Below are 57,671 nucleotides of genomic sequence, written 5' to 3'. Positions count from 1 at the left end.
ATGAATAATGAAAAGATTACGAATTGGATTCGAGAGATATCCAATGATGTGGAGGTCATTTTGTCTGTCTGTACTGGAGCCTTGATTTTAGCAAAAGCCCAATTATTAGATGGATTAAAAGTAACAACAAATCGCTCAGCTATGGATGAGTTAAGGCATATTGTACCCGCTTCTACTGAAATAATTGAAGAGGCTCGCTATGTCGACAATGGTAAAATTGTATTATCCGCTGGCATATCTGCTGGTATGGATGCTGCGCTGTATGTTGTAGAAAAATTATTAGGCGAAGATAGAGCTAGAAGAACTGCAGATCTTATGGAATATGATTGGACAAAAGTTTGAAACGGGGGATTCATGTGCATATTCGTCTGCTGGAACATAAAGACCAAAATAACATAGAAAAAATAATGAGTGAATATCCTCTACAATTTCCTACGTTTATCATTGATCAATATCCTGCTCGTTGGTCAACGTTTTTAGTTCCGAGGGAAGAAAACGAGGCAGAAGGATACTACGTTGCGATCGGTGATAATGATGAAATCATTGGGCATGCAGGCTATTTATATARTGACGAGTTGGGTCTATACGAGATCGTGGGAGTAGTGGTAAAGAAGGGGGCCCAGCGGCAGGGTATTGGTGTGGCTTTGATCAATACAATTTTGGATAAAATGGAAATAATGAACGAGAAAAAAATAATTCTTTATACACTAGGCCATGTAGGAAATGAAGATACAATCAAATTTTATCAAAATATCGGGTTTGATTTGACCGCTTACGAAATGGATTTTTTCAGAATGGACTATCATAGAGTTACGTTTGTTAAAACACTGAGCTAAACGGAAAACGATATTTATAGGCGTTTAAAGTATGCTCTCATCCTTATTTCTAAGTTTAGATAAAGAATAAACGCTCATAAATTTATACATATGGAGGTAATACAGTTTGAGTACTCACTATTATTTCAGTTGGTTTAATAATTTTTTTCCAGAGAAACTGGTCGAACGGTTACATGAGGACATCACAGATAGAAAATCACTTGTGATGATTAGCGCTAAGCCGTCTGATTATGAAGGAGAGCAAGTGAACTTTGAGGATATTACGGAATGGACCTGGTTAACTCAGGCTAACCTGATTTTTGATGAACATAACTTCATTGATTACCGTATGCAGAAAGAAGAGGCTCATCAGTTGATTCGGAACGCGTCTGTCATTTTTATGTGTGGAGGATATCCTGTTCAGCAGCATGAGTTTTTGGCGGAATTTGAACTATCCGATATGATTAAGAACAGTAATGCTATTATCATCGGTGCAAGTGCCGGTGCATTAAATATGGCTGCAAAATGGATATCTTCGGCTGACACTAACCCTAAGGATGAAACAACTACGTTTTATGAGGGTCTGAGCTGTAATCATTTTGCCTATGAATCTCATGCTAGACGCGACTACAGCACGTTTGTTAAAGGTTACCTGTTTCCACTATCTGAACAGATGAATGTTTATGCGGCAGAGCAGGAGAGTGCTATTCGTGTAAAGGATGGTAAGTTTGATATCTTAGGCCCTGTATATTTAATTTCTGAATCTAAGATTCAGAAATTGATTGAAACACTCTGATTGGAATGGTTTGTAAACAGGTGCAGAGAATGAACACTTTTAGACCGCCTTCAATGGCGGTTTTTTTAACTTCTACAGATTTTAGATTCTCTTATTTAGAACAGCGATAGGAAGGTCATTCTGTTATCGGAGTGGTGGTGTAAATCCTTCATTCAGTTTAGATACGAGTAAATCCCCAGAAACCGCTAATGAAGGATACCCTGTTCACCCCGGTGTTTTTCTGGTCATTTTTACTTTAAAATAGATAAGTATATAGATAAGGAGTGTTACCATGAACATGAACATCTTTATTATTGAGGATGATGCTCTTCTTCTTGAAGCACTTCGAGAAGGGCTAAGTCAGTGGTCATATGAAGTAAGTAGTCCAACGGATTTCGCACGTGTGATGGATGCTTTTGTAGAACATCGTCCACACTTGGTCATGATTGATATACAGCTTCCCAAGTTTGACGGCTTTCATTGGTGCAGGGAAATACGTGCCCTGTCCAAAGTGCCGATTATCTTTCTTTCCTCCAGAGATCATCCGATGGATATGGTGATGGCGATGAATTTGGGAGCGGACGATTATGTTCCGAAACCGTTTCACATGGATGTACTGATCGCCAAGGTGCAGGCTATTCTTCGTCGGACCTATACATATGAAGAGGCTTCCTCTGATGTGATTGAATGGAACCAAGCGATGCTTGATTTGAAAAGTGGTGAAATTCATAAAGATGGTGAGACGATTGACTTGACCAAAAATGAATTTTTTATCCTGTCGGCCTTAGTGAAATCCAATAACAAAATTATCTCACGTCATGAACTGATGCAGATGCTCTGGGATGATGATCAATTCATTAACGACAATACGCTGACAGCCAACATCACCAGATTACGACAAAAGCTGTCTTACCTTAACTTGGCGGATGGCATTGTAACGAAAAAAGGTCTGGGGTACATGGCCATTACTCTGTAGGAGGTTCCTATTGTTTATCGCTTATCTGAATTATAAAAAAAGCTGGATTGCCTTGATTGGTGTATTGCTTCTGCTTACCAATGCCTTAATCCAATTGGATGCTGGCATCCGTGTGGAGGCTCAGTCTCTTATCTATTTGAATGGATTGATTCTTATTATCTTTTCGGGTTTCTTGGTTTGGAGATATAAAAAGGAAACGGCTTATTATAGATCATTGCTCACTCTTTCTGATCACATCGAGGAAGACTGGTTTGAAGACATCCCCAAACCTAACAGCTCTTTTCCTGACGCTATGGTTTATACTTTATTGGAACAAATTCATCAACATGATCAGAATAAGCGACGTGAGGATCAATTCGCCCAACGCATGGAACATGCGGATCTTGCCTCATGGGTTCATGAGATGAAAACACCCCTTACGGCGATGAAAATCACGATGGATGCTCATCGCTCGAATGAGCTGAGCAGGCGGTTAAATGCGTCTTGGCTCAGGATGCACTTATTATTGGATCAACAACTCTACATTTCACGATTAGCTAACCTGGATGCCGACTTACTACCCGAGAAGCTGGAAGTGAAAGAGCTGTTGCGAGAAGAAATTCGTGAGTTATCGACATGGTGTTTGGAAAAAAATATATCAATCGAGATGACGGGGGACACCGCGTCTACCGTGTATACGGATAAAAAATGGTGCAGATTTGTGGTCAGACAGCTCTTAACCAATGCAATCAAGTACAGCCCAACCAACGGAAATCTAGTTATTCACACACATCTCTATACCAATGAATCCGTGATCGTCACCATTCAGGATGAAGGACCTGGCATACAGGCACATGATCTACCTCGCATATTTGATAGAGGGTTTACGGGCGAAAATGGCAGGGTACAGAACTCGGCTACCGGAATGGGCCTTTATCTGGCGAAAGAAATAAGTGAAAAGTTACATATTAGACTTGAAGTTGCTTCAGCCGTGGGTAACGGAACATCGATCTCGATGATATTCACGAGTGACAATCCGTTTGAACAGCTAAGACGAGCCTTACTATAAACCGAGCAAACATTGAGCAGTCAGGTTATTTTCTAAAGCCTGGCTGCTTTTTAGTTGGGGACTTATACTGTTATTTCATCGGCAAGGTGACGAAAATATCACATTCGAGCCTGATTTATCATCTAAAGCTTACGACCCGGAAGTCGAAAAGAACTACACTGTATATAGAACAACTGGATTGGAGTGCATGGGATGACACATCAAAAGATACCGAAAACCGTTTTAAATGCAGAAGGCGTGCGTAAATCATATGGTTCAAAGGGAAATGTACAACAGGTGTTACAGGGCATTGACCTTCGCGTAACGGAAGGAGAGTTTGTTGGCATTATGGGGCCTTCCGGTTCAGGCAAGACCACACTGCTCAATACGTTAGCAACGATTGACCGGGCTACGGATGGAAATATTTTCATACAAGAGCATGAAGTTTCTAAAATGAAGGATAACCAGCTTTCCGATATCCGTCGTCAGCATCTAGGTTTTATCTTTCAGGATTACAATCTGCTCGATACGTTAACGGTAAAAGAAAATATATTGCTACCTGTGTCTTTGACAAAAATGAGTAAATCCCAAGCTGAACATGAGTTTAAAGAGATTGCAGCCATCTTAGGCATTGAGGAAATAGCGGATAAGTATCCCACTGAAATTTCAGGCGGTCAAAAGCAACGTACCTCTGCGGCACGAGCATTAATTCATTCGCCGTCGCTTGTTTTTGCAGATGAGCCTACGGGTGCTCTGGATTCGAAAGCCGCATCTGATTTACTTGAAAATTTACATGAGATCAACCAGTCACGATGCGTTACCATTATCATGGTTACTCATGACCCGCTGGCTTCCAGCTATTGTAACCGAGTGATTTTTCTAAAGGATGGGAAGGTTTTTGCTGAATTGTACCGGGGAGAAAAAACGCGAGAATCCTTCTTCAAAGACATTCTGGATATGCAGGCTGTGCTTGGAGGAGGCGGTCCGAAATGAATATAAGTAAACTAGTAATGCGAAGTATGCGGAAAAATATCAAAATGTATTATCTTTATTTTTTCGCGATGATTTTCAGTATTGGCTTGTATTTTATCTTTTCTACGCTGCAAAGTGATCAGACCGTGATCGAGACGGTTCAAACCAGCGTGAACTTCTCAACAGCTTTTCAAATTGCAGGCATTTTGCTCATTCTTATTACGATTGTGTTTACGATGTATGCGACGGATATTTTTATCAGAAGGCGTAGTCAAGAGATTGGATTGTATCAACTGATTGGCTTGTCCAAGGCTTGGGTCGCTCGGTTACTGATCTTGGAACATACGATTCTGGGTGTGGGTGCTTTATTCATCGGAACGCTGGTTGGAACATTGCTCTCGCGGTTGTTTCTCTTACTGTTAATGAGCATCTTAGGGCTTGATGCCAAGTTTGGCTTAACCTTTTCTAGCCAGGCATTACTGCAAACGATTGCTGTATTCACTTCCTTGCTTGTAATCACTTCCTTACAGATTATATGGACGGTGCATCGGAGTACATTACTGCAATTGTTTCAGGCTAATCACCAAAAGGATACGTTTGTTAAACGCCCTAGCATCGTATCAGGTATTTTAGGAGCGGCAGGAGTGGGTCTCATCTCGTTTGGTTATTATGTATCTACCTTTATTGGATACGATGCAGATGCATTGATTCTGCTCATGTTAATCGTTCTCATCAGTACCATACTCGGAACCTATTTGGTCTTCCGTACGACTGTAAGCTGGATATTATATATGTATCGAAAAAGGCAAAATGGAAATCTCGGCTTGGTTAACAGCCTTTCGGTAGCTCCTTTAATGCACAGAATGAAAGGTCACGCCAATTCGTTAACCTTGATTACAATATTATCTGCGATGACCATTACGATGATTTCACTGTCCTATTCCTTATATTATTCCATTGAAAAGGACGTAAGATTGGCGATGCCATTTGACTTTGCAGTGGATGTGCCAGAAGATGCCGCTGTGATATCCAGTAAGTTAAAAAAGGCACAGATTACATTCGATCAATACCAGGTCGATGCCATTCAATTTAATGGTTCATGGGTGGATCAGGAGCAAAAGTCCAAACCAAGTCACAGCAACAGACCCTTTTTACTTTTCTCTGCAGAGCGGATGGTGAAGGTTGGAGTACAGCTGGAACTTCCTCCAAAAAATAAAGCCATCTATCATAATTCGAGAGCAGTAATCGAAGGTATGGAAGTTCCGCCTTTAAAAGAAGTTCAGTATGCATCCAACGATGAAATCAATCTATTAACTGTCTCCAAGCACAAGCTTCAGAATGTCATGAATTACGTTTTCCGTGGAGATCAATTACTGGTTTCGGAAGAAACATTCAAGCGAATGAAGGATAGAATTCAGGAGAATGAATACAAAAAAGTGGTGACATTTGAGGTTTTTAACATATTGGATCGTGACCGAACAGATACCGCTTCGAATATTTTTCGATCGAGTGTGGACAGTGACCTGTTTCTCCGGGACTTTTATTCCACCTATGAGGGATCGCGTCAAAACTTTGGGTTGCTTATTTTCATTGCCGGTTTCCTCGGCTTGGTCTTTATCCTTTCCACAGGAAGTATTTTGTACTTTAAACAGATGACCGAGGCCGAACAAGAGAAATCTCATTATCGGACACTGCGACAGCTCGGATTTCAAGTTGGCGATATAATGAGAGGCATTATCCGTAAACAGCTGTTTGTATTTTTAATCCCGCTGGGAATGGGGTTAACCCATGCTGCTTTTGCCTTGAAGGTAAGTACAATTCTCATCGCTGCGAGTATGCTGACACCAATTATCATTAGTATGGCGGCATATATTATCATTTATTTAGCGTTTATGGTCGTTACCATCGGGTACTACAGAAGTATCGTCACTAATGCACTATAGAAAGGAATGAAACAAATGAACAAAAGGGTTCTCATTTCTTGTATCGAAATCTACTGTAGAAGAAAGAAGATCATGAGGCTCTGAGCATAAAACAGTAACTTTTCAAAACGTTATCACATCTTGTGGTAGTGCCGATATTACGCCTGAACAATCTCATAACTTTAGCCTGATATTGGCTGAATTTTCCCCTGCAAATTGTCGGTGTAGGCCAGGCTTCCATCGGTCGTGATGACAGCGGCCCCGATATGTTTCATTTGATTCACTTTATGAATAATAGAGACTGCATCTAACCCAAATAATTGTGTCGTATAGATGTCACAGTCAATTGACCTATCTGCAATAATGGTCAGCGAAGCGACATCATTTTCAATAGGATAGCCTGTTTTGCTACTGAATATATGATGGTACTGCTGACCTTTCTTTTCTAAAACACGCTCGTATATACCCGAGGTAACGACGGATTGTTCTCTGATGCTAACGAGTGCGGCTGCATTGCCTCGGGGTAAAAAGGGATTCTGTATGCCAACGTTCCAGTAATTTGAACCCGAAGGAGAATCGCCATGAACAAGCACATTTCCGCCCATATCGACCATAGCTGAGATTACCCCGTTTTTTTTGAAAAAGCCCATCACCTGATCGGCAAAATAACCTTTAGCGATGGCGCCCAGGTCGATTTCCATGCCTCTTTTTAATAAATATACGGTGTGCTGCTCATCGTCGAGCTGTATATGTTCAGGGCTTAAGAGGGCCAGAACCTCCTTAATCTCTGTATCCTTTGGCACCTGTGCCTCGCGGAATCCAATTCTCCACAATTTGATCAACGGACCAATCGCAATATTTAAAAAAGAATCTTCCTGCAGGCTGTGTTCTTTGCCTATCTTGATAAGATCATACAGTTCCCTGTCTACTTGGAGCGGATGGGACGCGGCTTCTTGTTTCAACATCGCAAGCTGTGAGTAATCACTGTTGGCGCTAAAGACTTTTTCGTAACGGAAAAGCATATTCTCTGCTTCCTGAACCAGCTCCTCAACATTCTCCCCTTCGATATATATAGAAATTTTAGTTCCCATGAGAGGGATCATTTTCGTAAAAGTGTTCATGCGGACCTCCCCCTACACTGCGCATTGTTGTCCGTGATTGAGAAAAGTATGGATAAGGTCATGATCCACACTTGTCAGCTTTCTATCGCTATGATGTGCTATAAAATAGTCCAGACTCATCTTATCGATTGGGATCGGGTAGATGTTGTATTCGGAAGGAGACTCGTCAATCCGGACACTTTCTGGAATGATCGTCAGGCCCAGATTCTGTTTGGCAAGCTTCAACACCGTGTGAATTTCGTTGCTTTCCATCACGATGCTCGGTTGTATTTTATGCACACTAAGTAATTGATCGATCTGTTTACGGATGGCAGAGCCTTTGGACGTTAAAACGAGCTGTTGGCTCAGAATGGTAGGGATATCAAACGTTCCCTCCGGTATGACAGCAACATTCTTCTGATATAGTTCACAGCCGCGCGGAATAACCGCCCGGTAACTGTGTTTGCCCCAACTAAACGCATTTAGATTTGGAGAAATACTGCTCGAATTTTGCCCAATCCAGAAGTCCAATTCAACATTTTGAATCCGTTTTTCATTTTTTTCAGGCAGATCCTCAATCAGATTAATCTTAAAATCAGAATGAAGCTTTAAAAATGCAGGTAAGAAAAGGGGTGTCAAATAGGAACCCAGGCTGGGCAGAATTCCGATTCGTAACACTTTATTGCCGATATCCGATGCATAGGAAATTTCTTTCATGAGCTTGGCGTAGCTATGTTCGAGTGAAGTTAAATACTGATAATAGATTTTTCCCTGTTCGGTTAATCGATATGGAAGCTTGTTGCGAGTGATCAACTCACAATCCAACTGACTTTCGACTTTTTTGATTACCTTTGTCAGATAGGGCTGAGAAATATAAAGGGATTGGGCCGCTTTGCTAAAATTGCTGTATTTCAAAAGGCTATCGATGTAACATAAAATATCCTGAGATTCTAATTTAGACATGTCGCTCACCCTTTGTGAAAAAAATAACAAACTTTGAATTTGAGGTGATTATAACAAATTGGTTATCAAACTGCAATGAATAACTATTAGATCATTCCAGCTCTTCTATGTTAGAGTTATGCCGAAAGATAGAGTCTGACATTGACGAACATTATTTTCGAATGACAGAGAGGGGATTACGATGAATTATTTAGCTATTGTTGGCACGAATTCGGATGAATCAACGAACCGCACACTACTTCAATTTATGCAAAAGCATTTTGCAGATGAGGCTCAGATTGACTTGTTTGAAATTAAGGATCTGCCTGCTTTTATTGAAAAGGATGAGATAGAAGATGCTGAAATTGGCATTCCTGTGAAGGTGCAAGATTTGCTGGATCAGATTTCTAAAGCAAAGGGCATTATTATTGCTACTCCGGAGTATGATCATGCGATCCCTGCTGTACTGAAAAGTGCCTTGGAATGGATCAGTTATACCACTCAAACGTTGAAAGACAAGCCGGTTCTGATTGTGGGCGCTTCACACGGCTCACTTGGTTCTTCCAGAGCGCAAGCGCATCTTAGACAAATTCTGGATTCACCTGAGCTTGGAGCGAGATTAATGCCTAGCAGTGAGTTTCTTTTGGGAAAATCGCAGAGTGCATTTGATCAAAGTGGTAGCTTGATCAGCGCAGAGAAAGTAGCAGAGCTTGAAGAGATTTTCAGGGAGTTTGTTTTGTTCACGGAGATCACTACGGAACTGCTGTCCAAACGAACGTTGAAGCAAAAAACGAAAAAATTTTCCTGGCAAGAGTAGGAGGCTGACTACAATGAAAATTATAGCAATCGTGGGCACCAATGCAAAGAAATCGTATAATCGCAAGCTGCTTCAGTTCATGCAAAAACATTTTGAATTCAGAGCTGCCATTGAAATTCTCGATATTACCGATGTTCCTATGTTTAATCAATCCGATAACCAAACGAACAGTGCCATTATACAATCGTTTAATGAAAAGATTATCGCAAGTGATGGCGTCATCATTGCTACTCCAGAATATAATCATTCCATCCCTTCATCTCTTAAGAGCCTGCTCGAATGGCTTAGCTTTGAAATCCATCCGCTGGCAGGAAAGCCCGTTATGATTATTGGTGCGTCACAAGGAACGCAAGGTTCGTCTCGTGCCCAGTTGCATCTTCGTCAAATCCTGGACGCACCTGGTGTTGAGGCGAACGTGATGCCAGGATATGAATTTTTGCTGGGCAGTGCACATAAAGCGTTTGACGAAGCAGGCAACCTGAACAGTGAAGGCACGATTGATTTCCTGGAGGTATGTTTCTTGCGGTTCCTCCGTTTTGCAAAAATATCTAATCAGCTCAACGAGGAAGAAGAGTTCACCTATAAACCGGGTGTGTATGAAGTCAATGCCATCGGTCACAGTGGGAATCTACCAATGAAGGTATCCTTTAGTGAGAATCGGATTGAAAGCATCGACATCGATTCCAAGGGAGAAACCGAAGGCATCGCCGATGTTGTTTTTGTAAGAATCCCGAATAAAATTATTGAAGGACAGACACTCAATGTGGATGCGCTCTCCGGTGCTTCTGAAACGAGCAATGCGGTCATTAACGGTGTTGCCAAAGCGGTTAAGCTTGCCGGCGTGAATCCGGATATCCTGAAAAGACGCGCAAAACCTGCCAGCAGCCAGATGAAGGATGATGAGGAGTATACTTGTGATGTGGTCGTTGTAGGGGGAGGCGGCGCGGGTTTAAGTGCTGCTGCAACAGCTTTACAGCATGGAGCTAGTGCGATTGTGCTTGAGAAATATCCAGCTGTGGGGGGCAATACGATCCGTTCAGGGGGCCCTGTCAATGCCGCAGATCCGCTATGGCAGCAGCAGTTTAACGAGAATCCAGGTGAAAGACAGACCATTGAAAATTTATTGAGTACGGATGAGAGCCTGATCCATCCTGAATATATAGATGATTTCCAAGCTCTCAAAGAAGAGTTTACAGCATATCAGGAAAAGTTCGGTACACAAAAGGCTTATTTATTCGACTCTCCGCTGCTTCACAGAATGCAAACCTATTTCGGGGGCAAACGAACGGACTTGAATGGCAATATGATCTATGGACAGTATGATTTGGTCAAAGTACTTACAGACCGTGCCTTGGAGAGTGTGCAGTGGCTTGAAGATATCGGGGTCGAATATGATAAGAGCATCGTATTTGCTCCAGTGGGTGCCCTGTGGCGACGTGGTCATAAACCTGTCAAAAGTTATGGCTCCGCCTTTATCATCGCTCTTAGCAAGTATGTAGAGGAAAATGGCGGACAAATTATTACAGATACTCCGGTTAAACAGTTAATCATTGAAGATGGAAAAATAGCAGGTGTTATTGCAACTGGAGTTAACGGACAGAAAATCACCGTTCATGCGAAAGCTGTTGTGCTTGCTAGTGGTGGTTTTGGGGCGAATACACAGATGCTCAAGGAATATAACACGTACTGGAGCCACATCGATGATGATATCAAAACGACGAATTCCTACGCGATGACAGGGGATGGAATATCACTTGGCAAAAGCGCAGGAGCGGCATTAACAGGGATGGGTTTCACACAAATGATGCCTGTAGCCGATCCAGAGACTGGCGAACTGTTCAGTGGACTGCAAGTACCACCTGAGAACTTTGTCATTGTTAACAAAAAAGGTGAGCGTTTTGTTAATGAATTTTCTGGGCGGGATGTGTTGACTAAAGCGGCCATTGAACAGGGAAGTTTATTCTATCTAATCGCTGACGATGAGATTAAGAAAACCGCAGCGAATACCAGCCAAGAAAAGATAGATCGGCAGGTTGAAGCGGGCACTCTTTTCAAAGCCAATACGATTGAAGAACTGGCAGTGAAAGTGGGTATGGACCCTCAGGTGCTTAGAACTACGATTGATAAATATAACTCTTACGTGGATGCGGGCTTTGATCCGGAGTTCCATAAGGATACGTTTAGCTTAAAAGTGGAAAAAGCACCATTTTACGCTACGCCAAGAAAACCTGCCGTTCACCATACAATGGGTGGCATTAAGATTGATACCCAAACCCGTGTACTGGATGAGAACGGTCAGCCGATTGCTCATCTGTACGCTGCCGGGGAAGTAGCAGGAGGAATACACGCAGGTAACCGTTTGGGTGGTAATGCCTTGACAGACATCTTTACGTTTGGACGAATTGCGGGTAAAACGGCTGTTGAAGAAATAGAATGATGTTGAGAAACGGCAAAAAGAATTAAAGTCCTCACGCATATAAGGATACAAATTTCATAATTTGAATAACCCGCTATACATAAGGATTTCAGCGTGTATAGCGGGTCTTTTTACATTGAGAATAACATCGTTACGACGGGAACATATATATCGTTGCAAGACAATATAAAATTGACGCGTGTAAAAGGGGAATTTCCACAAATTCAAAATGTAAGCGCTATAAAAAATTGTAGACAGGTGCTGGGAAAGAGTGATATATTGTTTCTGTAAGAAACAATATTATTCATAGCGGACATAAAAATAAGGAAAAGGATGGGATATACGATGAACAGTATCGAAACAACGATGAAATCCTTTGACGGAACACAGCTTTATTTTAGTAAGAATACAGTGGAGGATGCGAAGGCAGCCGTAGTCATCGTACATGGATTGGCTGAGCATGCCAGCCGCTATGATTATTTGACAGAGAAACTGAACGGGCATGGATTCAACGTATATCGTTTTGACCATCGGGGTCATGCGAGATCGGAAGGACAGCGTACGTTTTATAGTGATTTTCATCATCTGATTGATGATGTCAACGCTGTAGTGGAGGTTGCACTGGAGGAGAGTGGTGATACACCACTGTATATTATTGGACATAGTATGGGCGGTTTTGCTTCTTCATCATTTGGAACGAAATATCCGGGAAAAGTGAAGGGCATCGTATTATCAGGAGCGCTTACACGATTTAATACGAAAGTGGCAGGAGAACTGCCGATGGCTCTGCCAGCAGGCACGTATTTTCCGAATGAACTTGGCAGCGGCGTGTGCAGTGTTCCTGAGGTTGTATCCGCTTACGCTAATGACCCGCTAGTAGAAAAAGAGATTTCTGTAGATTTGTTTAACAGTCTGGGGTATGGCGTAGAATGGCTGAAAGAACATGCGAAGCAATTTGTTGATCCGGTGCTTGTGTTACATGGAGCGAATGATGGGCTCGTGAGCGAAAAGGATTCCCGTGACTTCTACGGAGATATCGCTTCGGCAGATAAAACACTGAAAATCTATGCACATCTCATGCATGAAATATTTAATGAGACAGCACGGGATGAAGTGATTGAAGAAGCAATTTCATGGATTGAAAAACGAATCTGATTTCAGTAGAGTATTAGAGAGACAGAGACTCTGAAGACGAAAGGGATTACGCATGAAATTAGATTGGATGGGTGACCATCGGGAGCTTGTTGAGAAAATAATCAAATACGGCAATGCATACTCGAACACCTACAAGCTGCAACGAAGCTACGGAACGGATATGACTTTCTCCGCTGCCCAGATCCAGACACTCGAATATATTCTGGAAGCAGAGGATCAGGAAGAGAAGATGTCTGAGATGGCCGCGCGTTTAGGCGTTAGTCGCAGTACATTTTCTAAAAATGTGAAGAATTTGACCGAAAAAGGACTACTGGAAAAATATCATTTAAGCGGTAACCGCAAAGATATTTATGTCAAACCTTCTGCCAAAGGTCGCGAGGTATACACCAAATACACCGCAATTGTCCGAGAACTTTGTTTTGATGATATTTTTAAGCTGGCAGATCAGATTACGGAAGCTGACAAAAAAAGCTTTATTCGTATCATGGATCTGTTTGCCGATGTGCTCGTCTGGTACGGTGAAAAAGAGCAGGAGCCACGTAAGCTCATCAAAATTGAGCCGGATAACTGATCGTTCCCAATGCCGGAAACAGCGTAGCGAATATGTAGTTTTTGTTTTAATTACCAGAATGACGATTACGAAGTGAAAAATAATTCCCTTAAAGCTTTATATAAGTTGAGCTATTCTTTTACACATTAACGAAGAGGACAGAAAAAACCTGGACAAGCAAAGCGTTCGCTAAAAGCTTTCTGCAAGAAAGCTACATCGGAAGCATACGCTTATCACCGGATTTTCCCCTTTTGAGAAGAGAATCAAAAAAAATCTGTGGATAACAGYGATTGGAAGGTAATTCTGTCATCGGAGTGGACTGTGTAAAATCTTTAGTTTAACTTATATTTTGGTTTTAAGGTTTTTTTTGCTTATAGGACATTCTACAGCCCATTCCCTCCGCGGATGTCGGTCATACAGTATAAGATGCCTAGTGCAGAAGTGCTGTATAACGATCAATAACGCAGGGAGTGGGATGTTTGAAAATAAACATGAAAACAAAAACAAAACTGACTGGTCGCGTCATCTTTAAAGGAGATCCGGGCTATGAGGCGGCACGTAAAAACTGGGACCCGCATACCGACAGGTATCCTAAAGTCTTCGTTTTTGCCCAAAAAACGAAAGATGTATCGAATGCGATCAAATGGGCTCGTGAAAATAAGGTACCGATCCGGCCGCGAAGTGGAAGGCATGCACTTGAGGTTAATTTGTCACAGGTGAACGGTGGGATTGTCATTGATGTCAGTGATCTGAACACCATCAAGCTGAATAAAACAACAGGAACAGCCGTTGTGGGAGCGGGAAACCGGGTTGGGAGAATTGCGCATACACTCGCACGTCAGGGGTTTATTGCTCCATTTGGAGATAGCCCTACGGTCGGTATAGGCGGTATTACGCTGGGAGGAGGCATCGGTCCTCTTCAACGCACGATTGGTCTGATCAGTGATAATTTGCTGGAATTCGAGATGGTGGATGCGAACGGGAAAATCATTCGTGCAAACAAAAAATGCAACGCAGATCTGTTCTGGGCATCACAAGGCGGTGGCGGAGGCAACTTCGGGGTCTACACCCGTTACAAATTCAAAGTACGCCGTGCACCAGCCAGAGCAACAGTCTACCGGATTACCTGGCCATGGGCTCAATTCGAGAAGTTGCTCAAAGTGTGGCAAAAGTGGGCTCCATCGGTGGATACGCGGCTCGGGAGTGAACTGTCCATCGGACCCAAAAAGGGCGGAAATGTTAGTATGGAAGGTCTGTTTCTTGGTTCCAAATCGGAGGCACTACGGCTGCTAAAACCGATGACCAGCACGGGTACGCCTTCCCAGACGATCATACGGTCAGTCCCTTACACGGAAGCCGTCACTTTTCTGCTGCCGCCCGATCCAGTGCTTACCCAAAGGTACAGTAATCAATTTTCCTCCGGGTTTGGCCGGAAACCATTCCCGGATCGGGCAATCCAATCGATGCGAGAGTTTCTGGAAAATGTGGAAGGCGAGTTCGCCGGATTCTTTTTCCTGAACTGGGGCGGTGCCGTTAGCCGTAAATCACCTACCTCCACAGCATTTTACTGGCGTAAAGCCAAGTTCTATGTGGAATGGAACAGTTCATGGACCAAACCATCCCAGGCAGCCAAAAATATTGCGATTGTGCGGAACACACGCAAAAAATTACAGCCATACATCGTCGGTTCGTACATTAATGTACCAGATCAGGGAATCAAACGTTCGGGGCCAGTATACTACGGAGCGAACTATGCCCGCTTGCGCAGAGTCAAAGCCAAATACGATCCCCAAAATGTGTTTAATAACCCGCAAAGCATTCCTCCGGCACGCAGTCTAAAATGAGAGAGGATGGAAATGTAATCGAACGATGTAATTGAAAAATAGAGGTCATGGAAAAGGAGCCGCTTATTGCGGCTCCCTGACGCTACGCCAATATAGTTTAGCCTAGTTTACAGACACTTTTGTGTGTATTTCTTTCCAAATTTACTCTTCGCTTCGTTAACATTCTGTTAGAATGCCCCTCAACGCCTTCGAATTAGACAAGTACTTATTGCAGGTACATTAGTCTAATTACTTTTTTTGGTTAGCCAGCCACTCCATAAGTGTTACGGCTTTTCCTTTAATTTTCACTGGTTTGCCATTGAAGTCTTTGGAGATGTCATTATTCAAAACAGGAATCCAGGACCAGTGCCCATTGTATTCATATGGGGCTTTATCGCCGTTTCCTTTGGTATATACCCCACTCATATCCAGCACCTTATCAAAGTAGGAGTAATGGGCATTTTTGGCGCCTGCAGCAATCAGGCGTTTGTAGGTAGCTGTTGACGTTTTGGACGTATCCACCGTCTGATCCGCTCCTGCAGCTGTGAACCAGATCGGAGTGTTTTTCAACTTGGAGATATCTTGCTTGGTTAACAAGGAATCCTCGTATGCTTCTGCGGAAGGATATGCAGCGGCAAAGTAATCCGGGTTCGCTAGCAGCATATTTAGAGTCATAAATCCGCCATTAGAGCATCCGCCAATGTAGATGCGATTCGTATCAATATCCGATGCATGCTGTTTCACATATTGTTTGATCAAAGCGGTTAACGATCGGGTATACATACTTTTTCCGTCCTTGGTATATTGCCCGGTTCCGTCATTCATCCAGAATGTTGGTGTTTGTGGAACCAATACAGCAGCATCCCCAAAATACTTTTGAATCGATTCATCGGCTAAAGCTGTTACTTTATTACCCAGAAGGGCAATTCTCGGATCAGTACCTCCCTCACCAGCACCGTGAAGCCAGATGATCAATGGCTTTTTCTTGCTGGTATCGGGCATATACGAAGCGTAGGTCAGATTAATCTGACCAAACTTGGAGTCCTTATAGCTAAATTTTCCGGACGTATCAAACACATCGACACCTTGTTCAATCATCCTATGTGGTGTGTCAGGTCTTGTAGTTAAATGCTCGACGGCATTGCCTGCGTTATCCTGCAGTGATTTTTGCTGAATAATCGTATATTGAAAGTCTGTATATCGATTGGTAAAACTCTGAAGATCAAACATAAACGGACTGCTTGTCATCAGATCTGGATGGACTTTCATTTCGATTGTAATATACTGCCCACTGGAATCGGAGATTTTATTACCACTTTTGTCAGAAAGGTAGGCTCTTTCTATCGTTCTGCTACTGCTATCGGAGCCATCGTATTTTTGCTGCGTTTGAAAATTAATCATCGGATAACTTCGTTCTGCAAGAACTTTGAACGAGTCTGTAGTAAGTGTATTCGCTTGAATAGCTATACCTGTATCCAGAATGATTTTGTAGACACCCGGGCCCCAATCGTAACCTTTGGTCACAAGAGAGTAGGATAGAGGAGAACGTGTTTCGGAAGAGTTGTTTGCGCTTACATTAGTGGAGACGAGAAGAGTTGAAGTCAGAGCAAGAGCCAAGAAACCGGAGAGCAGTCCTTTTTTCATATTCATCAGCATATACCTCCAAATGTATTATGTATTCAGCCTTTATCATTGTACCATTTCAGGAGGAACATGGGAAAATATAATGGCTCTTTCCTGTGTCATTGCAAACAAAAGAACCGCCCAAAATCACCATGAGGTGAAATCCAGACGGTCCTTATTATCTGTATCAAACGTGTCGTTCCCTACAATAAGCGATCATGACACGCCATATTTCCGGCCATTCTTTTTAATTATTATTGTTTAACCGCTTCGCCAGCAAACACTTCAACGTTCATTGGTGCAGCCATGAATGCCGCAGCTTGTTGTACAAAGGCTTGGAAGTGAGCACTTGAGTTATGAGCAGCGGTTGCTGGCTCATCTTTCCACAGCTCAATCATGGTATAGCTTTGCTCACGTTCAGTGTTTTTCACCAGATCATAGCTGATGTTGCCTTCTTCTTGACGAGTTGCAGCAATCAGTTCTTTGGCAGCAGCCAGGAAAGCTTGTTCTTGAGCGGCTTGTACTTGCAAATGTGCGTGAATGATAATCATAGTTGTGACCTCCAGATAGTAGTTTGTTTTCAAATAGAACTAATCCATATAAGACAATAACGTCTCTGTGTTTCATCTTAAAAAAGCAGTTTGAGCAATTTATAATAAAGGATGTCGTACTCGCTTAAGCCCAAGTAGTGATTGTATCTACAGGCAGACGGTAAGATGGGTGACCTTCTTTGGCAGATTTACCGATCGAGATCAGCATAACCGGTTGATAACGGTCTTTATCCATACCGAATGTTTCTGCGATTTGAGCTTTTTCGTATCCGCCAATTGGGTTTGTATCGTAACCGTGAGCACGTGCAGCCAGCATCAATTGCATGGAAGCCAGACCAGCATCGATCAGATTAACGTCACGTAGATCGGAAGCAGGCATATTGTCGTAGTAGGGTTTAACTACTTTGACTTGTTGTTCGGCGATTTCTTTAGGCATATATCCATGCTCTACCGCTTTACCGAAAATCTCTTCCAAGTACTCGCCATTTTTCATATCGATAAACACGCCGATTACAGCGGCAGAAGTCAGAACTTGGTTTTGGTTGAATTTTGCAAGTGGTGCGAGCTTTTCTTTGCCTTCAGGTGTATCAACAACAAGAAAACGCCAAGGTTGCATGTTTACGGAAGATGGAGCGCGGGAAGCTTCTGCCAAAATTTCAGTCATTTCTTCACGGCTGATTTTCACTTCAGGGTCATACAGTTTGACGGAACGACGGCCGTAGGTAATTTCGTTAAAATCATTGGTTTTTTGGAATTTGCTTTGTGTTGTAGTCATGGAAATCTCTCCTCTATATATGGTTACTAAAAATAAGGTTTAAAAATTGTTTTGCATTCGTTCCAAGAAATCGGCGAGTGCTTGAATTTCAGCTTCACTGAAACCATCCAGGATTTGATGGATATAATTGGTTTTCTCTGTTTTATATCCTTCAATCTGTTTGCGCCCATGATCCGTTAGACGAACAAAAGTTACCCGATTATCCTCAGGGTTTTTGCGTCTTGTAACCATCTGGTCCGCTTCAAGTTGTTTCAGGTGGCGTGTAATTGCTGCACTGTCGATGTTAATGATCTTCTGGAGCATGGATTGATTGATCTCATCTACCTGATCAAGCTCGTGCAGAATTTCAAAACGAGAGGAACTGATCCCGGTGCAGCGTTCAAACTTGGGACTGATTTTGTTCCCCAGCACATTCAGCAGATTAATGATCTGCTCTTCTTTGGAAACCATACGTGTCATGACTAGACCTCCCGGGTGAATCCAATCAACAACGGCGTATGTTAACAAATAATTAAAGTTGCCAGTATACAATGCCATTGCCTCATGATTCTGTAGCTGCTCTTAATCGTTGATGGATCAATAGTTGACACCTCAATGATTGATGGCTCAATTAATATAACATGTCATTTATCATAATGCAACAGGTTGGAAGAAAGAAAAAATAGCTTTTTTGCTTCCCCTAATCGGGAGATATTCGGAAAGCTAAGGTGTCATTTGTATAGGTTATCCCTAGATGGAGGATTTAACTCTATTTTGCATTTCATTGAGAATTATTATCACTTTATTTATAATTAAATGGATAGTGCAATGGATCGTTAGAACCCTCCATTTGAACGAATGGCAGTATAGAGTAGCAAGATGAAGGTACAGTGTGAAGTCGTAACATAGGATTGGAAGGGAGGGGACATGGAGAAAGTATGAAATTAGATGATCATCTTCTGCTCTGGAATCATGTCTTTATTAAAATATTGGATGTACGTATACATGCGTTGAAACCAGGTGAAGAGCTATGCAATTATGTATTGCCTGCCAGTACATATCTGTACTTTGTTGAAGGAAGTGCACGGGTCACCATGGACGGGCATAACCATATGGTTGATGGATTTTATATTGTTCACGGTGGGAAACTGGCGCAATTGAGTGTCGAGACTGAACTGGGTGTTCAATACTTTATCATCTTGTACAAAGCCATCCTCACTTTGCCTTGTCGTATGGAGATCCAGCTATTAATGGAACAGCAGAGGCCATTTCAGGATCAGTATGCACTAATCCCATCCAAACCGCTGGATTTATACCGCTCGATGGAGAAAATGCAAGCAGAATGGCAACAATCCAGCACACTTGCAAAGCTTCAAGTTCGGGCTCTGTTTTATCAATGGGTATATACTCTACTTGAAGATCTAGACCAGCAAACTGTTCAGCCACATAAGCCGGATCTGGTCACAAAAGCAACGGAGTATATACAGATGCATTTGCACGAATCCGTAACGCTTAAGGATATGGCAGAAGAGGTGGAGTGTAGTGCAGGACATTTGTCACGCCTGTTCAAACAAAGGTTGAACGTAAGTCCTATTCAATTTTTGGCACAAAAACGTACGGAGAGAGCTGCTTATCTGCTGATCCATACGGATGCAACGCTACAGCAAATTGCAGAAGAGGTCGGATATCCGGATGCACATTCCCTTAGCCGTAGTTTTAAGAAAATTAAGGGATTGTCACCTATTCGTTATAAAAAGGAACTAAAACAGAAGCCAAAGCAAGATTTGCCACGTTTCATGCGAGAAAATGCCCTTCAAGCGTTTTATTCTCATGACTATAATGATATTGATTATCAATATCAGAAAGATCATGGAGGGGAATTATTTATGCAAGGAAAATTCAAAGTGACAGCATTGTCAATGTTGCTGTGTCTAACGCTGTTACTCACAGCCTGTTCCAGTAATGTACCCACAGCAAACGGAGGACAATCCGAAACCAGCCCAGCCGCTGCCCAGACAGATAAGCCGACATCGGAATCAGGGAAATCAGCAGGACAAGCAGAGACACGCACGGTATCTACATTAAAAGGTGATGTCGTGGTTCCAGCGAATCCGCAACGTGTTGCTTCGGATCAATATATGGGGTATCTGTTGAAGCTCGGCATCGTACCGGTAGGTGTAAGAACATTTATGCTGAATGAGTCGTGGATTGATAAGTCGGGCATATCACCCGATATCATCGCCGGTATTCAAGACCTCGGCGGAGAGTTCCCGATGAATCTGGAGAAGCTGGTGGCGCTGGAGCCGGATCTGATTATTGGTTCCATTGATAAAAATGTGGAAGATTACGAGAAAATTGCAACGACAGTCTTTTTACCGTATTGGGAGGGGGAGACTACTTCAGGGCCGCTGGAGAAATTACGCCGGATTGCAGGTGTTTTCGGGAAAGAGGACGAAGCGGAACAATGGATTACAGATTACTATGCCAAGGTGGATGAGGCTAAAAAACAGATTGACGGTATTATTAAAGAAGGAGAAACTGTGTCCATCGTACAGATTGGGAACAAGTCTATGTACGTTATGGCCGCCGAAGGAGGTAACTATGGCAGTTCAACGATCTACGAGATGCTGAAGTTGCCACCTACGAAACAGGCGAAGGAGATGGAAGAAGGATTCGAGAATATTTCTCTGGAAGTGCTGCCTGAATACATGGGGGATCATATCTTCATATATGGTTCCAAGGATGACGGGGCAAGTGACGTATTAAACAGCGAGGTGTGGAGACGACTGCCGGCTGTGCAAAAGGGACAAGTCTATGCCTATGGTTCCTTTGGGGATAAAGGTGATGAGTTTGTAATGGAAGATCCATATTCCCTGGATTTGCAGCTGGAGACGATCACTAATTTGCTAGTGAAGAACAAAAGGTAAACTTGTTATTCGGTGAGAAGCAGGGGCGGAAATAAGGAAAGGGAGCTATCATGGAGACTAATGATTGGATTAAAAGAATGAAGCAACTATATCTCTCTTCTGTACACATCTGCCATTATGCTGGCATTCCAGAGCAAATCCAACACAGGGTATGGAAAAGGTTTGCCTTATGTAGAGTAACTGATGGCAGAGGGACGTTGACTATCAATAATGTAATGCATACGGTGTCCCGTGACGATTGTTTTATACTTAGTCCAGGCATGCATTTGGAATTACAACCGGATATGAAGGCTCCTGTCCGATATCAGCTTATCTTATTTTCCGGTGTGGGACTTGTTCGAACACATCACGTGTGGCGAACCGAGGCATTTGATTTTCCTGTTACGGGCAAGCTCCAACTTTCTTCCAATAGGCGAGATATTCAAGAGATGATGGATCGATTAGTCTATAAAAATCACCCTGCATCCGGGTTGGAGAACACAGCCCAAAAACATCTTTTACACCAGTTGTTGATTCGGTTGTTAACTTGTGTGGAAGCAATTTCCAAACCACCTCAGGCAGGAATGGACTTGGCAATCGATTATATGTCGCACCATTATATGAAGGAAATTCGGATGGATGAGATGGCTCAAGTGGCGGGACTTAGCGTGAATCATTTTATAAGAACATTCAAACGTCAATTTGGGATGACACCGATGGAGTATATCCTGAAACAACGGATGGCGAAGGCCAAGCAACTCTTGTTTTCTACAGACAAAATCAAGGTCATCGCGGAGCGTGTCGGATACAGGGACGAACACTATTTCAGTCGGGTGTTTAAGAAAAATGAAGGTATTGCTCCAACATTTTTTATGAAAAATAAAGTTAGCCGTATTGCAACATTATACTATGGACTGGATGAGGTCGTTCTAACACTCGGGTTGAAACCTGTGTCTGCTTTATCTTATGTTCAGAGAGTGGATCATCCTATCCTTATGTCTTCACCCCAAGCCCATCCTCCGCAAGGGCTTATCCTTAACAGTTTAAGTCAGAACTATGAGAAGTTGAGGGGATTGCAGCCAGATTTGATCATTACAAGTGATCGTATGGAGCCGAATGAATCCCTGCATCAGATTGCTCCTACAGCAATCCTTAAACACACGAATCAAGTTGGCGAAAGTCTGCTGTATATGGCGGATATCATGGGACGGAAAGAACAGGCTATTCGCTGGATTGAACAGCATGCGAATTTAAGCCATGTTCTTCAAAAACGTATTCACTCCGAATGGGGGAAACAGTCGGCTATGTTTATCCGTGTTTCCTCTGGATTCTATCGAATGTATGGATTGCACAATCAGACGGGTTCCTTGCTGTATGACGATATGGGATTACATATGCCAGAGGGTTACCCAAGCGAACAGTGGGCTGTGGAGATGAACATCAATGATGTGCAGTTATACAACGCGGATCATCTATTTGTTATGGTGGATCCGACAGCAGAAGCGAGAACTCAATTTCAACGTTTGATGAAATCTGATGGATGGATAACATCCAAGGCTGTACAGGAAGGTCGTGTTTATGATGCAGGGGATATTTTCTTCCAAACGCTGGGTCCAATCGGGCGTGTAAGGGCTATGAAGTATGTGGCCAAGCAGCTTAGTGTTTCCTTAGGGTGATATTTTACACGTAAAGAGAGTGGAATAATCCATGGAAAGCTTGTTTGCTTTTCCCTACCATAATGATAATGATTATTATTATTAAGTAGAGAAGGGGAATTAAAGAAATGCTAAGACAGAGAACAGCCTATATGATTCTGTTGTCCCTGCTCATGCTCGTTCTGGCGGCATGTGGCAAGACAACGACTGAAGCTACACATGGAACATCTCCGAAACAGGACACAGCGTCAGAAGATAAAGGCACACAAACCATTCAACACCTGAAAGGAACTTCGGTTGTACCACAAAAAATAGAGCGAATGGTTGTGTTATCTGCTGCTTATGTTGATCACATGCTTAGCATTGGAGAGAAACCTGCGGGTGTTAATGTAGAAGTACGCTACGGTGGAGATTACTTGCCTTATCTGGCAGATCAGCTTCAGGGCGTTCCAACGGTAGGTTCGGCAGATAGTCCCAACCTTGAAGCTATTGTTCAGATTGATCCAGATGTGATTGTAATTGAGAGTCGAACAGCTGAAAATTCATATGATCAGTTGGAGAAAATCGCTCCTACGATTGTATTGGGTGACGATTGGATGGACTACAAAGACGATTCGACATATTGGACTCGGGATCTGCTGACTATTGCTGGAATGTACAACAAGGTTGATCTGGCTAAAGAAAAAATCGCAGAAGTTGAGCAACAAGCCGATCAACTTAGAGTTAAAATCGAACAATTGGGTGAGAAAAAACTGGCTTATCTGCGAGTAAGGGAGAAGAACCTGCAGATTTATGCGTCCACAGGTCACCCAACCAATACACTCTTGTATCATGATCTTGGATTTGAGCCTTCTGCTGTGACACCTGCTGAACAACGTGAGGACCTGTCCATGGAGAAAATAGCAGACATCGATGCCAATTATGTTGTGCTTGAAGCTGACCCCAATGCCCAGGACTATTTAAGTAAGATGAAAGAAAGCTCACTTTGGAAAAACGTGCCGGCTGTTGGAGCTGATCAGGTCTATCAAACCGACTCCTTCTGGTTGTTTAAAGGATGGGGAGCTATAGGACGARGCGAAATATTAAATGAAATTAAAGATATGATTCAATAGATGGTGCGTTATTCAGGGAATGATCATTCAGAGATGATGGCCGTTTTGGATACTTCTTTTGTGACGAGCGTTCGTGGAGACGATAAGACTTTCAAATATGCGTTTGGTGTCAAAGATTTGCTGCATGAGCAGAAAAGAGATCTGATACTGCGAGAACAAGCGATACAACAAGGACTGAAGCTTGGTGGTGAAGGAAGTGTGGCGGTAGGAACCCTTTTCGCCAAGCGATATTCGGTATGGGTTATGGCTGTAATCTCGGCTTGCAGTCTATATGATACTCTTCTAAATATCGAGGATGATGTAGTCCGATTCGAATTGAATGGCACGGGCGGCATGCGCTATGAGACTCGGTTGGAAAGAAGTCTGGATAATGGTTCAGGACTGGGGATTGGGGGAAATGTAGCTCCAACTAGTAAGGTTTTGGCTCAGCGCAGGACAGAAATTAGTATGCTACGGGATAGTTTACAGTTGCACGTGGGACGTATTTTCCAATCAGTTGCTGCGGCAACGGGAGCAAGCACGAGGGTTATGCATGCATTAGTCGCACATAATGTACAACAATTGCTTGCACGATTAATCGAAGATCACGCGATATGGAAGACGGATAAGCGTCTTGAGCTCATTAAGAATGATACACAAGTATGGCTAGACGAGTCAATGAATAATACATTTTCCACTCGGTTTCAACGCTTTGAACATCCGGAATGGCAAGGTCCTTCGCTTCTGATCCGCAGGTATTGTTGTCTGGCCTATCAAGTCGGTAGCGGCAGTTCTGCCCATGGCTATTGTAACACTTGTCCAAAACTAGATTCAGAATCGCGACAGCGTATGCTTTTGCGATAGTAGTCATTTCATACGAATACTAAAAACAGTTACAGTCGGTGTATTTCCCGAAGGTAGCTGTTTTTTTGTTATGAGCTCAAGACTCGACGAATCTCTGTGAATTAATCGGCTCACATAGCTAGCCCTAACTTTAATGCAACAACAGGCAATTATACGATTCCAACGACAGGGAGATATTCAATCGAAGCCACAATTAACTATGCAACAACCGCAGCCATTGCTCTTTCTCTGGGTGCAGGAGTAAATCCGGCTTTTCTGGTTCAGAGAACATCGCCAACCGTAACAACATTAGTAAGTGGACTGTTGCCCGTTCTGAATGTTCTATGCAGCGAATGGCCTTACCATTTCACTCAACTTAGATAGTGGTGCGACGAACGGGATTTTCTGGTCTGTCCATCAAATGACTTAGGTACCCCTTTTAAAAGGTGATGTAAGAGGGAAAAAGATAATTTGGCAGGAGTACAATAATGGGTAGTCATCGAAAAACAGGCTTGGAGCAGATCTGAGTCTGTCTTCTTGTATGCTCTCCAGTTCTCTTCATTGAATAAAGCGCATCTCAGCTCTACTTCACACCATAGAATCTTCTTTAGTATGTGGAAACAAGTATACCTAACTTTTTTAGGTTGAATGACAATTACGTTTCTGTTAGCTTCCACTGATGGATTTCAACTCATATAATAACGCTAATTCTATCCGGATATTACAAAGTAACATGAGATGAGTGTATGAATGCAACGAAGCCTGTTCTAGATAGATTATGAAAGGGTTGATGAGTATGGGCCTCGATGCTTTAAATGAACGTGTGAAGCATGATTTAGCATATTTATGTTTTGGAGGTACCAGCTGGGTTCGTACAAAAACGCATGCAGAAGGGCATGTTTATGATGTTGTTATTGTAGGCGGTGGACAGAGCGGCCTTGGGGCTGCATTTGGACTTTTGCGCGAACGGATCTCGAATATTCTGATCATCGACGAAAATGTGGCAGGGCAAGAAGGGCCATGGGAAACTTATGCACGTATGGTAACGTTGCGGACGCCGAAACATCTAACTTCCATTGACCTGGGTATTCCTTCTCTGACGTTTCGTGCATGGTGGGAGGCTCAGGAGGGTGTTGAGGGATGGCAGAAGATCGATAAAATTCCTCGCAGGGACTGGATGAATTATTTGCGTTGGTATCGGGAAATCCTGGACCTTCCAGTACAGAACGAAGTTAAGTTGAACCTCATTGAACCTGGGCAGGATGGAATTCATCGTCTATATGTAACCGAACAAGGAATTCGTGAAAAGCACATTTTGGCTCGGAAAGTTGTGCTTGCAACCGGTATACAAGGAGGGGGCGTGTGGCATGTACCCTCGCTAATCTCAGATCATCTGCCGCGAGAGTTGTATGCCCATACTTCAGAAAAAATTGACTTTGAACGGTTAAAAGGAAAAAAGGTTGCAGTGCTCGGCGGTGGTGCATCGGCTTTTGACAATGCAAACCACGCTCTGGCCTCAGGTGTGGCTGAAGCTCATGTTTTTGTCAGACGTGAACAATTACCACGAGTCAATCCGATTCGCCAAATGGAACAATCCGGCATGATCGAGCGGTTTCATGCTTTACCTATGGCTGATAAGTATCAGGTGATAGCTCACTTTTTCAAATATAATCAGCCACCTACCAATGATACGTTCAACCGCGCTGCATCTTGGCCTGGATTCGAGCTGCATCTGGACTCGCCATGGTTAAGTGTGCAAGCTTCGGATCAAGGAGCCACAGTTGAAACGGCGCATGGAAGTTATACATTTGATTTTCTTATTATAAGTACAGGTCTGCTCAGTGATCCCGCTCTTCGCCCTGAACTGCAACTCGTAGAACGGCACATTGCTCGCTGGCAAGATTGTTACGAAGCCCCGCTGGGAGTTCGGAATGCGCTACTTGATGCACATCCTTTTTTAAGCGCTGGATTTGCAATGACCAGTAAAAGTGAACAGGGGAAAGCGCTACTGCATGGTTTGTTTATATTCAATTATTCGGCTCTGGCCAGTTGTGGGCTGTCTGCTTCAGCGATATCGGGCACCAGAAGTGCCATCCCCAAACTGGTTGCAGGTATAGCCGATCAATTGTTCCTCGATGACCGGGAGGAGACACTTCGTGGGTTTTATGATTACAATGAGCTGGAATTTACGGAGACATGGGTGAAACGCCCGGTTCTTGGCTGAGGCAATCATATAAAGTATTTCGTGCAGCAGGGGATGCTGTACGTTTTTTTTGTTTTTTTACATTGTGACTTACACTCGGTGTCGATTTATTGTAAAATGTCGTTTGGATCATGTTAAAGGCAGGGATAAACAAATGGAACAAAAGAAACAAATAAAACAAATGAATTATGAGCAATTCAGGGCTCATGTGAAAAAGGCATCACGTGTACGCAATGTACCTCTAACCAAAATTGTAGCTTTTCAAGAGAAGTTTATGAAAATTGAGGAAGTACAGTTCTATGATGTAGAGCAAAATTATATGAGTGTGCAAGCCTGTAACACGTTGTGGATGAATCTTGAGAACAAATCATTCCGCAATATGGTCTCTCAAACATTACAGGTCTATCGGCAGATGCCAAATCTTGGGCGACTTTCTTTTGAGAATCTGATCCGTGAATTATATGATACCGCTGTACCTATCTTGATTGATTATGATCCAGATGAATATTACACCTTAGAACAGTTAATTGAGATACTGGCAACGGATGAGGAGAAGCTGATCGAGCAACTGGAGATGGGAAGATTCAAGGGTGCTTTTATTAATGAAGAAGGTAAATGGCTCAAACCCAAACCGGAAGTGGGAAGCACGGAGTTATTATAAGTAATGCGCAGTATATACAAAACGACGTCTAAAATCCTGTAGCAATGCCATTAGAAGAGGCGGTTGTTGCAGGATTTTTAACGACAAGTTATGAGCACGACGAACTATAAATTTATCAGATGCGTGCAATGGACGATTTGATAAGGACACCGGACAAATAAATTAGTCGAATGATGAAATTTTTTGAAGGTTTTTAAATTATTTTGAATGAAAATGATTGTTTTTTGCGGAATTTATGATACTATAGAAGCAGTTGGAGGAATGCATATGCTGACTGAAGAACGATATGCTGCAATTGTAGAGCGCTTACATTTACAGGGAATTGTGAAGTTACAGGAGCTTGTTGATGTGTTAGGTGTTTCTGAATCCACGATTAGAAGAGATTTGATTGATCTGGAAAGTCGTCAGATGCTCAAACGTATTCATGGTGGTGCCTCACTGGTGAATGAAAAATCATTAGAACCAGGTATGGAGGAAAAAACGTTCAAAAACATTCAGCAAAAGACAGTGATTGCCAAGTTGGCAGCACAGGAGATCCAAAATGGTGAATGTATATACTTGGATGCTGGCACAACAACACTGGCTATGATCCCTTTTATAGAAGCCAGGGATGTAACGGTGGTCACCAATGGACTCTCCCATGTGGAGGCACTGGTAAGCAAACAAATTCGGAGTTACTTGCTGGGCGGCATGATGAAAACTCATACCAAAGCGGTGATCGGCAGCATTGCGCTGCAGAACATGGACAATTTCCGGTTTGACAAGTGTTTTCTGGGAAGTAACGGGGTAGACCCTGAAATGGGGTATACAACGCCTGATCCGGAGGAAGCCTTGATTAAGAGGCGTGCACACCAATTGTCGGGGAAATCCTATGTGCTGGCTGATTCCAGCAAAATTGGGGATATTACTTTTGCCAAATTGTTTGATTTGGAGGAGGCGGATCTGATTACGGAGCGAATGCCAGAACATTGGCGGACGGTAATCACCCAGAAAACTAAAATAATTGAGGGATAGCGATGATATATACAATAACACTCAACCCGTCCATTGATTACATCGTCGAAGTGGACGATCTGAAACTTGGCGGATTAAACCGCATGAATCGGGATTTGAAACTACCTGGCGGTAAAGGCATTAACGTTTCACGAATTCTGAATCAACTCGGAGCTGCCAATACGGCTATTGGATTTTTGGGCGGATTCACGGGACGCTTCATTAACGACAAGCTGATGGAAGATGCCATTCAGACTGATTTTGTTACCATTGCAGACGATACTCGCATTAACATCAAGCTAAAACACGGAGACGAAACTGAAATCAACGGACTCGGTCCAGCGATTCGTGCTGAAGAGGCAGAGCAACTGCTAAATAAACTGTCTTCCTTGCAAAAAGGAGATATTGTCGTATTGTCTGGCAGTGTTCCGCCGTCACTCGGTTCGGATTTCTATGATCGTCTCATTCATGTCTGCAAACAGACAGAAGCCGAGTTCGTCATTGACACAACAGGACCCGCACTGATGGAAGCGCTCGTTCATCAGCCATTGCTGGTAAAACCGAACCATCATGAGTTGGCCGAATTGTTTGGCGTAACCATTGATACGCGAGAAGAACTGGTATCTTACGGGCGTAAATTGCTTGAAGCTGGTGCGAAACATGTGTTGATCTCCATGGCTGGAGAAGGAGCATTGTTCATCACAGGGACAGATGTTTATCATGCAACCGTACCTAAAGGTACGGTGAAAAATTCAGTTGGTGCCGGCGATTCCATGATTGGCGGATTTGTAGGCACGTACGTGCTGCAAGGAGACTTGCTTGAAGCATTCCAGACAGGAGTAGCTTCAGGAAGTGCGACAGCCTTCTCGGATGACCTCGCTACACGTGAGTATATTGAACAATTGCGTAATCAGGTTACGATTACAATGCTTTAAGAAACAAGAAGAACGAAGTGAATTGAAGAACTGATGTAAGGCCTGCCATGTGCAGGCCGACTGAACTTAAGGGAGTGTTCCATGATGAAAATCACTGACTTAATGATCCAGGAAACAATGATTATGGATCTGCAAGCATCAACGAAAGACGAAGCAATCAACGAACTGATCGCCAGTCTTAACCAGAGTGGGCGGATTAATGATCCGGCGCTTTTCAAGGAAATGATCTACAAAAGAGAAGCGGAGTCCAGTACAGGCATCGGCGGCGGAATTGCTATGCCACATGCCAAAACCAAAGCGGTGAATGAACCAACAGTCGTTTTTGCAAAAAGTAAACAAGGTCTGGACTTTGAATCACTAGATGACCAGCCAGCTCAACTCTTTTTCATGATTGCAGCTCCAGAAGGCGCAGGTAATACACATCTCCGCACATTAGCGGCTCTTTCAAGGTTGTTGGTTGATAGCGATTTCATCGCTGAATTGTTGAACACGAATACGCCTGAAGAAGTGAGCGCGTTGTTTGATGCAAAACAGGAGGAAGCTGCTGAGAAGGAAGCTGCAAAAGAGAAAGCAAAAGCGGACAAAGCTGCACAAGCATCTTCGACTGAGAGTGGTACTAACAACGTGAAAAGCAACTCCGGTGTCATTGTTGGCAATGCGAATTCAGAAGACTTTGTTGTCGCTGTTACAGCTTGTCCGACAGGTATTGCTCATACGTTTATGGCTGAGGATGCTTTGAAGAAAAAAGCACAGGAAATGGGTATCAACATCCGTGTTGAGACCAATGGTTCCGAAGGTGCACAGAATGTGCTTACTGCCGATGAGATTGCTCGTGCCAAAGGTGTTATCATCGCTGCTGATAAAAACGTAGATATGGCTCGTTTTGACGGTAAACCTGTGTTGCAAAGACCGGTAAGTGACGGTATTCGTAAATCAGAAGAGTTGATCCGCAAGGCAGTCAATGGTGATGCGCCAATCTATCGCAGCCAAGGTGGAAACGCGAAGGATGAAGGTGCAGGCGATAGCAAGATAAGCGTGGGAAGCAAAATTTACAAAGATTTGATGAACGGGATTTCACACATGCTGCCATTTGTTGTCGGCGGTGGTATCCTGCTCGCCATCTCCTTCTTGTTTGAACAACTTGCAAGTCCTGAAAATCCGATTGTACAATTGTTGCAAACCATTGGTGGAGGAACAGGCGCGTTTCATTTCCTGATTCCTATACTTGCCGGATTTATTGCGATGAGTATCGGTGATCGTCCGGCCCTGATGCCTGGTATGGTTGGTGGTTTGATGGCTGTAAACTCCAATGCAGGTTTCCTTGGTGGTTTAGCCGCCGGTTTCCTTGCGGGTTATGTTGTTATTGGATTGCGTAAAGCGCTGAAAGGTCTGCCAAAAGCGATTGATGGTTTGAAACCGATCCTGCTCTATCCGGTACTTGGTTTGCTGATTGTAGGTACAATTAGTTTCTATGTTTTTGATCCGATTTTCGGTTCCCTGAACACATGGCTTGTAACTGCACTTGGTAATCTGGGTACAGGTAATAAAGTATTGCTTGGTTTGCTGCTGGGTGGCATGATGGCGATTGATATGGGCGGTCCATTTAACAAAGCGGCTTATACTTTTGCGATTGGTGTATTTACATCCAGCGGAAACACAGACGGTGCATGGATGGCAGCGGTTATGGCAGGCGGTATGGCTCCTCCACTGGCGATTGCACTTGCAACAACGTTCTTCAAATCCAAATTTACGGAGCAAGAGCGTAAATCAGGTCTAACAAACTATGTACTTGGCCTTTCGTTTATTACAGAAGGTGCAATTCCATTTGCAGCGGCTGACCCGCTTCGTGTACTGACCTCCTGTATTATCGGTTCTGCGGTTGCGGGTGGACTTACTCAGCTGTGGAGCATTAATGTTCCCGCTCCGCACGGTGGTGTCTTTGTAGCACTTCTCGCTAACCACACGCTGCTGTTCCTGCTCGCAGTTGTTATTGGCTCTGTGATTTCAGGTCTCATTCTGGGATTGTGGAAGAAGTCACCTACACTTGTTAAATAATATAATAATTTAATGTTAGTTCGAGTGATCGTGCTACATCAACGTGTTACGATGGTCGACTCAAAGCATCTCTCCAATGAATAAATTCATGGAGGGATGCTTTTTTATGTTCGTTGTTTCATTTGTATAGAGGAGTATGTTTGTTTATATTCAGGCATTTAAGCGGTAAGAGTGAATAGAGTCTGTGAGTCACTGTGCGATTAAATGGAAATATCAATAAAGGCAGACGCACCTTTTCGAAGGTAAGCCTGCCTTATTTTCATAATATGAATGTCGTATTCCTATTGTAAAATGAGTTGTTGGGGTGGAAAAGACACAGGTCTAGGCTAGTTTATACGACAGGCCACTTCACTTTACGCAATGCATCCAGCAACTCTGGAGGTGCATTCAGATTGTCTCGTACCAGATCACGCGGTGTTAAAGCCATCCACTGATTGAGAGAGACATCTTCGAAGCGATCACTTCGGAAGATTTCCAAAAACCATAACGTGTCTTTACCGGTATTTTGTATATAGTGCCCCATGGCTACGGGAACATACCCTACATCTCCTGCCCGGTAATCAAAGGTGCGTGCGTTACCATTGCCACCAAAAACAGTCATCCTGCCTTCCCCCGTCAAATAGTATTGCCATTCGTCTGCATTCGGGTGCCAGTGCAGTTCTCGCATCGCTCCGGGTTTGATCTCCACGAGGGCTGCAGCGACAGTGGTGGAGATGGGGAAGTTGGTGGAATCTACGATGCGTACACTGCCTCCAGGTGTGATCAAAGGCTCTTGTGCAAGCAAACGATAGGTAAACGGGAGAGGAACCGTCCCGTAGGGGGACTGAACCTCCTGACTTGCAAGTGAACCAGGTACGCTGTCCTGAAAAATATAAACCTGCTCCTTGGGCATCGACTGAAAGGCCGATTCAGGAACGCCAAAATTCAGCGACAATACCTCTGGCGGCGTGTGGGCGAACCAGTCAGAAATCGATAGGGTGTTCAGGTCAGAGAAGGTACCGTCATCAAATACTAATAAAAATTCGCACCCGTTCTCCAGACCTTGGATCGAATGAGGAAGCCCTTTAGGGAAAAACCAAAGATCACCCGCTCCAACATCCGCGATGAAATTTCGCCCGTTCTGATCAACAGAGGTGATCCGGGCCGTTCCCCAGATCATATAGGCCCATTCGGATTGCTGATGCCAATGTAGTTCACGGACACCGCCTGGAGTCAGGCTCATATTCACTCCCGCAAGCGTAGTGGCGACAGGCAGATCACGTACCGTAATCTCGCGTGACCACCCACCGTGGTTAAGTTGCATATGTGTGTCCGAGAAGGACATTCTGAGGTTAGGTAACAAGCCGTTATCCGTCTGAGGCGGAACGAGCATATCGGGATTTTGTCTGTCTCTCAGTACATCCCGTGGTCCATAATCAGGTCCACCTGCACCATCACTGCGAATGGGCTGTGGGATGATGAATGGTTGAGCACTGGGTTGTTTTTCTTTACTCATTAAGATGTCTCCTTCCAATCTCCCGCGTTACAAGTCATACGGCTTTTTCACTATGCTTACACCTATGAAAGCAGGCTTGGAAAATATGAAGGACAAGATAAAAAAGAATCAATAAAAAAAGATCAAAAAACAAAAAGACTCGACCGCATTCGGTCAAGCCTGGAATTAGACCTCTTAAGGACAGATATCGAGATCGGTGCATTTCAAGGATGATATCAGGTACTCAGATAATTATGCTCGTAGATTTCATGTACTCGTTGAAGTACAGCAGCGCCTTGCTCCTTAAAACGAAGGCGAGTTGCCTTATTGTTAACAAGAAACGTACCGGCTTCATGACGCCCTGTCCCGATGGCTGCGTCATGAAGCAGGGATGCGCCACGACTCGGATGAGCAAAAAAAAGTTTCATCACGGGTCTGATATAGAAGGGCAAACCGGATGCTTTATCCCTTTTCAGCGTATTGTTACCGCCCGGATCTACACTAAGAAGCCGAATACCATCTGCTATGGCAGCGGGAGCAGTCTCTTGAGTCCACAATGAGAGGGCGAGCTTGGATGCTGCGTACGGGCCGAACAGCTTCTTAAACGAGCCAGGCCGTTCCAGTATGTTGAGATCAAACGTTCTCATCATGCCAAAAGCAGTTGTGGAGGTGTTCACCACCGTTTTTAACCGCCCGTGGCGAATCAGATCATAAAGCTCCCGGTAAATGATATAAGGAACCACAGTTTGAAGCTCAAAGTGCAACTCATGTCCCTGATCCGAATATTGAAGGGTGGATGCGCTGCCTCCCGCATTGTTGAACAGGACGTCGATTGCATTCGTCTGTAAACGAACCTGCTCAAGCGCAGAACGAAGGCTGGCATAATTCGTCAGATTAGCTTGAACAGATATTAACTGACCCGAGCGTAACGCAGCCTGGATTTTGGCATCATCTACAGGAAAGGGCGAGCGATTAAGGCCGATGATCTGCCATCGTTCCGTTAGAAGTTTTCGTGTAAGCTCCAGACCAATTCCTGAGGTAGAGCCTGTAATTAAGGCTGTGCGAAGCGAGTTAGTGTGATTCATCATCATAACCTCCAAATGGTTTCATGTATTGTCAGAATCAATCGGTATGCCTGAATAGATCAGTTGATTTTGCCGATTAATCTGCAGGAGAGGTCATTCTACAATTTGGAGCTGGCTCCAAGTCAAGGGGGAGATTTTTGGCTTGACTTGGAGCCAGCTCCAAGTTATATGATAGAGAGAGCTATGTATACGGGAGGGATAAGGATGAGTGTTCAAACCATGTTCTCCATTCACGAGACATCAGAACGGTCGGGATTATCCAAAGATACCATTCGTTATTATGAGAAGATTGGTTTGCTTCCCCGCGCGGAGCGTAAAGCCAGTAGCCATCGGGTCTATTCCGAGCAGGATATTCAGACGATGAGTCTGATCACATGTATGAAGAAAACAGGTATGTCTCTGGAGGAAATGAAGCCATTTCTGAGGATGTCACTGGAATCGGACTTGAACGATTTCCCGGAGGAACGGGAGATGCTGATTAATTATCAGAAAAAGGTAGAGGAGCAGATTGCCTCCATGCAACAGGTCGTGCATTTTATTCAGGAGAAGCTTGAAAAGCGCAGCATGTTTCCGGAAGATTTTCCGATCACAGGAGAGCGTTTGCTGACGGGACTAACCAAAAAGAACACATTTTCATGAGGGAATGTGACCTGTGAGGTTTACCATGGATGAGAAAAAGGGGATACGTCATGACATTACAACAGCTTAAATACGTTATAGAGGTTGCCACGCACGGTTCGATGAACGAAGCTGCCAAACGGCTATTTATCTCTCAGCCCAGCTTGTCCAACGCGATTCGTGATCTGGAGAAGATGCTTCGCATTACCATTTTTGAACGTACAAATAAAGGTATTACCCTCTCCAAAGAAGGCGTGGAGTTCCTAAGTTATGCACGTCAAGTCGTGGAGCAGGCTGAACTGTTGGAGAATCGCTATCTGAATGCCAAGCCGTCTCCTCAGCATTTTTCTGTGTCCACTCAGCACTACGCATTTGCAGTAAATGCATTCGTACAGCTTGTTCAGCAGCATGGTCAGGATGAATATGAACTGGCCCTGCGTGAGACCAAAACGTATGAGATCATTCAGGATGTGAAAAGTCTTCGCAGTGAGATTGGCATTCTCTATCTGAATGAGTTCAACGCCAAAGTCATCAACAAATTGTTGAAGGATGCGGGTCTTGTGTTTACAAGCCTGTTTACAGCGAAACCCCATATCTTCATCAGTGTAAACAACCCGCTCGCCAAGCAGGAGTCTGTGGCCATTGAGCAGCTTCAAGATTATCCATACTTGTCCTTTGACCAAGGAGAGTATAATTCGTTTCATTTTTCCGAAGAGATTCTAAGTACACTATCACATCCCAAAAGCATTCAGGTGAACGACCGGGCAACGTTATTTAATCTGCTCATTGGTCTAAACGGGTATACCATCTCGACAGGGGTGCTTAGCGCCGATCTGAACGGCAACGAGATCATACCGGTTCCGCTCGAATGTGAGGAATCGATTAATGTAGGGTGGATTAGTCATAAAAGTACGTCACTTTCCAATCTCGGCGTTGCTTATGTACAGGCATTACACGAGGCCATTGGCCTGTAACACGATTTTACAGGTTCAATGTACTTACCCGAAGGGAGCAGGAAGTTGAGAGTATTATACCGGAATAAAAGTGAACAGCATGAGTTGACTGTATATGAGACCAAGAGGCTTTATGGGGAGAAGGGGCACTTCCGTGTATTACAGTTCTCGAATGATGCGGTTCAAGGTGCAATGGATCTGGAAGAGCCTTCGAGAATTGTACTGGAGTACCCGCGGGCTATGTTACATCTGATGGAACAAAATGATCCGCATTTCAATCGTGTATTCGTGGTGGGGCAGGGCATTGGTACAATTCCTTCTTATCTGTCAGATCGACAAGTCAAGGTGGCAGAACTGGATGCGGAGGTTGTGGAAATAAGCCAGCACTTTTTCGGATATAAAGGGTCGCCAGTACTGATTGGTGATGGGCGGGAACTGTTGGAACGGGAACAGGCTGGAACGTATGATTATATTGTTATTGATGCATTTACAGCTGCAGGCACCCCAGAGCAGTTCACAAACCGTTCTTTTTTCAGCATGGTAAAAGATAAGCTTGATGCAGAAGGTGCTGTCCTGCTTAATGTGTTTGGACGTTCAGGGAACGACCAACTTGTGAATGCGCTCTATACAACCTTAGGAACGGAATTTCCTTACACACGTGCCTTTGCACTCCCGGCGGAGCCGAATGTCATCCAGAATCGTATATTGATGGGCAGTCATCGCCCGATTGATGTTCAGATGCGGTATATGGCGGGTTTTGTAGAGCAAAACCTGAAAGCGGGTTATATCATTGAAGGGTAAATAGATGAAAAGGGGTGCGCTCATTTCCCGGATGCATTATTTTGTCATAAATTCGTCAATCCTATAAATTAATGTTAAGGTATGTCATTTCTTCATTGTTTCTTAACAACTTTATTATATGATGGTATAGGTATGCTTTTTTATGAAAATCCGGGGGAAGCAAAATGATTGCAAATAAAAAAAGTTCCAGATTACGCAGAAAAGTAAAGAAGTTCAAACAAGTCAGTCTTGCCGCATTGTTTGGTGGTTTCGTTATAATTTCCGTATTGATGACGCTAACGATCATGGTAATTACCTCTTATACCACACAGAAACAATCTCTTATCAACAATACTCTTTCGGTTAACTATGCGAGTGCTGTACAGATGAGTCAAACGTTAAACTCCTTATTTGAATCCATGAAAAAAAGCTTAAAGTATGGAGCTGCACATTTCAAAGACGTCGATTTTAATGATAAGGAGAAACTGAACACTGCGCTGGATCTCATCCATAATAGCAGTGATTATTTTAACGCTGTAGTTTTGACGGACAAGATGGGGCTTGTACTGTCGAGGTCACCGTATTCTCAGGCCAGCATTGGTAGACATGTGAGCTCCGAGGCGGCCAAAGCGGCGATCAAATCAAGAGCCTCATACATATCGGATGCTTACGTGACACCGCGAACGAATCGTAGAATTGTTTTTCTCAGTGAACCGATTGTTGATCCAGTTAGGAAATTCAAAGGCATGATTAGTGGAAGTATCTATTTGCAAGAAAATAATATACTCGATTTGTCGTTTGGAAGTCAACTGAAGACGAGCAACGGAACGTACTTTTTTATAGTTGACCATAAGGGAACGTTGCTTTTTCATCCTAACGTCAGCCGAATTGGCAGAGATATTAGGGAGAACACAGTGGTGCAGAAACTGATAAAAAATCAGACAGGACAAGAGCAATATACGAATCTGGATGGGATTAATACGCTTGCAGGATATTACAAAGTTCCAGCAACCAACTGGGGAGTGGTTGTCGTATCCCCAACCCAAATTGTATATGATCAGTTAAACCGTCAGATCGGATTGCTGCTGCTTTACATCGCTGTGCCGTTTATATTGTTGACTCTAATTGTGTTAAGAGTTGCCCGGAAGCTGGTACATCCGTTTGTATTCTTGGCTGATCTTGTGCAACAAGTGGACAAAGGGCGGGTGGAGTTACCTGTCGTGAAGCCGCATTGGAACAGGGAAGCCGATCTGCTTACTCGAGCGGTTCTTGGGGCCATGACAAGTTTCAGAAACAAGACAGATCAGTTGGTGTATGATGCGAGAACAGACGTATTAACAGGCTTGAATAATCGCAGAACCTTTGAGGAAGTGATTCAGGCGTGGACTCATGATGAGAATCCATTTGCGATCATTGTTCTCGATATAGACCGCTTTAAGTTAATTAATGACACCTACGGTCATTCGACTGGAGATGAGGTTCTAAAACAGATCGCGAAGCTGATTCAGATATCTGTAAGGCCTGAGGATGTTTGTTTTCGGTTTGGCGGTGAAGAGTTTGTTGTATTGTTAAGGGATTACGATTCGAAGAAGGCGTATGAGATAGCCGAACGCATTAGGATCTCAGTTGAAGAAAGTGTATTGGCTGTTGATCGTACCGTTACGATATCTGCAGGCATTGCGGAGTTTCCAATGCACGCTAGGTCCGAGTCTGAATTGTTTCATCTCGCGGACAATGCGCTCTATCTGGCCAAAGAAGAGGGACGCAATCGAACTGTTGTCATTCAGACGGTGGAAAAAGCAGAAGAGTAGCACAGAAAAACAGGTGAACAGAAGAACACGAACAGGCCCTTATGAACAGGGTCTGTTCGTGTTTCTATATGAGAGATGACAGTATTCGGTCACATAAAGCCATCGTGCGAACATTATCGCGGGCGTTTGAGAGTGGAACGRCTCCCGTCTGACAACAGGATATAAAGTGTCTCATCTCACCCACAAAGCCACGCAAATAAAGATCCCTGTATGCACCGGACATTGGAGTTCCGGAAGGTGTATATACCGCATCGTGTTCCTCAAGAGACTTCCATGGAAGTTGATCTCCTTGGCGGGACTCATGAATCGTAAGTTTAATAACTTCATCCGCTAGTGCAAATCCGTGTTCAAAGGTAACCAACACACTTTCGCTCTCTCGTGACCATGCACTCATACCTGTAAAATAAGCACTGCCCGTCACACCATGATCAAAAATGAGGGAGATGCTCTGGTTGGTATACTTTCCATCTCGTACGGTGGTTCCGGTTACTTGCGTGGCTTCGCCAAACAAATAACGCATGAGATCCACCATATGTATGGCAGCCAGCTTCATGAACTGTTCCTCATTTTCGCAGAAAGGCGTGCTGTCTACGGCAAATTTGATCTGGAACGAGCGCACTTTGCCGAGCGTTCTCTCATCAATGAGTGCTTTGAGTTTCTGATAGATCGGAGCATAACGTTTCATAAAACCGACCATGACCACAACACCAGCTTGATCTGCGGCTTCGGCTACCTCTGCGGCTTCTTCTGCATTCCAGCCGAGTGGTTTGTCCACGTAGACGTTGTGACCGGCCTCAATGCAATCCAAAACAAGTTTGGTTTGATCTACAGGCTGGGCAACCACTACCACTCCGTCACAGGTTTCCTGCTCCAGCATCTGGCGGGCATGGTCATAACCTAGACCTGAACTGCCAAAGCGAAGCAGAGCCGCCTGAGAACGTTCCAGATTCCGTGTGGCTACAGCCTGAATGGTTGCACCTGCTTCGATCGCTGCAGGGTAAATATTCGTGGAGGCATGGAACCCAGCTCCAATAAAGCATAGTTTTGAATTCTGCAAATGAATTTCCCCTTCATATTTCTATTTATCGTTATTCGTTATCATTGTGAGCATTTTTACTAATTAACATAGATGGTTTAGGTCTGTGAAAAAAGGACAAATGTCCGTTTAAGACAGACTGAAAAAAGTTGTTGCTTTATAAAATTGGAGCATGTATACTCTGAATTACGGTAAAACATGGAATTGTTTCACTGGATATACTTTTCATTAATGATGAGAAGATACATATTATGCGGTCGTGGCGGAATTGGCAGACGCGCACGGTTCAGGTCCGTGTGGGCTAACCCCCCGTGGAGGTTCGAGTCCTCTCGACCGCATCTAATGAAAAAAAGGCTTGTACGTTGTCCGATATGGCAATGTACAAGCCTTTTTTCATTCTCTTTTGTTTTTGAGGGGGCAGGGAAGAATAGTCAGGTTCATTTACCTGCGGTATAGAGGCATGAGCTATAAAACAAGTAACGCTCCTAAACACGACTGTGCCATAGGGGGATGGTCAGCAAACCGGATATTGTGCCAATTAGACCACATATGGCAACGCAAAACATCAACTGAACGGGTTCAAAACGGAACAGAAAAGCGATGCCGCTGCCAAAGGTTGTTCCTGCGAGAAAGCCGAGAGCGATCCCCAGATGTTTGGATGACTTCATTTCGTTCACCTTCTTTATATAGTGAGGAGTATGAAACAGTTCCATTTTTTTTATGGTAGATTGGTGTATGTATTATTGATAAATACAATTAGCCGTAAGCCGACCTACACAGTTTCATTTTGTAGCATTTGCAGGTAAATTATGCATCATTACGGCGTATTTAACTAAAAGAGGCTCTGGCCCCCAAACGGGAGCTCAGAGCCTTCTGGCTGTTCGCTGTTCTAGTGATTACGACGATCTTTAAGAATGACATCTGCGAACAGAATAGTCTTCGGGATGCGGAAAAATTGTTCCGCTTGTTCCTGAAACGCGGCAGAAGGCAGCGTTCCCTGATGCAGCCATTTGCGGAAAGTGCCGGGGTGAACCCCGATCCAGTGGCTGACATCTGTCACCGACAAATCATGGACCATACACAAGCCGGTCAAAATACGGTTACTCACCGGAGAGCGGGTTACCGTCCGCTTCATGAAGCGGGAAGGCTCAGGTTGACAGATTACAGGACTGTTACGCACGACCTCTTCATTAAAAAGAATATGACGCGGGTAGCCAAGCAACTGACAAGTCTTGTCCAGATTGGTACTGCCGGGTATTCGCCCCTCATACACCCACGCGCTTACACTACGTGAGGATATCGAAAGGTCTTCAGCGAGCTGAGACAATTTAATATCGTTGGCCATCAGCACGGCAAGAAGAACGCGGTTGCGGATTTGACAGCGTGTCGGTTTACGGAACCGTTTAACACGGACACCTTTTCCCAAATATTTACGGTTGATCAGAGACCACGCCTGGATGGAATGTTGTTCTGGTTGATTAGGCATATTTCCTCCGATTYTTTTAACCAAATACTACAATAAATAAAGGGGTACTTTCAAGTGCCGCATTTACTGGTTTGAAAACCGCTTGTGCGTCATTCTACACGAAAGAGGGAGTTACGAACTAGACCTGTCGAGGTTCACATCCTAGTATATTCCTAGATTACAATGATTCACTAAAAAAGATGGAATGAATTGTACATGATTACAAATTAATTAGTTCTAATTACTCATAACTAGGTCTTTAGAACTTTTGTGTGATTTTTGYTGATTTCATGCAGTTTCTTTCCCTGAATTCCCAATATATTTGTGAACTTGCCCTTCGTGTTCAAACGTATAAGTGCACAAATCTGAAATATTAAATCCGCAAGTTCAGCAAGGCAAATGTAAGATCACAATCTCTCATTCTCACATATATTGTAGAGTACTCCAATCAAGAAATTACAGGGAGAGGTGAGGAACGTGAGCCCAGCGGTGAGTTCGGTTACTGCTATTTCGGGAGCGGTTGTGACGTTCGCTTTTGGCGGGTGGGATCAGCTGCTTAGTCTGCTTGCGATCGCTATGGCTATTGATTATGTTACAGGTCTGGCGGCGGCTGTGAGAACGGGAACGGGATTGAACAGTAACATCGGCTTCTGGGGACTTGCGCGTAAAGGGCTAATGCTGACCGTTGTTCTGCTTGCTCACCGCATTGATCTGATTATGGGAACCGATATTATCAAGGGAGGGGCTATTTATTTTTACTTGGTGAATGAATTGATCTCCATAACGGAGAATTATGCCAAAATAGGACTGCCGTTACCGGGCAAGCTCAGACAGGCTATCGCGGTGCTCAAGAAACAGGATGAGCAGAGCAGTTTGCCTGACCGGGAATGGAACATGCCCCAGCAGACTTCCGCTAGCCCGGTCCCAGTGAAAGGGGATGTTCCAACAATAGAAGATGTTCAAACTGTTCAGGGTGAGGAGAAGAAGCCTGAGAATGAGGGAGTGTCTTCTGATAAGTCTAAACCAACCACGGATTAGCTTAAGATTTATTATTACTGTTCCGCAAACGCATACAAAGCATCCTTTCGTAATAGACGGTGATATGATATATTTTGGATACACGAAACATAGCTAATAGTTCAATTCATTAATTCAAACGAGGTGTTTACCCAGATGATTAAGCATATTGTTCTGTTCAAAATGAAAGATCGTTCCGCAGAAAGTATTGAGGCTGCTGCCCAGGTTCTGCGTAATCTCGAAGGTAAAATTGATGTTCTCATGTCGCTTGAGGTAGGTATCGATGTTCTGCGTTCAGACAGATCGTTTGACATTTCACTGACGGCGGAATTTGCTTCGCTTGAAGATCTTCAAGCGTATCAGGTTCACCCGCTACATCAGGATGTTATCAAGTATATGAATGAAGTCAGAGAACAATCCATTGCTGTTGACTATGTGATCTAAGGTTTTAGACATCTATTCTGGATTTGAAGGGGAATCTTCATGAGCGATTTAAGAGACGTTATGGAATTTCTATATATTTTTGTTGTGTTTCTGATCGCTTGCCCTGTCATGCTCTTTTGGCTTAAGCGCAGAGGGAAACGAAATCGATAACTCACTGAACGGGAAGTGAATGAATGTATTATGTGAACAGGGAGCAGATCGCTCGCCGGCTTGACGCGATACCGGAAGTTGCTGAAGGGCTTCGGCAGGTTGTACAGGCCTGGGATGGTGGTCTGGTATTGGGGATGGTGCAAGAACGATGTTTGCATCTTGCGGTTGAGATTGTGACTGATGTGGGCAGTTATCTCATTGATGGTTTCATTATGAGAGATGCAAGCAGTTACGATGATATTATTCAGATTAATTATGAAGAGAACGTATTTGATGAATCAACGTACGGGTTTTTGCGTCAACTCGTTACGTTGCGTAAACCGCTTGTGCAAGATTATTACAATTGGCAGCGAACCGTGTTGAATCCACTTAGTGCAGCCTTGCCGGATGTGCTTGAACAGTTTTCCGGCCAGGTAAGCACTTATGTGGAAAAAGAACTTGGCCCTTTCCAAGGAAATGAAGGTCAAGTGAAAGAGTAAGGAATGAGGGAAGTTGTATGGAGATAGATCCGAAAGGGACAGATCAAGGGAAACGCGAGAGCGATGAGATGTCTTCAGGTTTTCACCCCGTTTATATGGTGGAGTTCCTGTTTAATGACAAGCCGGATGTGAATCGGCCTGTGTTACAGGAGGCGCTCATCCATCGGACGGGACAAGGGAGACTTGATGTAAAGCAGGAGGAGAACGAAAAGGGAACGCAGGAGATGATGGTGTTCTACCATATGGAACATAAGGTTTCCTTCCAGGAAGGTAGCATCCCCGCTCAGAGTTGTTTCCTACCCGTACATGAAATTGTGGACCGTACACGTTTTGCAGGGGCTTTGCAGCAAGCTTGGCACTGGCCTGAAGCAGGACAAGCTATAGCTTCTGCCCGTTATTCCATTCGGATTCATGATATGTTTACTGCTGCAATGCCTCGTAAACAGCGTCTGGACTTATTCCAGAAAACGGTGCTGGCGGTGTTAGACACACTCGATTGTGATGCGCTTTACTGGTACGGCAGTGATAAACTGGTTGAACCTGAAGCTTATATACAATCTCAGGAACGTGAGGAGCATCTTTACGCGGCAATGAATGTGCGGATGTATCAAGCGGGAGGTACGGAGCAACAGCGTGAACTGGTTATGGATACCGTAGGTTTATCTGCGCTTGGTGTGCCTGATGTGCAATGTCACTTTACTGGACTTGACCCCGATACGGTGGCTCAGACGCTGCTCGGTGCTGCGTATTACATATTTGATCAGGGAGATGTGCTGCAGGATGGTCAGACCTTAGGCTCATCCGGTGGACAGCGCTGGCGTTGTGAGCATCAGTTTGCTTTAATCGCACCAGGACGATATGTCGTAGATCTGAATCCGGGAGAAGAGCACGCTGTGCCCATACCGCAGACGGTTCGGTAAAAGAGGATCACGATGGGCATCTTATACCAGAGCGATGTTTCCCCGTTTTTTTTCAATCTGGAGTGTCAGGTCAAGCCCATCATGCTTATAATACATCAACAGAGTAGGCGTTGGCCCAGATGAGCAGGCTCTATCGCTGATTCATAAACCGATGTCTAATCCAATGAAAGGGAGAGATGGATCATGAAAGATTCGAACAAAAGCTTGTTGTGGGGTGCTTTAATCGGCTCAGTTGTTGGTTCGGTTACGGCATTGTTGCTTGCGCCAAAATCAGGACGTGAATTGCGTCAAGATATCTCGGAAGGTGCTCGTCAAGTTACAGACAAAGGTCAGGAATTAGCTGTGAAAGTAGGAGAGCAAAGCTCACAGATCGTATCCAAAGTGAAGGAAACGGCGGATGTAGTTATGAAAGATATTCAGTCCTGGCGTTGTTCTTMGGACGGTAAAGAGATTCGGATTTCTGCTGCGATTGCGGATGAAGTTAAAGCTGAAGAGGCACAGGGTCAGGTCCAGTCTGAGATCAAGATTCAAGATCAAACGCAGGATTCCGCACAAAATCAAGGCCTGAAATTGGTTCCTACAGAGCAAAGCACGGAAAACATTGCAAAGCTTTCTGCCGATGAGTCCAAAGACGAAAACTAAGCAGTTGTGGTGCCAGCAGGCTTTCCCCAATCCGGTGGAAAGCCTGCTTTGTTGTGTGTCTATGCCTTATATGAGAACAGAATTCATGGTTATAAATTTGAATACAATGATGAAATCGGGTAAGATGTAGGTACCTTTTTGCCGGAAATTTCATAGGGTAGGTAGAAAGCTTTTTGATATGAAGTATCAGAATGAATTTAATGAAGAAGGAAGCGGTGTGTTCGTGCAGCAAGCTATTGCTATATTAGACTCCGGTGTAGGGGGATTGACCGTTGCGAAGGAAGTGATGCGTCAGCTCCCGCGGGAAAAGATCATTTATTTTGGGGACACTGCCCGGACACCGTACGGACCCCGTTCGTCCGAACAAGTGAAACAATTTACGGAACAAATCGTTGATTTTTTGATCCAGTTTAATCCGAAAGTGATCGTTATCGCCTGTAACACGGCGACAGCAGCCGCGCTGGAATATATACGGGCCAAGGTGAATGTTCCTGTTATTGGGGTTATCCATCCTGGAGCACGAGCAGCCATCATGGCGACACGCACGGGGCGAATCGGTGTGATCGGGACTGTGGGGACGATTGGAAGTGGGGCTTATACGTCGGCGCTCAAGCAGTTGTCGCCATATGTGGATGTAGTCAGCCAAGCTTGTCCTGCTCTGGTACCACTGGTGGAAAAGGGCGAGTTCCGTTCCGAACATACAACACATACGGTGGATCAAGCTCTCGGGGGCATTAAAGGACAGCCCATAGACTGCCTGATACTCGGCTGTACTCATTATCCGTTTCTGATGGATACCATTCAGGACGTCATGGGGCAGGAAGTCAAGTTGATCAGTTCAGCGGATGAAACGGCGAGGGAAATCAGTACCATCTTATATGATAAACGCAAGCTGGCAAGCGGAGATGAAACACCTGTGCATCAGTTTTTCTGTACGGGTGATCCGCGGATGTTCCAGAATATTACCAAGCAGTGGCTGGGAGAGCAAATCTCGAAGACACCGGTCGTTTGGCAAGTGACACAGCTGTCGTAAGAGTGGTCGTTGTAGCCTTGGGAATGCTTTTGTAATCATCGTATTTAGGAATGATAAAAAGAGAGTAAGCCGCATTCATATGTGATAATATGCTTTGATGCCCGAACCTTTACAGGTTCGGGTTTTTATATTTTCCTGCGAAAAGTGCAACTGTGTTTTGCCTGGAGGCTTAATCATCTAAACTAAGAAGTCTGCGAACGATGTCACATGACGGACAACCGGGCTCGCATACGATAAGACAGACGCATCTAGGCGAGAACCAAGCTGGGTGAATCAGATCCTGTAGAAGGGAGAACAACATGGAACTACAATGGATTATCGTGAAAACAGGAGATACGCTGCCGAGAATTGCTTCGGCATTTCGAATGACTCAGGCGTTGTTGTGTGCGCTAAATCCCGAAGCTGCAGCGCAGCCATATTTGCATTCGGGTCAGATGCTGCGTGTGTTGCCTGGGACTGGACGCAGATATGCGGTGCCGCCGGGGGAAACGGTGCCGGAAACGGCAGAGCGTTTTGGATTATCAGAAGAACAGCTTCGTGAGAGGAATCCCGAACTCGCCAAGGTGAAGGATTGGGGCGGCTGCTGTATAAATATTCCTCAGGTCGGTGGGAAAACCATCGTGAACATTGAGGGTGAATATGGATATCGTGAATTGATCAGAGATATACAGCGAATGGAAGCGCGTTATTCCTGCGTGGAGTCGGGAGAGATCGGTACAAGTGTGATGGGAAAAAAACTGCCCTATGTACGAATCGGTCAAGGCCCCCGTCATATCCATGTTAATGCATCGGTTCACGCTAATGAATGGTTAACCACACCAGTTCTAATGAGGTTTATCGAAGAATATGCTGAGGCGTATTCCTCGGGCTCGCTTTGGCACTCCTATGATCCACAGCGCTGGATGCAAGAAACAACCTTATGGGCAGTGCCTATGGTGAACCCGGACGGAGTAGAGCTAGTTCAGGAAGGTGTAGTGAATCATCATGCGTATGCTTCTGAATTACTTGCGTGGAATGGCGGACGTCCACACTTTACACATTGGAAGGCTAACATTAGAGGTGTGGATCTCAACGATCAGTTTCCGGCGCACTGGGACGAAGAGGTTGCGCGCAGGGGCATTCTTTCGCCTGGACCGCGGGATTATGCGGGAAAGGCTCCGCTGACGGAACCTGAGGCTCAGGCACTTGCACAGTGGACGCAGGAACATACTTTTACCGCGGTTGTATCCCTACACAGCCAAGGTCAAGAAATCTATTGGAATTACCGGGATTTGGAACCCAGAGAAAGTGCACCACTGTCGCGCAAGCTTGCCAAAGCATCCGGGTATAAAGCGGTAAAGCTTGGTGGAAGTGATGCTGGCTATAAGGACTGGTTTATTCAAACGTTTGGCAGGCCTGGCTTCACTGTAGAGGTGGGCTTGGGAGTGAATCCACTTCCTGTGGAACAATTCGATGACATTTGCGTGGAAGTGGGCATGCTATTGGCAGAATTGTTATCCCATGGAGAGCGTGAGGCGGGTCCCGCGGGTCAACAGGCATGAAACGAAACCATTGTTCAGACGGTTAACTGGAACGGGCGCTGAAGCTGCGCTCGTTTTTTATCTTTTTAAATCGAAGTCTAGTCCTGATCCTGATGAATTGGTTTCTCAGCCGAGCTGAACGTAAATGTCCTGTGCTGGTGGGAAAGGCAACATCCTGAGGTCGTGTCGAAAATATGACTTCATGGCGTTTTCGCATCAATGTTATTGCGATTAGCTGTAACTTTCTTTACAATAGATGCTGGAGTTTAAAATGAATGCTGAACTTGTTGAACCAACCAGCAATGATAATATAGGAGATGAATCGAATGAACTGCAAAATCACTCGTAACGCAGCAAAAGTGTTGAAGCTTGAATTGGACAAGCCGGAGAACGAAGGTAAACTATTGCGTGTTGTGATTACACATGCACACGGAGATCACGCGCATTACGGTCTTGATCTGGATACGCCAGGAGATAATGACACTGTAGTATCTACAGACAAGGGCATTGACGTTATTTTGGAAAATGGACAACCCATGCTCGATGGCGTAAAAATTGATTACCTCTACTTGCCGCAAGAAGGGTTTGTCATTACAAATCCGTCCAAAGGCAACCACGGCGACCACTAAGGGAGCGAAGAAGGGGAACTCATGGCTAACGATATCCGTGTATGCGAAAAATGTAATCATATCCGATTGAAGTCGATTGTGCCCAAGCTGGAGAAGATGGCGCCAGGCACAGAGATTAAAATCGGTTGTAAATCTTATTGCGGCCCATGTGCGAAGCGTGCTTTTGTTTTCATCAATGGCCGATACATCAGTGCTCCAACAGAAGAGGAAGTGCTTACGAAGGTTTCCAAGTTCATCAAGTAACCGAGTAGCAAGAAGTTTTGCCAACTGCAATGAACTGGCAAAATACGATGTGATATACCTCAAAGGAGGGGCAGAAGCCTCTCCTTTTTGCGTTGTGTTTTTTTTAGCCTAAGTTTTGACGACGATCCTCATCCGAATGGAACAAAAATATTTGGAAGGTATCCTCCCGAATTTCAATGGCGATCCGAACCTCTTCTTTATATAGAACATGAATATGGCCCATCCGTTCCTCCTTCAGTTCCGTCCAACCAGCTTCATGTAACTTTTGAAAATAATCTTCAGGTGGGTATAGTCCTTGTTCACCACCGATGTGTTTTAGTTCATAGGTTTCACTTAGGGTTAGTGTGGGGTGATCGGAATATCCTTGGGACTCAATGAGTTTAGCATTGGCAGGAACGGGGATATCCCTATGCAGCGCTGAAGAGACGTATCCTTTGATCTCATACGTGGAGTTTGTTAAGCGCTGAGTCCAAAAAATAAAAAATAAGAGTAAGAGAACGGATAGCAATGAAACGGTTAGGAGACCTAAACGAATCCTCTTTGTGCTCAAGTCACATTCCTCCTGTTGTTTTTGATTTTAAAGTCTTTTGTTTTTTAACGTATCTTGCAAGCAAAAAGTTTGAACAAATTTTCAAAAAAAGAATAAGTCTTCTCTATGCAATCCATGCTAATGGGGTGACAGGAATATGATTCCGAGGAGGCAACAACTCATGTCCAAGCGTTATGATTCCAGTTTGCAAGCGGGTACTACCGTATCTCAGGCGCAAAATGCAGTGAACAAGCTTCATTATGCTGTTTCCCAGGCGATGTCCCATCCGAATGCACAGACCATTGTGCAGGCAGAGCAGCGGCTGGCTCATACCGAGCAGGCGATGAAGCAAGCAGAATTGTCTCTGGGTGGACAGGGTTTCGAGTTAGCTCAGGAAATGTTCATTGAGGAGAAGGAGAGGTTATACTCGCTCCAGAATCAGCACAGGCAAGGGGAGAAGTAAGCTGTTCCTGTTACACCGTAACCTGCAGGCCGTGGTGGTCTGCAGGTTTTTTGGTTTTTCCAGCGCTTAAAATTCTGTCAGAAGGTTAATAGACCGAGAGCAGGCAAAAATCAATACGGGAGGTACAGGATGACTAAACATATTACAGATTGCACAATTCTGAACAACGGAGTGACAATGCCATGGCTTGGAATCGGGACTTATAAGGCGAAGGGAAAAGAAGTACAACAGGCGGTAGAGACCGCTCTGGAAGTAGGGTATCGCAGCATTGATACCGCGTCCGTTTATGGCAATGAGGAGGAAGTGGGACAAGCCATTGCGAGTAGTGGTGTGGCCCGTAACGAACTTTTCGTAACAACGAAGCTCTGGAATGATGATCAAGGTTATGATTCGACGCTTAGAGCGTTTGAAGCCAGCCAGAAGAAGCTTGGTCTAAATGTCATTGATTTATATTTGATTCACTGGCCAGGCCGGGATCAATATAAAGAGACGTGGAGAGCTTTTGAACGTCTGTATACCGAAGGAAGTGTGCGTGCGATCGGTGTGAGTAACTTTCAGGTGCATCATCTGCGCGATCTTATAGATGAAGGTGGTACAGTGCCTGCGGTGAATCAGGTGGAACTACATCCGGGGCTGATCCAGCAGGAACTTCAGGATTTCTGCGGTGCTCAGGGTATTCAACTTGAGGCATGGAGTCCAATTATGAAGGGTAAGCTGAATCAGGATTCAACTCTCAAGGGACTGGCTCAGAAGTACGGCAAAACGCCGGCTCAAATCATTCTGCGCTGGGATATCCAGAATCAGATTGTGACGATTCCTAAATCGGTAACACCGGAACGAATTCGCGAGAATGCGGATATTTTTGATTTTGAACTGACACCGGATGAACTGAGACAGATTGATGCATTGGATGCAGACAAACGGACAGGACCACATCCGGATCAGCTATTCTGGGATTAGGGATGAAGCTAATTTTCCAGTTAAACAAGTATGGACGATTGGTGAGAGCTCCGGTGACGAATCGATGATGATACGACGTTGGTGAAAGCTCCGATGACGAATCGTTCTTTCGATCGCTGTTGTTTTCGAATTTCCTTGATTGAAGTTTTTAAAGGTTTGAATTTCGAAACCAAAGGCGAACGCTCCGCTTCTACAGAATCGATTTCGTCCCCTCCGCAGCAACGTTGGATATGAGAGTCACTTGGAAAAGGAGCTTCGGAGGGTAAGGGCAGTGACAAAACGGAGGACTTCGCTTCTCCGTTTTGTTCTGATTTTAACTTTTCTGATATGAAGAGAAAGACAACGGGTGATGAATGAATAAGTCTTGGATAAACAAAAATGAGTACGATGAAAAACTTAAGGCCGCTTAAGAGTTTAAAACGTAATTTAAACTTGACTGAAAGACGAATTGAAAAAGGTTAAGAGATAGCAGCAGTAACCAAAAAAAGCAGCACGATCATGAGCGTAGCCATGATCTGCTGCTTTTTTGGTTAGTTAGAAGGTTTGTTTTGCGGAATCTCGCAGCCTTCGTCTGTGCATACACCGTTGCCATCTGCTGCGGAATCATCAGATTCCACAATGGTGAACGGGGAGCGATCATCCCATGCTTTTTGCAGCGCATCCAGGAATACATCGTCCGGTTGTGCACCTGAAACAGCAAATTTACGATCGAGAACGAAGAATGGAACACCTCGGATTCCGAGCTGTGCGCCTTCTGCCTGGTCAGCACGTACGTTATCGGTATATTGATCGCTGGACAGAACGGAAACCGCAGCTTCACGGTCCAAACCCACCTCCTGAGCGAGATCAGCAAGTACTTGAGGATCACCAGTGTGTTTGCCTTCAATAAAGATGGCGTGGAACAAACGCTCACTCAAATCAAGTGCTTTACCTTGAGTATCTGCCCAGTGGGTCAGACGGTGAGCGGCAAAGGAGTTTGTTGGAATCATGGCATCAATATTATATTCGAGCCCTGCTGTACGAGCATTGGCATTCATCTGTGCATTCATCCCGCGAGCTTGTTCCTCACTGATGTTGTATTTGGAAGTCAGATAGTCTACATTCGTTTTTCCGCTGTTCACTTCTGCGTTAGGATCAAGCTCAAAGCTTTTAAATTGCAACTTCACTTCATCCCGATGAGGGAATTTTTCCAGTACATTTTCCAGACGGCGTTTACCGATATAACAGAAAGGACACATGAAATCAGACCATACTTCAATATTCATTGGTTTAAAACCTCCATTAAATTCACAATTGAAACTTTTATAGTTACAATTATAAAGACACTTTCGAAAATTCGCAAGTTAATCGTCTTTATTCTGATATGCCTTTGACCAATGGTTGGGTTGAAGCTCATTTAATGTTTTGAAAATAAGCTGTCCAGATGGATCGTATATGGCCGCTTTAACGTTCTCTCCCCAGTAAAAGAGACGTTCCTGGCAGATTCCGCATGGCGTTAGCACTTGGAATGCCGAGTGTTCATCATTCCGCGCGATGCAGAGAGAGTGGGTTACCCGTTCATCTAATTTATGAGCTTCCAGATAAGCTCCGGTTTCCATGCATAGATGTACAGCATCATTAATCACCTCAGGAGCCACGCTAATGAGGAGAGAGCCGGCGTCCGTGTATACAGCGCCTGCCCCGCCCCATCCTTGAGGATAACGCTGTTTAACAAACCTGACGGCTGCATCAAACAGTTTTTGTTCTATATCGTGTGAATGGGTGCTGGATGACATGAGATGATGTTCCCCTTTTATAAGAAATTATATAGTCTGACTTTATTCAGATAGTTTGTTTTTACCTAAGGCGTCTATGGCTTCATGGCCACATTTTCTACATTTTCCTCGCGGAATTGACGAATCAAATCATAGGTGATTAGCGTATCGGAAACGTGCAGACGCTTGGACGCCGTCTCGAAACCGGATTTGCAGGCATTGATGTCGGTCTTGTCGTGAGTAGACAGATCATAACAAGTTCCATTTGCATAGATGTAATCATCCGAAGGGATATAGAACACCTTACCATCCGTGAAAGTGCCGTTACGCAGTGCCACTAAACGTTCTGAGCCATCGTACAGATTGTTCCCCATGTGATAATAGGATTCATCCGATAGCCCGAGCAAATGCAGCACGGATGGTGTAATGTCCAGTTGCCCCGAAGGTTTTTCCAATGTTCCTGCTTCGGCACCGTCTGGCAAATGAACCAGTAGGGGGACTTCGTTCATAATCTGTGCCATATCGAGGTCGTTCAGGGGACGTTTCAAAAACTTCTCATATTGATCTTTATCCTTAATGGAGCTGTCATGATCCCCGTAGAACATAAAAATTGTATTTTCCCATAAACCCCGATTTTTGAGATCCTCCACCATACCGCCGAGTGCGGCATCCACATAATGAACCGATTGCAGGTAGTTTCCGAACATTGTACCTTGGAATTCACCCACATCCAGCTGCTGTTTATCTTTAGGGATGGAAGAGTATGGGTGGTGGCTGCTAAGTGTGATGAGGAATGAATAAAATGGCTCCTTGATCTCACTGCTCATCTTCTCTATGGACTGCCGGAAAAAAGAAACATCAGACAAAGACCAGCCCAAGGGGTCATCTTCCACAAAATCATTTTTGCTGTAGAACTTGTCATACTTCATATTTTGATACATCGTATATCGGTTCCAGAAGCCGCTCTCGTAGGCGTGAAACACATTGGTGCTATAACCTTGATCCTTTAGAATGGAAGGCAGTGAGTCATAAGCATGATCCGCATAACGCACAAACGCCGATCCTACAGGAAGAGGATGCAAAGAAATGTTCGCACCAAAATCAGCATCGGACGTTCTGCCTTGCCCGGTCTGATGATAGAAGTGACTGTAATACTGGCTTTCATTCATCAGTTCATTAAAATGAGGTGTAATCTCCTGTCCGCCAATGCTTTGTCCGATCATAAAATTCATAAAGGCCTCGCCTTGCACAATTATGACGTTGCTGTCTTTATATTTTCCAAATAAGGCCTGATTGTGCTGCGCTGCATTCGACTGCTGCCGATCTGCGAAATAAGCTTTAACCTGCTTGATATCAGCTGCATCGGCTTCGGGGCCGGAACCGATGTTATCTTTGACGTAGGAATACACATCATAGCCGTGGAAAGCAAGCAACCCGGTTACGTTGTACATGGATACATTCCACCAGTTATTATCAAACAGCCCTTTAGCCCAGGTTTTGCTGTAATAATAGATCGGGCCAGCGCCAAGACCGAGTCCTAGTACAAGAGCTGTAAAGCCTGCTATCAAGCGTCGGCGAAGCCCTTTTTTACGAGTAGTCAGGGAAGTAAAGGAAGTGGAGGGATACCCTCCGTAACTTTCATTATAACTGCTTGTGTACATGCCGTTTTTTTCAACTGAGCGATAACGTCTGCCAAGCAGCATTACGACTGCAAATGGAAGCACGATGAGCAAATCGGCAAAAAACCAAAAATCGCGAGCATAGATTAAAGTGGCAATGCTATCACCAAGTGCATCTACCTGTCGTGCCTGTAACAATACCGGTACAGTCAGGAAGTCCTGAAAGTAACGGTAATAGACCATATCGGCGTAAATGAGCGCAGTAAGAAACAGGTGAAGAATAGAAAGTGCTGCAATCATGCCTTTGCGTGGTAACCACCAGACCCAGAAGGAGAGAAGCAGTAACGAGCCGACAGCGATTACTTTGTCGAGTAGTCCCATCGTAATATTGTAGGCGTGCAGGTTATGATGCAACAGCATCAGTTTAAGCAGGATGAGTATGGTGAAAATAACATATAGCGTCAGTGGATGAAGCAGGAGCCCGCGCATTTTGGAGCTCCGCATAGGCGGTGTAACAACCATGGTTTTTCCCCCTTGTTATTGAATAGCTATCAACGCCAGAGATTTGATTACATTACATATCTTTATTTGTTTTTTTTGTTAACGGAATGTAAAACAGGGCTTCATATATTATAGCGTGACCGTTTGACATTTCAACCATGCTCGTCATATCGGTCTGTCGTATACGTTTGAGCGTGTCAAGTGACAAATTGACATTGGTTAAATTAGTGGTATCAAGCAAACGGAAAAATGCAAAAACGCAAAAGAAACGCCCTAACCATAAAGGTCAGAGCGTTTCTATCCAATACGTTTTTTAAACTTGCGGTGTCTTGTTACGCGGTGGCAATGGGCCCAAGTACTGATAATACTGGGTTTCAATCCGTCCGTTGAACAGCTTGCGGCGCTTGTCCGCTTTGTGCCCGAAATACTCTTCGAATGTCTTGGTGGAGGTGATCGCAAAAAACGACCACGTCGGCATCTCCAGATAACTACGGCCGAGGGAACGAAGCAGCTTCTGTACTTCTTTTTCTTCACTCAGACGTTCGCCATAAGGCGGGTTGGTAATAATAACTCCATACTCTCCTTGAGGTCTGGCCCGGTGAGCTGGCAGTACGCTAACTTCGATATCTTTGGCAAAACCTGCACTTTTGATCGCCGCTTGCGCAACTTCAATTGCTTCGGGATCAATGTCGCTGCCTGAAATTTGCAGAGGCACATCATCACGCACAGCATCGAATGCTTCCTCGCGCGCTTGTTCCCACAGTTCAGCAGGAATCACATCCCAATTCTCAGAGTTAAACGTGCGGCGAAGCCCTGGTGCGATGTTCCAGCCGATCATTGCAGCTTCAATCAGCATGGTGCCTGAACCGCAGCAAGGATCGTAAAATGGACGAGTGACATTCCAGCGACTAAGCTGAATCAGAGCGGCTGCCAGGGTTTCTTTCAGAGGTGCTTCTGTAACAAGTTTGCGGTATCCGCGTTTATGAAGCCCTGGGCCTGTCGTATCCAGTGTAATCAGGGCACGGTCATTCAGCAGAATGACTTCAACGACATAACGTGCTCCATCTTCGGGGAACCATTCGGTGTGATGTGTCAGCTTCAGCTTTTCAACAATCGCTTTTTTGACAATACCTTGTGAAGCGGGCACACTGCTTAGTTGTGATTTCTGTGATCGTCCTTCCACCGGGAATTCACCGTCTGCCGGAATCCATTCTTCCCATGGTAGTGCTTTGGTGCCCTCAAACAATTCATCAAATGTAGTCGCAGGGAACTCTCCCATGTTGACCAGTACACGATCCGAACTTCTGAGCCACAGGTTACAGCGGCAAATATCAATATAATCTCCTGTGAAAAATACGCGGCCATTATCGACCCTGGCATCCTCATATCCCAGCTGTTTCAGTTCCCGGGCAACAACAGCCTCAAGTCCCATTGCTGAGGTTGCGATCAATTGCAATCGAGCCATATGAATTCATTCAACTCCATTTCGAGCCGCAGAGGGAGTACCCTCTGGCAGCGATATAGTAACGGTGCGGCCTTGCCGCTTTCCGTGAAAAAACTTACAATGAGTAATGCGGCTTAACCGCAAAAACTTCAATGCAGGTGATACAACGTTCAATAGTCTGTGTTGGATAACAAACATTCATTATAAAACATTGGCATCCATATGAAAAGCTATCCAAGGCATTTATGCGGAAAGCTGTTCAAGGGCATCTGTATGGAAAGTAGTCCAAGTTTGCAAGGAGGAACTTCGTGGTGATTCTGACGCCTGACGAATATGTAAATCAATTATTTCAAGAGGATGAGCTCTTGTTAAAAGTAAAAGAGGCCATTCGAGCGAATGGTATGCCTGAGGTTTCGGTGGCTGCGGCGTATGGACGCCTGCTGACCTTTCTGGCCAAAACTTCAAAAGCTGAAGCAGTGCTCGAAATTGGTGTGCTCGGCGGATACAGCGGCATCTGTCTGGCTCGTGGTTTAAGCGAAGGAGGGAGCTTGACTTCCCTTGAATTGAAAGAAGAGTACGCAGCGATGGCTCGCGGCCATCTGGAAGAAGGTGGATTCGGAGAGAAAGTCGAATACCGGATCGGGCCTGCGGCAGACAGTCTGGAGCAGTTGGCACAGGAAGGACGTACCTTTGATTTCTTCTTTATTGATGCAGATAAGGAAAATTATCCGGTTTATCTCGATTATGCAATTCGCCTTGCTCGTCCGGGTGCAGTAATCGTTGGTGACAACTGTTTCCTGCGCGGCCGTACACTTAATCCGGACAAGCAAGGGCCTGCTGTGCTTGCTGTGCGTCGCTTCAATGAACAGATAGCAAGTGACCCACGTCTCGTCACCACCATGTTGCCTGACTATGACGGTCTGGTACTTGCCTGGGTGAAGTGAAGATTCCCCTTATGATAGAACTTCGATGGAACGCGATCTTAAGCTCTTATGTTTTTGAGGGGGCGTGTGTTCCACCGGAGTTTTTTTGGTGTGAAAATGTTGATTGTTGAGAATGAGTTTTATAGTGGTTTCTCTAAAAATGAATTGATTTTTTAGTGAAAAGTTTTTAGTTAAAAAGAGATCATAACCAACTTTTAGGTTATTTTATGTTAACATTTTATATAAGAAGTTATAAATTTCTATATATGGGATGTGTTGAATTGAGACCTCTATTCATTTTTCTTTCATTGCTTCTGATCTCAGGTTTCTTATTTCACTTTCTTAACGTATACACACCATTTTTAGTACTGCCAATTTATATCCTACTCATTGCGATACTCGTTTTTTTGGTTTTTTATCTTTTTAAGCATTATTTTACTAAATAGGACAATTCAATAAAGAAGAGACGACACACCTAGAATTTCAGGGAATGTCGTTGGCACAGGAAGGACGTACCTTTGGTTTCTTCTTTAAGGACGCAAATAAGGAAAATTATCCGGTTTATCTTGATTATGCGATTCGCCTTGCGCGTCCGGGTGCAGTAATCGTTGGTGACAACTGTTTCCTGCATAGAAAGTGTAACAATTATACTGGTGTTACGTGCAGCTTCAGTTTATGCTTTTTGCAAATGTCATATAATTCGCTTGATATGATCGGTTTCATTAGTTGAACATGTGCGAGCATGAAAAAATCATGACCGTCGACTTTCGCAGAATCGAGAACGAGTTTGGAAATCACTTTGACTGTTTTGCGAGGCGGCTGGTGTACAGAAGGTGTGTTAACGTTCCTTTCCCACTGCAGTCTATTATTCATTATAAAGTCTGGTAGGATGGGAAAAAAGGCCAAAGCGGGATGAATCTCTGCTTTGGCCTTTTGGCGAACATCTGGCAATAATTTTCCGATGACTTATACTTCTGGAGTGCCATATGTTTCGAACCATTTTTTGATCGTATCAAAATCATCACTGAAAGACAGTCCGAGCATTAAAAGAATCCTTGCTTGCTGTGGACTGAGGTTATCCCCGGCAATAATACCTTTGCTGCCTCCATACACGCTGCCTGAACCGGTTCGGGTTGTCGTGACGAAAATAACGCCTTCCTCAATAGCTTTCGTACGGGCTTGACCCATTGCTCTTGAGATTCCACCTGCCCCTGTACCCGAGGTGACAATGCCTTTCACTCCACTTTTCACAAAGCCTTCAATTGCTCCGCCGCCTGCTTCTTGATAAGAGATAGCGATCTCTACTTTGGCCAGATCGGCTTTGGTAATTTTGCTAAGGTCGAATGCAGGTTTTGCTGTTCCTTCGGGTTTCATGGCTCTGGCAGGCGCGCGGTAAATTCGGATGTTCTCTTCATCAATATAACCTATAGCACCGAGCATTGGTGTTTCAAAAGTGTCTGTACGATAGTCATTGGTCTTGGTTACCCCGCGTGCAAGCTGAATGGTATCGTTGAGCATCAATACGGTGCCAAACGATTTGGTTCGGCCGCTGCCGGCCAGTTTGATGGCATTGTAGAGGTTAGCTTGGGCATCAGAGCCGATCACCGTCCATGGTCTCA

53 protein-coding genes, 1 tRNA gene and 2 pseudogenes (2 of these 56 cut by a window edge) are annotated in these 57,671 nt (G+C 44.3%); 39 read left to right on the top strand and 17 right to left on the bottom strand.

The window, feature by feature from the left end:
- The 7 genes from AB4Z30_RS09420 to AB4Z30_RS09390 all read left to right on the top strand — a co-directional run.
- Positions 1–342, top strand: the 3' portion of a protein-coding gene (locus tag AB4Z30_RS09420; RefSeq protein ID WP_441925562.1) for a DJ-1/PfpI family protein. It extends 258 nt beyond the left edge of the window; 342 of the gene's 600 nt are visible here — the last part of the coding sequence; its start codon lies beyond the left edge, outside the window; it ends in the stop codon at positions 340–342.
- Between the two features lie 14 nt (positions 343–356).
- Positions 357–836, top strand: coding sequence for a GNAT family N-acetyltransferase (locus tag AB4Z30_RS09415; protein WP_441925560.1), 480 nt, complete (start codon positions 357–359; stop codon positions 834–836).
- 106 nt (positions 837–942) lie between these two features.
- Positions 943–1,611, top strand: coding sequence for a Type 1 glutamine amidotransferase-like domain-containing protein (locus AB4Z30_RS09410; RefSeq protein ID WP_441925558.1), 669 nt, complete (start codon positions 943–945; stop codon positions 1,609–1,611).
- Between the two features lie 271 nt (positions 1,612–1,882).
- Positions 1,883–2,566, top strand: coding sequence for a response regulator transcription factor (locus AB4Z30_RS09405; RefSeq protein WP_441925556.1), 684 nt, complete (start codon positions 1,883–1,885; stop codon positions 2,564–2,566).
- Between the two features lie 10 nt (positions 2,567–2,576).
- Positions 2,577–3,614 (top strand): sensor histidine kinase, encoded by a 1,038-nt coding sequence (locus AB4Z30_RS09400; protein WP_441925554.1) that lies wholly within the window; start codon positions 2,577–2,579, stop codon positions 3,612–3,614.
- 192 nt (positions 3,615–3,806) lie between these two features.
- A complete protein-coding gene (locus tag AB4Z30_RS09395) occupies positions 3,807–4,586 on the top strand; it encodes an ABC transporter ATP-binding protein (RefSeq protein ID WP_441925552.1) in 780 nt (259 codons plus the stop codon).
- Complete coding sequence (locus AB4Z30_RS09390; protein ID WP_441925550.1) at positions 4,583–6,508, top strand: FtsX-like permease family protein; 1,926 nt, start codon at positions 4,583–4,585, stop codon at positions 6,506–6,508. The genes AB4Z30_RS09395 and AB4Z30_RS09390 overlap by 4 nt, the downstream gene beginning before the upstream one ends.
- Before the next feature lie 161 nt (positions 6,509–6,669).
- On the opposite strand, the gene AB4Z30_RS09385 is transcribed toward AB4Z30_RS09390, so the two are convergent.
- Positions 6,670–7,608, bottom strand: coding sequence for an FAD:protein FMN transferase (locus tag AB4Z30_RS09385; protein WP_441925548.1), 939 nt, complete (start codon positions 7,606–7,608; stop codon positions 6,670–6,672).
- Between the two features lie 12 nt (positions 7,609–7,620).
- Positions 7,621–8,550: a LysR substrate-binding domain-containing protein gene (locus AB4Z30_RS09380; RefSeq protein WP_441925546.1), complete on the bottom strand. Its 930-nt coding sequence runs from the start codon at positions 8,548–8,550 to the stop codon at positions 7,621–7,623.
- Between the two features lie 181 nt (positions 8,551–8,731).
- Between AB4Z30_RS09380 and AB4Z30_RS09375 the strand changes: the two genes are divergently transcribed.
- From AB4Z30_RS09375 to AB4Z30_RS09355, 5 genes are all read left to right on the top strand, one after another.
- Positions 8,732–9,346: an NADPH-dependent FMN reductase gene (locus AB4Z30_RS09375; RefSeq protein ID WP_441925544.1), complete on the top strand. Its 615-nt coding sequence runs from the start codon at positions 8,732–8,734 to the stop codon at positions 9,344–9,346.
- Positions 9,347–9,359: 13 nt separating this feature from the next.
- Positions 9,360–11,783 (top strand): flavocytochrome c, encoded by a 2,424-nt coding sequence (locus AB4Z30_RS09370; RefSeq protein ID WP_441925542.1) that lies wholly within the window; start codon positions 9,360–9,362, stop codon positions 11,781–11,783.
- Positions 11,784–12,107: 324 nt separating this feature from the next.
- The gene (locus tag AB4Z30_RS09365) at positions 12,108–12,917 is read left to right on the top strand and encodes an alpha/beta hydrolase (RefSeq protein ID WP_441925540.1); all 810 of its coding nucleotides are present in this window, start codon (positions 12,108–12,110) and stop codon (positions 12,915–12,917) included.
- Positions 12,918–12,969: 52 nt separating this feature from the next.
- Entirely contained in the window at positions 12,970–13,488 is a 519-nt protein-coding gene (locus AB4Z30_RS09360) for a MarR family winged helix-turn-helix transcriptional regulator (protein ID WP_441925538.1), read from the top strand.
- Between the two features lie 470 nt (positions 13,489–13,958).
- Entirely contained in the window at positions 13,959–15,311 is a 1,353-nt protein-coding gene (locus AB4Z30_RS09355) for an FAD-binding oxidoreductase (RefSeq protein ID WP_441925536.1), read from the top strand.
- Between the two features lie 228 nt (positions 15,312–15,539).
- Here the strand turns inward: AB4Z30_RS09355 and AB4Z30_RS09350 are convergent, their stop codons facing one another.
- From AB4Z30_RS09350 to AB4Z30_RS09335, 4 genes are all read right to left on the bottom strand, one after another.
- The gene (locus AB4Z30_RS09350; protein ID WP_441925534.1) at positions 15,540–16,940 is read right to left on the bottom strand and encodes a prolyl oligopeptidase family serine peptidase; all 1,401 of its coding nucleotides are present in this window, start codon (positions 16,938–16,940) and stop codon (positions 15,540–15,542) included.
- A 227-nt stretch (positions 16,941–17,167) separates the two neighbouring features.
- On the bottom strand, positions 17,168–17,464 hold the full coding sequence (locus AB4Z30_RS09345) for a putative quinol monooxygenase (protein ID WP_441925532.1): 297 nt from the start codon (positions 17,462–17,464) through the stop codon (positions 17,168–17,170).
- A 124-nt stretch (positions 17,465–17,588) separates the two neighbouring features.
- Complete coding sequence (locus tag AB4Z30_RS09340) at positions 17,589–18,239, bottom strand: nitroreductase family protein (protein WP_441925530.1); 651 nt, start codon at positions 18,237–18,239, stop codon at positions 17,589–17,591.
- A gap of 39 nt (positions 18,240–18,278) precedes the next feature.
- Entirely contained in the window at positions 18,279–18,698 is a 420-nt protein-coding gene (locus tag AB4Z30_RS09335; RefSeq protein ID WP_441925528.1) for a MarR family winged helix-turn-helix transcriptional regulator, read from the bottom strand.
- Positions 18,699–19,156: 458 nt separating this feature from the next.
- Between AB4Z30_RS09335 and AB4Z30_RS09330 the strand changes: the two genes are divergently transcribed.
- The 9 genes from AB4Z30_RS09330 to AB4Z30_RS09290 all read left to right on the top strand — a co-directional run bounded on the left by AB4Z30_RS09330 (position 19,157) and on the right by AB4Z30_RS09290 (position 31,560).
- On the top strand, positions 19,157–21,145 hold the full coding sequence (locus AB4Z30_RS09330; protein ID WP_441925526.1) for an AraC family transcriptional regulator: 1,989 nt from the start codon (positions 19,157–19,159) through the stop codon (positions 21,143–21,145).
- Between the two features lie 50 nt (positions 21,146–21,195).
- Positions 21,196–22,800 (top strand): AraC family transcriptional regulator, encoded by a 1,605-nt coding sequence (locus AB4Z30_RS09325; RefSeq protein WP_441925524.1) that lies wholly within the window; start codon positions 21,196–21,198, stop codon positions 22,798–22,800.
- Positions 22,801–22,907: 107 nt separating this feature from the next.
- Positions 22,908–23,891 carry an ABC transporter substrate-binding protein gene (locus AB4Z30_RS09320; protein ID WP_441925522.1) on the top strand — a complete coding sequence of 328 codons (984 nt, stop codon included), beginning with the start codon at positions 22,908–22,910 and terminating at the stop codon, positions 23,889–23,891.
- Between the two features lie 60 nt (positions 23,892–23,951).
- A complete protein-coding gene (locus AB4Z30_RS09315) occupies positions 23,952–24,734 on the top strand; it encodes a hypothetical protein (protein WP_441925520.1) in 783 nt (260 codons plus the stop codon).
- Between the two features lie 775 nt (positions 24,735–25,509).
- Positions 25,510–26,937 (top strand): NAD(P)-binding domain-containing protein, encoded by a 1,428-nt coding sequence (locus tag AB4Z30_RS09310; RefSeq protein WP_441925518.1) that lies wholly within the window; start codon positions 25,510–25,512, stop codon positions 26,935–26,937.
- 133 nt (positions 26,938–27,070) lie between these two features.
- On the top strand, positions 27,071–27,577 hold the full coding sequence (locus AB4Z30_RS09305) for a hypothetical protein (protein ID WP_441925516.1): 507 nt from the start codon (positions 27,071–27,073) through the stop codon (positions 27,575–27,577).
- Between the two features lie 267 nt (positions 27,578–27,844).
- Positions 27,845–28,591 (top strand): DeoR/GlpR family DNA-binding transcription regulator, encoded by a 747-nt coding sequence (locus AB4Z30_RS09300; RefSeq protein ID WP_441925514.1) that lies wholly within the window; start codon positions 27,845–27,847, stop codon positions 28,589–28,591.
- Between the two features lie 2 nt (positions 28,592–28,593).
- Complete coding sequence (gene pfkB, locus AB4Z30_RS09295) at positions 28,594–29,505, top strand: 1-phosphofructokinase (protein ID WP_441925512.1); 912 nt, start codon at positions 28,594–28,596, stop codon at positions 29,503–29,505.
- Positions 29,506–29,589: 84 nt separating this feature from the next.
- The gene (locus AB4Z30_RS09290; protein WP_441925848.1) at positions 29,590–31,560 is read left to right on the top strand and encodes a PTS fructose transporter subunit IIABC; all 1,971 of its coding nucleotides are present in this window, start codon (positions 29,590–29,592) and stop codon (positions 31,558–31,560) included.
- A 331-nt stretch (positions 31,561–31,891) separates the two neighbouring features.
- Here AB4Z30_RS09290 and AB4Z30_RS09285 read toward each other — a convergent pair whose 3' ends face one another.
- Entirely contained in the window at positions 31,892–33,055 is a 1,164-nt protein-coding gene (locus AB4Z30_RS09285) for an oxalate decarboxylase family bicupin (RefSeq protein WP_441925510.1), read from the bottom strand.
- Positions 33,056–33,270: 215 nt separating this feature from the next.
- The gene (locus AB4Z30_RS09280; RefSeq protein WP_441925508.1) at positions 33,271–34,119 is read right to left on the bottom strand and encodes an SDR family NAD(P)-dependent oxidoreductase; all 849 of its coding nucleotides are present in this window, start codon (positions 34,117–34,119) and stop codon (positions 33,271–33,273) included.
- A gap of 204 nt (positions 34,120–34,323) precedes the next feature.
- Between AB4Z30_RS09280 and AB4Z30_RS09275 the strand changes: the two genes are divergently transcribed.
- From AB4Z30_RS09275 to AB4Z30_RS09260, 4 genes are all read left to right on the top strand, one after another.
- On the top strand, positions 34,324–34,758 hold the full coding sequence (locus AB4Z30_RS09275) for a MerR family transcriptional regulator (protein ID WP_441925506.1): 435 nt from the start codon (positions 34,324–34,326) through the stop codon (positions 34,756–34,758).
- Between the two features lie 50 nt (positions 34,759–34,808).
- Positions 34,809–35,711 (top strand): LysR family transcriptional regulator, encoded by a 903-nt coding sequence (locus tag AB4Z30_RS09270; RefSeq protein ID WP_441925504.1) that lies wholly within the window; start codon positions 34,809–34,811, stop codon positions 35,709–35,711.
- Between the two features lie 45 nt (positions 35,712–35,756).
- Positions 35,757–36,491: a spermidine synthase gene (locus tag AB4Z30_RS09265; protein ID WP_441925502.1), complete on the top strand. Its 735-nt coding sequence runs from the start codon at positions 35,757–35,759 to the stop codon at positions 36,489–36,491.
- A 164-nt stretch (positions 36,492–36,655) separates the two neighbouring features.
- Positions 36,656–38,281 (top strand): sensor domain-containing diguanylate cyclase, encoded by a 1,626-nt coding sequence (locus AB4Z30_RS09260; RefSeq protein WP_441925500.1) that lies wholly within the window; start codon positions 36,656–36,658, stop codon positions 38,279–38,281.
- A gap of 64 nt (positions 38,282–38,345) precedes the next feature.
- Here AB4Z30_RS09260 and AB4Z30_RS09255 read toward each other — a convergent pair whose 3' ends face one another.
- Entirely contained in the window at positions 38,346–39,338 is a 993-nt protein-coding gene (locus AB4Z30_RS09255; RefSeq protein WP_441925498.1) for a Gfo/Idh/MocA family protein, read from the bottom strand.
- 232 nt (positions 39,339–39,570) lie between these two features.
- Between AB4Z30_RS09255 and AB4Z30_RS09250 the strand changes: the two genes are divergently transcribed.
- Positions 39,571–39,655, top strand: a tRNA-Leu gene (locus tag AB4Z30_RS09250).
- A gap of 147 nt (positions 39,656–39,802) precedes the next feature.
- Here the strand turns inward: AB4Z30_RS09250 and AB4Z30_RS09245 are convergent.
- Both AB4Z30_RS09245 and AB4Z30_RS09240 read right to left on the bottom strand, forming a co-directional pair.
- On the bottom strand, positions 39,803–39,985 hold the full coding sequence (locus AB4Z30_RS09245) for a hypothetical protein (protein WP_441925496.1): 183 nt from the start codon (positions 39,983–39,985) through the stop codon (positions 39,803–39,805).
- A 221-nt stretch (positions 39,986–40,206) separates the two neighbouring features.
- Positions 40,207–40,803 carry a helix-turn-helix domain-containing protein gene (locus AB4Z30_RS09240; protein WP_145329283.1) on the bottom strand — a complete coding sequence of 199 codons (597 nt, stop codon included), beginning with the start codon at positions 40,801–40,803 and terminating at the stop codon, positions 40,207–40,209.
- Between the two features lie 447 nt (positions 40,804–41,250).
- Between AB4Z30_RS09240 and AB4Z30_RS09235 the strand changes: the two are divergent.
- The 9 genes and pseudogenes from AB4Z30_RS09235 to AB4Z30_RS09195 all read left to right on the top strand — a co-directional run.
- Positions 41,251–41,643, top strand: a pseudogene (locus tag AB4Z30_RS09235) (phage holin family protein); the annotation flags it as partial.
- 312 nt (positions 41,644–41,955) lie between these two features.
- The gene (locus AB4Z30_RS09230; RefSeq protein WP_123064255.1) at positions 41,956–42,243 is read left to right on the top strand and encodes a Dabb family protein; all 288 of its coding nucleotides are present in this window, start codon (positions 41,956–41,958) and stop codon (positions 42,241–42,243) included.
- A gap of 173 nt (positions 42,244–42,416) precedes the next feature.
- A complete protein-coding gene (locus tag AB4Z30_RS09225; RefSeq protein WP_441925493.1) occupies positions 42,417–42,872 on the top strand; it encodes a DUF86 domain-containing protein in 456 nt (151 codons plus the stop codon).
- A 17-nt stretch (positions 42,873–42,889) separates the two neighbouring features.
- The gene (locus AB4Z30_RS09220) at positions 42,890–43,792 is read left to right on the top strand and encodes a DUF4261 domain-containing protein (RefSeq protein WP_441925491.1); all 903 of its coding nucleotides are present in this window, start codon (positions 42,890–42,892) and stop codon (positions 43,790–43,792) included.
- A gap of 183 nt (positions 43,793–43,975) precedes the next feature.
- Entirely contained in the window at positions 43,976–44,434 is a 459-nt protein-coding gene (locus AB4Z30_RS09215) for a YtxH domain-containing protein (protein WP_441925489.1), read from the top strand.
- 223 nt (positions 44,435–44,657) lie between these two features.
- Complete coding sequence (gene racE, locus AB4Z30_RS09210) at positions 44,658–45,467, top strand: glutamate racemase (RefSeq protein WP_441925846.1); 810 nt, start codon at positions 44,658–44,660, stop codon at positions 45,465–45,467.
- 299 nt (positions 45,468–45,766) lie between these two features.
- Positions 45,767–47,008 (top strand): M14 family metallopeptidase, encoded by a 1,242-nt coding sequence (locus AB4Z30_RS09205; protein ID WP_441925487.1) that lies wholly within the window; start codon positions 45,767–45,769, stop codon positions 47,006–47,008.
- A gap of 305 nt (positions 47,009–47,313) precedes the next feature.
- Positions 47,314–47,616 carry a heme biosynthesis protein HemY gene (locus tag AB4Z30_RS09200; protein WP_090920458.1) on the top strand — a complete coding sequence of 101 codons (303 nt, stop codon included), beginning with the start codon at positions 47,314–47,316 and terminating at the stop codon, positions 47,614–47,616.
- Positions 47,617–47,637: 21 nt separating this feature from the next.
- Positions 47,638–47,859, top strand: coding sequence for a DUF1450 domain-containing protein (locus AB4Z30_RS09195; protein ID WP_090920463.1), 222 nt, complete (start codon positions 47,638–47,640; stop codon positions 47,857–47,859).
- A 103-nt stretch (positions 47,860–47,962) separates the two neighbouring features.
- Here the strand turns inward: AB4Z30_RS09195 and AB4Z30_RS09190 are convergent, their stop codons facing one another.
- Positions 47,963–48,409, bottom strand: coding sequence for a hypothetical protein (locus tag AB4Z30_RS09190; protein WP_441925485.1), 447 nt, complete (start codon positions 48,407–48,409; stop codon positions 47,963–47,965).
- A 160-nt stretch (positions 48,410–48,569) separates the two neighbouring features.
- Here AB4Z30_RS09190 and AB4Z30_RS09185 point away from each other — a divergent pair, with 160 nt between their 5' ends.
- The gene (locus tag AB4Z30_RS09185) at positions 48,570–48,851 is read left to right on the top strand and encodes a hypothetical protein (protein ID WP_441925483.1); all 282 of its coding nucleotides are present in this window, start codon (positions 48,570–48,572) and stop codon (positions 48,849–48,851) included.
- A 129-nt stretch (positions 48,852–48,980) separates the two neighbouring features.
- Positions 48,981–49,811 carry an aldo/keto reductase gene (locus AB4Z30_RS09180; RefSeq protein ID WP_441925481.1) on the top strand — a complete coding sequence of 277 codons (831 nt, stop codon included), beginning with the start codon at positions 48,981–48,983 and terminating at the stop codon, positions 49,809–49,811.
- A 530-nt stretch (positions 49,812–50,341) separates the two neighbouring features.
- Here AB4Z30_RS09180 and AB4Z30_RS09175 read toward each other — a convergent pair.
- The 4 genes from AB4Z30_RS09175 to AB4Z30_RS09160 all read right to left on the bottom strand — a co-directional run bounded on the left by AB4Z30_RS09175 (position 50,342) and on the right by AB4Z30_RS09160 (position 55,150).
- The gene (locus AB4Z30_RS09175) at positions 50,342–51,076 is read right to left on the bottom strand and encodes a DsbA family oxidoreductase (RefSeq protein WP_441925479.1); all 735 of its coding nucleotides are present in this window, start codon (positions 51,074–51,076) and stop codon (positions 50,342–50,344) included.
- Positions 51,077–51,154: 78 nt separating this feature from the next.
- The gene (locus AB4Z30_RS09170) at positions 51,155–51,586 is read right to left on the bottom strand and encodes a cytidine deaminase (protein ID WP_441925477.1); all 432 of its coding nucleotides are present in this window, start codon (positions 51,584–51,586) and stop codon (positions 51,155–51,157) included.
- Between the two features lie 74 nt (positions 51,587–51,660).
- The gene (locus AB4Z30_RS09165; RefSeq protein ID WP_441925475.1) at positions 51,661–53,706 is read right to left on the bottom strand and encodes an LTA synthase family protein; all 2,046 of its coding nucleotides are present in this window, start codon (positions 53,704–53,706) and stop codon (positions 51,661–51,663) included.
- 292 nt (positions 53,707–53,998) lie between these two features.
- Positions 53,999–55,150: a THUMP domain-containing class I SAM-dependent RNA methyltransferase gene (locus tag AB4Z30_RS09160; RefSeq protein ID WP_441925473.1), complete on the bottom strand. Its 1,152-nt coding sequence runs from the start codon at positions 55,148–55,150 to the stop codon at positions 53,999–54,001.
- 290 nt (positions 55,151–55,440) lie between these two features.
- Between AB4Z30_RS09160 and AB4Z30_RS09155 the strand changes: the two genes are divergently transcribed.
- Both AB4Z30_RS09155 and AB4Z30_RS09150 read left to right on the top strand, forming a co-directional pair.
- On the top strand, positions 55,441–56,073 hold the full coding sequence (locus tag AB4Z30_RS09155) for an O-methyltransferase (protein ID WP_441925844.1): 633 nt from the start codon (positions 55,441–55,443) through the stop codon (positions 56,071–56,073).
- 472 nt (positions 56,074–56,545) lie between these two features.
- Positions 56,546–56,698 (top strand): annotated as a pseudogene (locus AB4Z30_RS09150) (O-methyltransferase); the annotation flags it as partial.
- A 320-nt stretch (positions 56,699–57,018) separates the two neighbouring features.
- Here the strand turns inward: AB4Z30_RS09150 and AB4Z30_RS09145 are convergent.
- A protein-coding gene (locus AB4Z30_RS09145) for an asparaginase (RefSeq protein WP_441925471.1) crosses the window boundary here: on the bottom strand, positions 57,019–57,671 show its 3' portion. It continues 559 nt past the right edge of the window; 653 of the gene's 1,212 nt are visible here — the last part of the coding sequence; its start codon lies off the right edge, out of view; the stop codon is at positions 57,019–57,021.

The organism is Paenibacillus sp. 2TAF8 (assembly GCF_052114825.1).
Lineage (GTDB): Bacteria > Bacillota > Bacilli > Paenibacillales > Paenibacillaceae > Paenibacillus.
The sequence above is the reverse complement of the archived record's forward strand: the minus strand, read 5'-3'. Positions and strand labels throughout refer to the sequence as shown.

What these genes read in the sequence shown, in the direction of transcription:
- AB4Z30_RS09405 (WP_441925556.1), top strand. Translation starts at nt 1,883, where the DNA reads ATGAACATGAACATCTTTATTATTGAGGATGATGCTCTTCTTCTTGAA.
- AB4Z30_RS09395 (WP_441925552.1), top strand. Translation starts at nt 3,807, where the DNA reads ATGACACATCAAAAGATACCGAAAACCGTTTTAAATGCAGAAGGCGTG.
- AB4Z30_RS09390 (WP_441925550.1), top strand. Translation starts at nt 4,583, where the DNA reads ATGAATATAAGTAAACTAGTAATGCGAAGTATGCGGAAAAATATCAAA.
- AB4Z30_RS09385 (WP_441925548.1), bottom strand. Translation starts at nt 7,608, where the DNA reads ATGAACACTTTTACGAAAATGATCCCTCTCATGGGAACTAAAATTTCT.
- AB4Z30_RS09380 (WP_441925546.1), bottom strand. Translation starts at nt 8,550, where the DNA reads ATGTCTAAATTAGAATCTCAGGATATTTTATGTTACATCGATAGCCTT.
- AB4Z30_RS09375 (WP_441925544.1), top strand. Translation starts at nt 8,732, where the DNA reads ATGAATTATTTAGCTATTGTTGGCACGAATTCGGATGAATCAACGAAC.
- AB4Z30_RS09370 (WP_441925542.1), top strand. Translation starts at nt 9,360, where the DNA reads ATGAAAATTATAGCAATCGTGGGCACCAATGCAAAGAAATCGTATAAT.
- AB4Z30_RS09365 (WP_441925540.1), top strand. Translation starts at nt 12,108, where the DNA reads ATGAACAGTATCGAAACAACGATGAAATCCTTTGACGGAACACAGCTT.
- AB4Z30_RS09360 (WP_441925538.1), top strand. Translation starts at nt 12,970, where the DNA reads ATGAAATTAGATTGGATGGGTGACCATCGGGAGCTTGTTGAGAAAATA.
- AB4Z30_RS09355 (WP_441925536.1), top strand. Translation starts at nt 13,959, where the DNA reads ATGAAAACAAAAACAAAACTGACTGGTCGCGTCATCTTTAAAGGAGAT.
- AB4Z30_RS09350 (WP_441925534.1), bottom strand. Translation starts at nt 16,940, where the DNA reads ATGAATATGAAAAAAGGACTGCTCTCCGGTTTCTTGGCTCTTGCTCTG.
- AB4Z30_RS09345 (WP_441925532.1), bottom strand. Translation starts at nt 17,464, where the DNA reads ATGATTATCATTCACGCACATTTGCAAGTACAAGCCGCTCAAGAACAA.
- AB4Z30_RS09340 (WP_441925530.1), bottom strand. Translation starts at nt 18,239, where the DNA reads ATGACTACAACACAAAGCAAATTCCAAAAAACCAATGATTTTAACGAA.
- AB4Z30_RS09335 (WP_441925528.1), bottom strand. Translation starts at nt 18,698, where the DNA reads ATGACACGTATGGTTTCCAAAGAAGAGCAGATCATTAATCTGCTGAAT.
- AB4Z30_RS09330 (WP_441925526.1), top strand. Translation starts at nt 19,157, where the DNA reads ATGAAATTAGATGATCATCTTCTGCTCTGGAATCATGTCTTTATTAAA.
- AB4Z30_RS09325 (WP_441925524.1), top strand. Translation starts at nt 21,196, where the DNA reads ATGGAGACTAATGATTGGATTAAAAGAATGAAGCAACTATATCTCTCT.
- AB4Z30_RS09310 (WP_441925518.1), top strand. Translation starts at nt 25,510, where the DNA reads ATGGGCCTCGATGCTTTAAATGAACGTGTGAAGCATGATTTAGCATAT.
- AB4Z30_RS09305 (WP_441925516.1), top strand. Translation starts at nt 27,071, where the DNA reads ATGGAACAAAAGAAACAAATAAAACAAATGAATTATGAGCAATTCAGG.
- AB4Z30_RS09300 (WP_441925514.1), top strand. Translation starts at nt 27,845, where the DNA reads ATGCTGACTGAAGAACGATATGCTGCAATTGTAGAGCGCTTACATTTA.
- pfkB (WP_441925512.1), top strand. Translation starts at nt 28,594, where the DNA reads ATGATATATACAATAACACTCAACCCGTCCATTGATTACATCGTCGAA.
- AB4Z30_RS09290 (WP_441925848.1), top strand. Translation starts at nt 29,590, where the DNA reads ATGAAAATCACTGACTTAATGATCCAGGAAACAATGATTATGGATCTG.
- AB4Z30_RS09285 (WP_441925510.1), bottom strand. Translation starts at nt 33,055, where the DNA reads ATGAGTAAAGAAAAACAACCCAGTGCTCAACCATTCATCATCCCACAG.
- AB4Z30_RS09280 (WP_441925508.1), bottom strand. Translation starts at nt 34,119, where the DNA reads ATGAATCACACTAACTCGCTTCGCACAGCCTTAATTACAGGCTCTACC.
- AB4Z30_RS09275 (WP_441925506.1), top strand. Translation starts at nt 34,324, where the DNA reads ATGAGTGTTCAAACCATGTTCTCCATTCACGAGACATCAGAACGGTCG.
- AB4Z30_RS09270 (WP_441925504.1), top strand. Translation starts at nt 34,809, where the DNA reads ATGACATTACAACAGCTTAAATACGTTATAGAGGTTGCCACGCACGGT.
- AB4Z30_RS09260 (WP_441925500.1), top strand. Translation starts at nt 36,656, where the DNA reads ATGATTGCAAATAAAAAAAGTTCCAGATTACGCAGAAAAGTAAAGAAG.
- AB4Z30_RS09245 (WP_441925496.1), bottom strand. Translation starts at nt 39,985, where the DNA reads ATGAAGTCATCCAAACATCTGGGGATCGCTCTCGGCTTTCTCGCAGGA.
- AB4Z30_RS09240 (WP_145329283.1), bottom strand. Translation starts at nt 40,803, where the DNA reads ATGCCTAATCAACCAGAACAACATTCCATCCAGGCGTGGTCTCTGATC.
- AB4Z30_RS09230 (WP_123064255.1), top strand. Translation starts at nt 41,956, where the DNA reads ATGATTAAGCATATTGTTCTGTTCAAAATGAAAGATCGTTCCGCAGAA.
- AB4Z30_RS09225 (WP_441925493.1), top strand. Translation starts at nt 42,417, where the DNA reads ATGTATTATGTGAACAGGGAGCAGATCGCTCGCCGGCTTGACGCGATA.
- AB4Z30_RS09220 (WP_441925491.1), top strand. Translation starts at nt 42,890, where the DNA reads ATGGAGATAGATCCGAAAGGGACAGATCAAGGGAAACGCGAGAGCGAT.
- AB4Z30_RS09205 (WP_441925487.1), top strand. Translation starts at nt 45,767, where the DNA reads ATGGAACTACAATGGATTATCGTGAAAACAGGAGATACGCTGCCGAGA.
- AB4Z30_RS09200 (WP_090920458.1), top strand. Translation starts at nt 47,314, where the DNA reads ATGAACTGCAAAATCACTCGTAACGCAGCAAAAGTGTTGAAGCTTGAA.
- AB4Z30_RS09195 (WP_090920463.1), top strand. Translation starts at nt 47,638, where the DNA reads ATGGCTAACGATATCCGTGTATGCGAAAAATGTAATCATATCCGATTG.
- AB4Z30_RS09185 (WP_441925483.1), top strand. Translation starts at nt 48,570, where the DNA reads ATGTCCAAGCGTTATGATTCCAGTTTGCAAGCGGGTACTACCGTATCT.
- AB4Z30_RS09180 (WP_441925481.1), top strand. Translation starts at nt 48,981, where the DNA reads ATGACTAAACATATTACAGATTGCACAATTCTGAACAACGGAGTGACA.
- AB4Z30_RS09175 (WP_441925479.1), bottom strand. Translation starts at nt 51,076, where the DNA reads ATGAATATTGAAGTATGGTCTGATTTCATGTGTCCTTTCTGTTATATC.
- AB4Z30_RS09170 (WP_441925477.1), bottom strand. Translation starts at nt 51,586, where the DNA reads ATGTCATCCAGCACCCATTCACACGATATAGAACAAAAACTGTTTGAT.
- AB4Z30_RS09165 (WP_441925475.1), bottom strand. Translation starts at nt 53,706, where the DNA reads ATGGTTGTTACACCGCCTATGCGGAGCTCCAAAATGCGCGGGCTCCTG.
- AB4Z30_RS09160 (WP_441925473.1), bottom strand. Translation starts at nt 55,150, where the DNA reads ATGGCTCGATTGCAATTGATCGCAACCTCAGCAATGGGACTTGAGGCT.